Below are 57,671 nucleotides of genomic sequence, written 5' to 3'. Positions count from 1 at the left end.
ATTCCATTTTTACCGATGCTCCCGATTCATCTACTGGTGCAAAACTTACTTTATGATGTATCTCAAATTGCAATTCCGTTCGATCATGTCGATGAAGAACAACTTGAAAAACCGCAACGCTGGCAGCCTTCCGAGGTAGGGCGGTTTATGGTGGTGTTTGGTCCAATCAGCTCTATTTTTGATATTTTGACGTTTTGTTTAATGTGGTTTGTGTTTCACGCCAATACGCCAGAACATCAAACCTTGTTTCAATCTGGCTGGTTTGTGGTTGGGCTGCTCACTCAAACGATGGTTGTACATATGATTCGGACGAAGAAAATTCCATTTATTCAAAGTTGTGCAGCTACACCATTATTGGTGATGACTGTGGTGATTTGTGCAATTGGGATATTTTTACCTATGGGGCCGTTTGCAAATTACTTTAAACTTGAAGCGTTATCTTGGACTTACTTCTTATATCTACCTTTTATTTTGTTTGCCTATATGTGTTTGACTCAATGGGTTAAGCGTATGTATATCCGTCGTTACGGATGGCAATAAGAGCAATATGATGACTTTACAAGTTTTACAAAATACCAGTTTGTCCAATATGGCTGATACCTTGATTAGCTTGGCAGTTGCATTTATTTTAGGCGGATTGATTGGCTTTGAGCGACAATATCGGCAGCGTACAGCTGGATTACGTACCAATGTGCTGGTTGCCCTTGGTGCAGCAATTTTTGTTGATATTGCGAATAACCTTTCAGGTGCGGATGGGGCTGTTCGTGTTATCGCTTATGTCGTATCTGGCATTGGTTTTCTTGGCGCAGGTGTGATTATGCGCCAAGAAGGCAACATCCATGGTTTAAATACAGCAGCAACACTTTGGTGTTCTGCTGCTATTGGTGCTGCGGCGGGCTCAGATCAAATTGTAGAAGCGGTAGTTGCAACAGCATTTATTCTGGCTGCCAATACATTGCTTCGGCCTTTGGTCAATATGATTGATCGCCAACCGCTTGATGCAGAATCTGAAGTGACGCATATCATTTATTTAGTTGCCAATAAGGCTCATCGTAAACTGGTGATGTATAAATTGACTGAGATCCTGCAGCATTTTAATTATCCATTAAAGGATTTGGATGTGGAGCCATTTGGTGACAATGATATTGAAATTGAAGCAACACTCATTGCGACCTCGATTGATCCAGTTGAAATGAATGAAATCATTACACAGATCAATCAGGTACCCCAAGTACAGCAAGCTTATTGGGATAAAAATACGATGGCTTAGGCATCGTATTTTTGATGACAAGTAGGAATTAAGATTTTTTAAATTTTGTTTTGAGAACCATTGAAACAATCACACCGACGATCAGCCCCCAGAAGGCCGATCCAATTCCAAAGAATTGAATACCTGATGCACTACATAAAAATGTAAGTAAAGCAGCTTCTCGATCAGTTGGTTCTTGAAAGGCAATTGCAATGTTATGGCTGATCGTGCCGAAAAGAGCGATTCCTGCAAGCGCCACGATAAATAAAGAAGGAAACGACATCAGTAAACTGGTCAGGGTGGCAGCAAATAATCCCATTAATATATAAAAGAAACCACAACTGATCCCTGCGATATAACGCTTGGCAGGATCGGGGTGCACCTGATCATCCAGACTTACGGCGGCGCTAATCGCTGCGATATTAACTGTATAACAGCCAAAAGGTGCCAAAAGAGTCTGGGTGGCACCCGTCCATCCTATAAGCTGATTAACATTTGGGTTATAACCATAGCTTTTGATCATGGCAATACCAGGTAAATACTGAGATGCCATATTAATGACAAAAAGAGGTAAAGCCAGCCCTAGAATTGCAGATCCTGTAAAGTGAGGCGTAATCCACTCAGGTTTCGCCAATTCCCAATGTAACGTAGGTAGATGAAACTCCATAAAAAATGGACAAATCATCACGCCAGCAATTACGGTAATCACAATGCAATAACGTGGCCATAAGCGTTTAGATACGATATAAACTGCCAATAGGCTAATAATAAATTGCCAATGATCTTGCATGTTGCCAAAAATAGCGATTCCAAACTTGAGCAAAACACCAGCAAGCATGGCACTGGTAAGACTCTGGGGAATATAAGCAAGCGCTTTTTGAAACACACCGAAAAAACCCAATAGCGCCGTGAGTAGCCCACAGAGCAAAAAAGCCCCAATGGCTTCATGTAAACTATAGCCACTTCCCGTTGCAATAATTAAAGCCAAACCTGCTGTAGACCAAGATGTTGCAACAGGATATTTGAATTTCCATGACAAAATCAGACCCGATAATCCTATTCCGATTCCTAGTGCCCAAAACCATGATGTAATCTGTGGAGTATTGGCCCCTAAAATCTGTGCTGCCTGAATGACCAGAACTGATGAAACACTTATTCCTATCAGGAAGGTGACAAATCCAGCAAATGCAGCAGGAAGGGTGAAATCACGAATAAATTTTTGCATGATTTGGCTTTTTCGTTATGAAGGTTAAAGAAAATGAAAGAATAAATGAGATATTTAAGCGTTCAAAATTGTATTCCAATCTGATAATGTTTTAAACAAATAGTCAAAAAATTATAAGCTGGAAGTGGCGAGTTTTAAGCCAAACCCAAAAAATAGAAATCCAACCAAGCAAATACTCATTGCGGAAATCTTATGTCTGGTTTTAAAAAAACTCGAAAGTTTTACGCCAGAGAAAATAAGTGTAGTTAAATAACCAAAACTAATACATTGCAATATCAGCGCAAGTGAAACAAAGCTCAGCGCAGGATATGGATATACAGGATCAACGAATTGCACAAAAAAAGATAAAAAAAACAGGATTGCTTTAGGGTTTAGTAAGCTAATGCCTAAAGCAGTTCGATAAGGATGAATTTGATCAAGTTGTGGTAGGTCTGCCATTTCGATATCTTGGGCTGGTGCATTGTTCCAGCGAATATAACTCGCATATAAAAGTTTAAATCCAAGATAGGAAAGATAAAGTGCCCCCACAATTTTTAAGGTTGTAAAGATCCAGGGGAAGGTATTCATCAGCGATGCAGCACCTAAAACTGTGGCAATTATTAAAATGCTATCGCCTGTAAAAACCCCGAACGCGCCACGATAACCTGTTCTAATACCGTAGCGAGAGGCAATCGACATCACATAAATCGAATTTGGGCCTGGTAACAACACAATTAACAAAGTACCAACGATGTAAGTTGTTAGATCTGTTATGCCAAACACAAGAATTTACTCAAGAAAAAACCGATTTCTGTACTATAACAAAAATCGGTTTATATATGTGAACATTCAAATATTACGGTTGGATTTCTGCATCAATTCCGTAAGATTGCCTAAGCAATGTACTCAACTGTTCGCGAGCTTTAATAAAACCGTCGATGCCACTCTGTAATAGCTGAAAAGCCATGAGGTCATGTTCCAGCTCGTCTTTAAAGCTTTGCTCAGTTTGAGCAGCTCTATGAATAATCTCGGCTTGTTTGGCTTCTTCGATGGTCAAGGTTGCTTCAACAGTGCGGTGATCTTGTTCAAGCTCAGACAGCAGTGCAGGTGAGATGGTCAATAAATCGCTTCCTGCCAAACCAAGAACCTGATCGATACTACGGAAACTTGCACCCATGACTTGTGTTGGGGTACCTTGTTGTTTGTAGTAAGTAAAGATTTTCTTGACCGATACCACACCTGGGTCTTTCTCGATAGGATAATGATCAACATTTTCTGCTTTTTTGTACCAGTCGAGGATACGCCCTACAAATGGTGAGATCAGGGTAACTTTGGCATCTGCACACGCCTGAGCTTGATGTAAGCCGAACAGCAAAGTCAAGTTACATGGAATACCTTCAGCTTCAAGTACTTTTGCAGCCTGAATCCCTTGCCATGTTGACGCAATTTTAATCAAAATTCGAGATTGATCAATACCATATTCTTTGTATAGTTTCGATAGTTCGCGTGCTTTTTCAATTGTTGCCTCTGTATTGTAAGATAAAGAAGCATCAACTTCTGTTGAAACCCGTCCCTGAATAAGCTTTAAAATTTCAACCCCAAATTTGACGGTTAAAATATCAATTGTGCGTTCGATCAGTAGGTCATTTTCATAACCTTCCTGATGTGCCTGATTAAAAGCATCTTCAATGAGCGCTTTATTTTCAGGAATGCTGGCAGCTGCCGTAATTAATGAAGGATTTGTGGTTGCATCTAATGGGAGAAATTTACGAATAGCTTCAATATCACTACTGTCAGCAACTACAGTCGTCAATTTTTTTAGTTGATCAAGCGCAGATTGAGTCATTTTTTTAACGTCTTTATATAAAATAAGGATGTCATTAGTTATAGCATAATCTAGCTGGAACCCAAGCGTAATTTAAGTGTTTGGTTGTTTTCTCTGCATCTGTAAGTGATTGATAAGAAATAGTGCCGCTGCTCCAAGATTACTCTCACGACTCCATACCAAATCAATAAAGTATTCAAGTTTTGGAGTGAAATCCAATACATTTAAAACTTTCAATTGTTTAGATAGTTTTGGATTTTGATTAAACATTTCAGCGGGTAACACGCCCCAACCTAGACCACCCAAGATCATCATGCATGCTGAATGATGGTTATCGGTACGCCAATAATGTCTGGAAAATAGTAACTCTGGTTTTATATTGTTGTCACGACTCGCAACAACAATTTGTCTGGCTTGAAGCAAATGCTTGAAATTGACCTGATCAAGCTGTGCTAAAAAATGGTCATTTGCAGCAACGGTAAGTAAAGCTTCCTTCTTAATTTCAACAAACTGCTCGCGATGATCGAGTTGCTCACGCTCAAACATCCATGCGAGTTGTGCACTTTGGTCTAACAACATGCTTAAAGCATCTTCTTGAGGGGCCGACATAATATTGATGTGTAGGCTAGGAAATTTTTGCTCCACCAAACGAATATAATCTACCCAGTTTGTATGTAATAACTCCGAAACAATAACAATATTTAAAGAAGATTCTAGCCCCGTACTCAAGGCGTAGGCTTGTTGTTTCCATTGATTCATCTCGATAAGCAATTGGGCTGTTTTTTCGTGGAGTACCGTGGCTTGAGCAGTGGGTACTGGTTCACGGCCTTTACGTTCAAAAAGCTTGAGATCGAGATCAATTTCAAGATTGGCAATAGACATGCTAACAGCCGAAGGGACTTTTCCCAGCTTTCGTGCTGCAGCGGAGAAAGAGCCTGTTTCCATAACAGTCTGAAAAATTATGAGTTGTTCTTGATTAATATTCATCTATCAAAAATTTTGAAAGAACCTAATTAGATTTATCAGTATTATAAAAATAAAATGCATCTTATCCAAATAAAAGAGTGTTTTAAAATGTTGATTTCCAAAAGGCGGATGATTCATGCGCTTAGCTATGAAGTGATCCTGTTGGTTATCATAGCAATTGCGTTAAGTTTTATTTTTGATGTTCCTTTGGAAGTCACAGGTACGCTAGGTATCGTTATGGCTGTGACTTCTGTATTCTGGAACATGATCTTTAATCATTTTTTTGAAAAATTCGAGCGTAAGCATCAGCTTGAAAGGACAGTGAAAATTCGTATCTTGCATGCGATTGGATTTGAAGGCGGGCTTATGCTTGTCACTATTCCTATGGTTGCTTATGCAATGAACATGAGTCTTTGGCAAGCGATCGTTCTAGATTTTGGTCTAACCATGTGTATTTTGGTGTACACCTTTATTTTCCAGTGGTGTTATGACACGATTGAAAAACGTTTAGGTTATACGCCGCGTCATTCATAAAAAACAGCGCTTTGAAAGCGCTGTTTTTTATTTTCAGAACTGAATAACTTATTTTTCTACAATCGCGACAACGCCTTGACCACCAGCGGCACAGATCGAAACCAGAATACGACCTGAACCTTTTGCATTCAGGATTTTGGCAGCAGTGGCAAGAATACGACCGCCAGTTGCAGCAAAAGGATGACCCGCAGCAAGAGATGAGCCATAAATATTAAGTTTTGAGCGATCAATCGCACCTAAAGGTGCATCTAAACCTAGGCGCTCTTTACAGAATTTAGGATCTTCCCAGGCCTTAAGTGTAGCAAGCACTTGCGATGCAAAAGCTTCATGGATTTCATAATAATCAAAATCCTGTAATTTAAGGCCAGCGCGCTCAAGCATACGAGGAACCGCATACGCTGGAGCCATGAGTAAGCCTTCTTTTTTACCAACAAAGTCGACAGCCGCGGTTTCAGAGAAACTTAAATAAGCCAGAACCTCATGACCATTCGCTTTTGCCCATTCTTCAGATGCAAGGAGTACAACTGATGCACCATCAGTGAGTGGAGTCGAGTTGCCAGCAGTCATTGTTGCATTTTCGCCTTTACCAAATACAGGCTTAAGCTTGGCAAGTTTTTCGACTGAAGAATCAGGACGTAAATTGTTATCCCGTTCTAGTCCCATAAAAGGTGTAATCAAATCATTGAAGAAACCTTCTTCGTAGGCTTTTGCCATTTTGTGGTGAGAAGAAGCAGCCAGTTCATCTTGTTCTTTACGACCAATATTCCACTCAAGTGCGGTAATTGCAGCATGATCACCCATTGAAAGCCCAGTACGTGGTTCGCCATTTTTAGGCGCATCCATCAGGTCTTTAAGATTAATTTTTGTTAATGCTTTTAAACGGTCTTTACCTGTTTTGGCAATATTCAACTCAAGTAATGCTTTACGCAGACCGTCACCAAAAGCAATCGGGGCATCAGATGTGGTATCTACACCACCTGCTATACCTACATCAATTTGACCTAGTGCAATTTTATTCGCAACGGCAAACGCTGCTTGTAAACCTGTTCCACAAGCCTGTTGTAAGTCATAAGCTGGGGTTTCAGGAGCAAGTTTGGTGTTTAAAACACACTCGCGAGTCATATTAAAATCACGGCTGTGTTTAAGCACAGCGCCAGCAACAACTTCGCCAAGACGTTTGTCTTGTAAATTATAACGCTCAACCAGTCCATTCAGTGCTGCGGTGAGCATATCCATGTTTGAGGCTTTAAAATACGCACCATTAGAACGGGCAAACGGAATACGATTACCACCAATGATGGCGACACGACGAGTAGTATTTTGACTCATGTTTTTATCCTGTTGAACAGAAGGTTGAGTTTTGGCTGGAGTATTGGCTTTGACAGTTGAAGTTTTACTGGCTGCTGTCGTTTTTGTACGTGTAGTGGTACTACGGGTACGTGGTGATTTTGCGGCAGTTGTAGCTGTAGATTTGGGGGTACCTGAAGCTGTACTTTTTGTAGTACGGGGTGTACGCTTTGATGTATTTGACACTTTATCCTCAGTGTTATTGTCAACTGAAGGATTATCTTGAGTTGGTTTACTCATAAGGCTTTTCCAAGCATGTTTATGATGTTATTAACGGTACATTAACATAATTAAAATAGACCTGTATTGACTAGAATGACATTCTAGATTGTATTCAGGTCAACACATATCCAGATTAACTCAAGTATTATTTTATTCAATCCACATGACTATCGAGCTAACACCTTTACAACATAAATCTGTTGAATGCGTGGCTTGACAACATGTTCAAAACATTAATTTGCATTAAGAGATGATTAAGATGATTGATCAATACCAAGCATTTACACAATCCCCAATCGGAAAGTTTGTTGTTAAAAATTTGGGCTTACCATCACCAGTGGTATTAGATCGTTTTGAAAGTGGTCAGCCAGTAATTAAAGGCGCTGTACTGATGGGTGCAGCACCATCAAGTTCACTTACATCTGGGATTGCACAGGTGTTAAGTAATATTCATGCAGATAGCTATGCGGGTAATAATGCTGAGATTCAACAAGCGGCTGCTCAGGTGGGCTTGAATTTACGTGCATTTAACTCTGGCGATAAAGAATCCAAATTCAAGGCAGTTGTTTTTGATGCTTCTGGTATTCAAAACTCAGAACAACTTGATGAGCTATATAAATTTTTTAATCCGATTGTTCGTCAGATTGAAAGCTCTGGTCGTGTCATTGTTTTAGGAACCAGTCCTGAATCTGCTAAAACAGTCAAACAGGCAATTGCCCAGCGTGCGCTTGAAGGTTTTATCAAGTCTGTAGGTAAAGAGTTTAAAAAAGGGATTACAGCGCAAGTCGTTTATGTTGATGAAGGGGCAGTCAATAATATTGAGTCGACATTAAGATTTTTATTATCACCTCGTTCGGCTTATGTCTCTGGGCAGGTGATTCGTGTATCCAAAGCAGAAGTCGTTCAAGTGGATTGGGATAAGCCTCTTGCGGGTAAAACGGCATTGGTCACTGGTGCAAGTCGTGGTATTGGAGAAGCGATTGCACATGTTTTGGCACGTGATGGCGCGCATGTAATTTGTCTGGATGTACCTCAACAACAGGTAGATCTTGACCGTGTTGCATCAGAGATTGGTGGTTCGGCTTTAGGTCTTGATATTACGGCTGCCGATGCAGGTGAGAAGATTAAAGCTGCTGCAGCAAAACAAGGTGGTCTGGATATCATTGTGCATAATGCAGGTATTACCCGTGACAAAACTTTGGCAAATATGAAGTCTGAGCTTTGGGATCTTGTCATCAATATTAACTTGAGCGCTGCTGAACGCATTAATGATTACTTGCTTGCCAATGATGGTTTAAATACCAATGGTCGAATTGTTTGTGTATCTTCAATTAGTGGTATTGCAGGCAATCTTGGTCAAACCAATTACGCCGTGTCGAAAGCAGGTGTAATTGGTCTGGTTAAATTTACTGCGCCAATCCTTAAAAATGGTATTACGATTAATGCTGTTGCGCCAGGTTTCATTGAAACGCAAATGACAGCCGCGATTCCTTTTGCAATTCGTGAAGCGGGGCGTCGTATGAATTCAATGAATCAGGGTGGCTTGCCTGTAGATGTTGCTGAAACGATTTCTTGGTTTGCTGCAACAGGATCTACGGGTATCAATGGAAATGTAGTGCGAGTTTGTGGACAAAGTCTACTTGGTGCATGATACTGATCAACAAAGGGATGTGATAAGACATCCCTTTTGTTTTTAAATGAAACAACAATAGATTTTAATTAGAAGGTTCGTTATGAATACTCGTCATTTTAGTCAACTTCCAAAACCTTATCTGGCTTATCCAAAAGTCATTCAAGGTTTGGTTTTTAAAAAGCCAAAAGGTTCAAAAATATTACCTCAAGTTGAATATGTAGTAGATTCATTTCAGATCGATCAGCAACATTTACGTGATTATAATGAAGTGTGTGGTTTTCAGAATGATGGTTTTATTCCTGCAATCTATCTGGCTGTACTTTCTCAAAGTCTGCAAATGCATATGATGACCACAGAGGCCTTTCCGTTTCCTGTACTAGGGTTGGTCCATATCCGTAATCAGATTAAGCAGATTCGTAAAATTGCTGTCAATGAAACATTGACACTTTCATGTCAATTTGGTGAGCTAAAACCTCATGATAAAGGGCTACAATTTGATTTCATCACAACAGCGAAAGTTGGCAATGATATCGTGATGGAGGGAATAACCACTTATTTATCACGCCAGAAAACTGAACAAGTTTCAGCAGAGAAGCCAAAGGAAAATAAAACACCAGATTATCAGGTTCAACAAGTTTGGGATGTCGCTGAAAATACTGGACGCCGTTATGCCAAAACTTCAGGCGACTATAACTTGATTCACATTCATGCGATTACAGCCAAAGCATTTGGTTTTAAGCAAGCGATTGCACACGGGATGTGGAGTAAGGCGAAAGCATTGGCAAATATTGTATTGCCAGATGCATATGAAGCGGATGTATGGTTTAAATTGCCAATGTACTTGCCATCTAAAGTAGAATTTTTGACTGCTGAACAATCTAAAGAAACAGATTTTCTGATTCGTAATGCAAAATCACAGAAACCACACGTTTCTGGCGTGGTAAAAGCACTATAAATAAAAATCTTTAAAGCCCGATTCGTTGGGCTTTTTTACATAAAACAAAAAAGGAACGCATATGAACGCTTTAACGGAAGTCTTATTTGGTGATACGCGTAACTATCATGGCTCCGTAGATGAGCGATTTATAGATTTGGCCGAGCAATTCAGTCGTTTGCAGGATGCAAGAACTGAGCAGGGTGGCGCTGTACTTGTGGTTTATTTTCAAGGGCAAAAAGTGCTTGATATTTTTACAGGAAAAAAATCAGAAACAGAACAATGGAATGATCAAACCCTGTCAGTTTGTTATTCTACAGGCAAAGGTGTATTGGCGACACTGGCCCATATTTTGGTGAGTGACGGCTTGATTGAATATGATGTGCCTATTGCACATTACTGGCCCGAATTTGCACAACATCAAAAACAAAAGATGACGCTAAGACATATTTTAAGTCATCAAAGCGGTTTATATGATATTCGAAATATTATTAAAGATGCGCGTGAAATGCTGGACTGGCAGCATATGTTAGAAGTATTTGAAACGACCTCACCTCGATTTGATATTGGTCAGAGCAATGCTTATCAGGCACTGACATTCGGTTGGCTGGTTGGAGGAGTGTTAGAGAAAGCGACGGGTCGCCATTTATCCGAGCTGATGCAGACGTATTTAGTACAACCTTTACAATTGGATGGTGCTTATTTTGGTGTACCAAGTTCGGAGTTGTCTCGAGTAGCAAGGCTTATTACGACAAGGAATGAAGCCAAAGCAGATCAGCAACAACCCAAAGCTAAAAAGACCCATCAACCTTCATTCAAAGACAAATTGATTGCTTGGACAGGGCAGGATCCTCAAGATTTTCAAGATGCGATGATTCCCAAAGGAATGCGTAATTTTAGTTTTTTTAGTGATGAAGGCTTGCAGGCCGTGATTCCTGCTGCAAATGGCGTTTTTACTGCAAATAGCCTAAGCAAAATCTATGCGATGCTGGCAAAGCAAGGACAATGGAACGGAAAGGTCATCATTAAACCTGAAATATTTCAGGAGCTTTCCAAGATTCAAAGTTTTTCCCGAGACAAAGTCATGCCCATCCCGATGCATTGGCGTCTAGGTTATCATCGTATTATTACTCTGGGAAAACGTGCCAAACATGGCTTTGGGCATATTGGCTATAACGGCTCTGGTGCATGGTGCGATCCTGAACGCGATTTGAGCTTTGCATATACACATAATTTTCAAATTGGGTCGATCACAGGCGATTATCGGCTTTGGGGGTTAACTCAAGAGACTTTGCGATGTGCAGACCAGATTATAAAAGGAGGTAAAGGTTGGTTCTAACGCGTTTTAGGTCTCAACTCCATATCTAGCATGATCTCGACATGATGTTTGAAAGAATGCGCGTCGAGACCATTTAAACCGAGTTGATAAATACCTTCCATGCCGCACACAAAAGCGATGAGTCGCCATGCGATGTCTTTAATTGGACTGTGTAAAGGAAGCGAAAACTCGTGATTTTCCATTCCTTGCTCAATTGCATTCACCAACGTGCTATGCCAACGTTCCATCGTGATATTGTAAGCTCTTTTAATCTCGATATCCTGATCAATCAATACTTCAGCTTCATTCCATAATCGAAGATAAGGTTGTGTCTGCTCCAGATTTTCAAAACCGAGTAGTAACGATAATCTTTCAAAACTGTTAGATGTTTGCATTTGTTTTTCAACTTCAGTGAGTTGATCCATCAGTTCGATAAATACTTCTGCTTTTAAATGAGAGCTGGATTGAAAATGATGATGCACTTGTCCTGTAGAGACTTGCGCCTCTGTAGCAATACGCCTTACCGTCAAACCATTCAATCCGTCTTGTAAAGCAACTTCTTTAGCTGCATCAATAATCATGGCACGACGCTGTTCACGATTTAGATAGTTCATTATCAGTCTACCTCAATTACAGAAGACATATTAAACAAAGTTGGACATCTGTTCAAGTTTGAATATAATGTCCTCAACTTGAACAAGTGTCCAACTTTAATTTGGGTGTGTTATGTACCGTAAATGGATGGTCTTGGCGATCATCGTTTTAATCTATTTACCAGTTTCAATTGATGCGACTGTTTTGCATGTCGCTATTCCGACATTGAGTGCTTCACTTTCTTTAAGTGCAAACCAAATGTTGTGGGTGATTGATATTTATTCATTGGTCATGGCTGGTTTAATATTGCCCATGGGAGCACTTGGTGACCGAATAGGATTTAAGCGTTTAATGCTGGTTGGAGCCAGTATTTTTGGAGGCGCTTCATTCATGGCGGCATTTGCAAATTCAGCCTTGCTCTTGATTATTGCCCGAGCATTTTTAGGATTGGGTGCAGCCATGATATTGCCCGCAACACTAGCAGGGCTACGTCATACTTTTCTGGATGAAAAACAACGTAATTATGCACTTGGAATATGGGGAACTGTGGGCGGTGGTGGTGCAGCTTTTGGTCCGTTACTGGGTGGATTTATTCTTGAACATTTTTCATGGGGAACCGTGTTTTTGATTAATGTTCCCATTATTTTAGTGGTGATTGTTTTAACTGCTTGGATTGTGCCTCAACAAAAATCTGATCGTCAGCAAGCATTGAATTTAACGCAAGCTTTGGTATTGGTCACTGCAATTCTATTGGTGACTTATGCAATTAAAACCGCCATGCATGATTTTAGTATCATGATGATTTTGTTATTTATTGTTGGATTGGGAATGTTGATTGGATTTGTACGACATCAACTGACAAGCACAAGTCCTATGATTGATTTTAATTTATTTAAGCATCCTGTGATTTCCACCAGTATCATTATGGCGATGGTCGCAATGATTGCACTTGTCGGTTTTGAGTTATTGCTGTCACAGGAATTGCAGTTTGTTTATGGATATACGCCTTTAGAAGCAGGCTTGTTTATTTTACCGTTTATGATTGCAATCAGTATTGGTGGGCCATTTGCCAGTTTTTTGATGAACCGTTTTGGATTAAAACCCGTTGCAACTTTGGGTATGCTGATGTGTGCTGTAAGCTTTTTTGGGTTGGCAACCACCCATTTTGATACACAGCATTTACAGGCATGGTCGTGGATGGCAATCATGGGGGTAAGTGTTGAAATTGCGTTGTTATCTTCAACAGCAGCCATTATGTCTGCGGTTCCTCCACACAAAGCGACAGCAGCGGGAGCAATTGAAGGAATGGCTTATGAGCTCGGCGCAGGATTGGGAATTGCTATATTTGGATTACTGTTGTCATTTTTCTATGCAAGATCAATACTGGTTCCAACTCATTTACCCTCAGATTTGATTGGAACAGCAAGTTCTTCGGTAGGAGAGGCGGTTCAGCTCAGTCGCCAATTAGATCCCTCACTGGCGCATCATCTGCTAGATGCAGCATCCATCGCCTTTACACAGTCTCATAGTGTTGTGCTGGGTATTGCGGGATCAATGTTTCTGATTCTATCTGTATTTGTCTGGTGGGCATTGTCAAATCAAACAGATGGGAATAGACGTAAATCGGTATAGCTGGTAATGCAAAAGCAATAAAAACTGTTTTGGATGTAGCTAAAATGGTTGTGTTTAAGACAACCTGAAAATGATCATGTGCTTATTCATTCACTAATCATCAAAAAGACAGTATGCTTATGCGGGTAACAAGGAGCATTCATGTATCAAGTATTGGCAAGAAAATATCGACCACGAAATTTTATTGAGCTGGTTGGGCAAAATCATGTATCAAGAGCACTGACCAGTGCATTGGAACGTGGTCGTTTGCATCATGCCTATTTGTTTACAGGAACACGCGGTGTTGGTAAAACGACCATTGCCCGTATTTTGGCGAAATGTCTAAATTGTGAGACAGGAATTACCTCAACGCCGTGTGAAGTTTGTGCAACCTGTAAAGCTGTGAATGAAGGTCGCTTTATTGATTTAATTGAGATTGATGCAGCTTCACGAACCAAAGTCGAAGATACACGCGAGTTATTAGACAATGTACCTTATGCACCCACCCAAGGTCGCTTTAAAGTCTATCTGATCGATGAAGTACATATGCTTTCGACGCACTCATTCAATGCGTTACTCAAAACGCTTGAAGAGCCGCCTGAGCATGTTAAGTTTTTGTTTGCCACCACCGATCCGCAAAAGCTTCCGATCACGGTAATATCTCGTTGTTTACAATTTACCTTGCGCCCACTTGCTGTAGATGAAATCACTTCTCATCTAACGACTATTTTAGCTAAAGAGCAAATAGAAGCGGATAAAGACGCGATTTGGCAGATTGCTGAATCGGCTCAAGGTTCTTTGCGTGATGCTTTGTCTTTGACAGATCAGGCGATTGCCTATGGACAAGGGGCAGTCCATCATCAAGATGTTAAAGAAATGCTAGGTCTGATTGATCGAACCATTATTTATGATTTGATTTTAGCGATTCATCAAAATCAGACTGCCAGAGTCAGTCAATTGTTGATGCAATTTCGTCAGCAGGCCTTAGATGTATCTCTGGTACTTGATCAATTGATTTCAACCTTGCATGAGCTGGCACTATTACAATATCTGCCTGAACTCAGCTTAAAATATAGCGAAGAAATCAATCAAAAAATTCTTAAGTTAGCAAAGATCGTTTCTGCTCAGGATTTACAGCTTTATTATCAGATCGCCTGTAAAGGTCGTTCTGAATTACAGCTGTCAGTGACTCAAGAGCAAGGTTTTGAAATGTGCGTGCTTAGATTGTTGGCATTTCGACCTCTTTCAATTGATGAGGTAACAGTACATGCATCTTCTCAACCGTCAGAATTACAAATCAATCAACTTCCGCCTGCTGCTGATTCAGAAACGGACTCATCCTCTCGTTCAGAACTTCAACACACAAACAATCGTATTGAACCCGATTTGGAGGGAAGTGTCGTTATTTCTGTCATTTCTCAAGAGGCCGAATCTTTTGAAGCAGAACAGGTTGTAAATCATACTACAGATGATTGCCAGACTGCTAAGACTCGTCAGAATAAAGATGTTTCCTCAGCAGTAGTTGAAGCCGAGCAAGAAAATATCCTGGTTTTTAATGCCAATTCAGATGATATTGTCGGAATTGAACAAAACAAGACTGCTGTTGTTTTAGCGGCTCAAGATATGCCATTTTTTCCTGTCGAGGAAGAAAGACAAATTGCTAATCATCAACATATCGCTTTGCCTGCGGAGCGAGTTGAGCAAGCTGACACTTACCAGCCTGAACCTCATCAAGTTACTCAACCTATATCTGACAGCTCTTCAGAAGAGAGTTCTTTGGACGCATTAGCTGATGATGAAAGTACACCATTAATTGATCTTTCTATTGATACCAATGAACATAAAGTTCAAGTTACATCTGCCGCAAATGATCTTGAAGTCATGCCTCAGGATATTCTTAAGCTTGCAGAGCAAGAGCTAGAAGGTGAGTGGACACTAGAAAAATGGGAATACTGGTTTAGAACGAGTCAACTTTCACCTGCCGTTCAGGAGTTGGCTCAATATGGATTAATGTCTGGAAATATTGATGGCATATGTACTTTTAATATTCCTCAACAATATGAGGGAATGTTGTCACAGCTCCAACATGCACTTGAATCTGAGGTTAAATCGCGCTGGCCGAATACACAATTTACGGTGAAATATGGAAAAGTAAATGAAATTACGCCTTATATCAAACAAATAGAGCGTAAAGAAAAGGCTTTCCAGCGTGCGATTGATTTGCTTCAGCAAAATCCTGTGGTCAAAGACTTATTAAATACTTTTGATGGTCAATTACAGAATATTCAATTGAAGTAAATACTATTATTTTTAGAATAGGCTTACGGGCCTATTTTTGTAAATATTTAATTAAAATCTGTGTTTAATATAGGGGTATTCCAATCAATTAACAGCTAGGGTGTGTTCATAAACATTAGCGATTGTATCGACATCGACCAAGCATGAAAAATCATCTAAAAAACTGACCATAAACAAGATTTATATTTATACAAGAGTTTAAAGTGAGTATTGGACATCATACAAATTTTTCTAGATGGGTTTTTGTTTAAGCTACTGATTTTAAATATTTTTAAAGGTTTATGTATCTCTTTAGAGTACCTATAGGCTTGTATGTTTCTCGCTCCAAAGAATAGTTATAAATTAATTCATATTTGGATTTGGTATATTTTTATTTATAAGATGAAAAATAAATTATTTTTTTAAAAAATTAAATTGAAATTTGATGTCAAAAAAACTATACAGTTCGGTCTATTTTAATATGGTTCAGTAAAGAAAAATATGGTAAAAATGATACGACTATTAATAATATAAATTATGGAAAAAAATAATGCGTCGCTTACCAGTTTATTTATTACTTGATACCTCAGGCTCTATGCATGGTGAACCTATAGAAGCTGTAAAAAATGGGGTACAAATTTTACTTTCGACTTTACGTCAAGATCCTTATGCGCTGGAAACGGCTTATTTATCTTTAATTAGTTTTGATAGCCAAGCCAAACAGTTAGTCCCTTTAACTGAGTTGGCTGTTTTCCAGGCGCCAGATTTGCAGGTCACAGGGACTACTGCATTGGGTGGTGCTTTGGCACTGTTAGCCGATAAAATTGAACAGGAAGTAGCAAAAACCACAGTTGATGTCAAAGGCGATTGGAAACCATTAATTTTCATTATGACTGATGGGGTACCCACAGATGATTGGCGAAAGGGTTTGCAGCGTTTACAACAAGTGAAGACAGGAGTAATCGTGGCCTGTGCAGCGGGACATGGCGCCGATACTTCAATTTTAAAACAAATCACTGAAGTAGTTGTTGAGTTGGCAACGGCAGATTCAAATACAATTAAAGCATTCTTTAAGTGGGTCTCTGCAAGTATTTCAACAGGCAGCCAGAAAGTGGATGCAGGACAAAAAGAAGTCTCGGGTTTAGGCGATTTACCACCACCACCGCCTGAAGTTAACATCGTACTATAAAAGTAAAACAAAGATTAAATAAGAGGATAAAACCATGGCAGTGAGTTTAAATAAAGGTCAAGGAATTAGTTTAAGTAAAACTGAAAATAATTTATCTCAAGTAACGATTGGTTTAGGCTGGGATATTCAGGAACAGAAAAAAGGTTTTCTGGGTGGATTATTTGGTGGTAATAGCGCTGAATATGATCTGGATGTGATTGCATTCCTTGTGGGGAGTAATGGCAAGGTTAATAATCTGGGGCGGGATGCGCACGGTAATGCCACTTTAGAAAATAGTGATGTTATCTTTTTTAATAATCAAAAGCATTCTTCTGGACATATCTGGTTAACGGGTGATAATCGTACTGGGGCGGGTGATGGCGATGATGAACAAATTATCGTGAAGCTCAATGACCTAGGGCAACAATACCAAAAAGTCGTTTTTGTAGTACAAATTTATAAGGCTACTGAAAATAATCAACATTTTGGTCAAGTCAAAAATGCATTTATTCGTGCAGTCGATGCAACTGGTAAAGAAATGGTGCGTTTCGATTTGTCGGGCACTGGACAATATGATCAACAGCGCTCATTACTCTTTGCTGAACTTGTTCGTGAATCGACAGGATGGAAATTTAATGCCGTAGGACAGGCATCCCAATCTGATTCATTTGTAGAATGGTTAAAACAATACGCTTAAAAATTTAATTTTCGGCTAAAAACAGGTTTAGAACAACATGCGCCGTTTACCCGTTTATATTTTATTAGATACTTCAGGATCGATGCGAGGTGAGCCAATTCATTCTGTGAATGTTGGCTTGCAGTCTATGTTGAGTGCATTGCGCCAAGACCCTTATGCATTGGAGAGTGTGCATTTAAGCATTATTACCTTTGATCTAGAGGCGAAGGTTTATTTGCCTTTAACACCTTTGGATCAAGTACAGCTTGCCAATATCGATGTGCCGAGTGCAGGCGCAACTTTTATGGGCGCTGCACTTGAGTTGCTGGCTGAGCAAGTTGCTCAGCATTTACAAAAAAGTACGGATGAAGTTAAAGGCGATTGGCGTCCATTATTATTTGTAATGACCGATGGTTCTCCTTCAGATGTCTATGCTTACCAGCAGGCGATTCCTGTCATACAGCAGTTAAATTTTGCCAGTATTGTTGCTTGTGCCGCTGGGCCCAAAGCCAAACAGGAACATCTCCTGCAACTTACCGATAAAGTGGTGGTATTGGATACCATGGATGCGGCCTCTTTTGCAGGATTCTTTAAGTGGGTGTCTGCCAGTGTCGTGGTGGGAAGTAGTAGTGCGGGGATTTCAGGCTCTGTTTCATTGCCGCCGCCGCCGCCAGAAGTGCAATTGGTGTTGTAAATAAAATAAAGACACATTAAGGATAATTAGAAGATGCGCCGTTTACCTGTTTTTTTCGTATTGGATTGTTCTGAGTCGATGGCGGGACAAAATATTCAACAGATGCAACAAGGCATCCAGTTGATTATGCAAAAATTACGTCAAGATCCATATGCCCTGGAAACCGTCTATGTTTCTGTTATTGCCTTTGCAGGGATTGTTCGAACCTTAGTTCCGTTGGTTGAAGTGTTTGCTTATTATTCCACGAAATTACCTTTGGGTGGTGGAACACATTTAGGTAAAGCTTTAGAACATTTGATGAATGAATTTGATCGTCATTTGATGAAAACAACGGAAGAAACCAAAGGGGATTGGAAGCCAATCGCATATTTATTTACAGATGGTCGTCCGACCGATGAATGTAAAGATGCGATTTACCGTTGGCAAAAGAAATATGCACGACGCTGTACGTTGATTGCATTAGGAATGGGTAAAAACGTTGATTATGCAACGCTCAAGCAATTAACAGAGCACTGTATTGCTTTTGATGAGTTGAATGAAAAAGACTTTAAAAAGTTTTTCCAATGGATTAGTGCTTCTGTGGTTGCACAAAGTAAAAGTATTGGGGATGGGCAGCAGCAAGATCATTTACCGCCAATCGATGAGCGTTATATGCGTCTGGTCAAGGATTTACCTGCCAAGAAAACCTTGGTGGATGAAAACTGTGTCACTTTTGTGGGGCGCTGTGGCAAACTGAATCGACCTTATTTAATGAAATTTGAACGTGAAATTCAGTATCAAGCACCTCAAGATTTAAATATCAACCTGAATTTATATCATTTTCAATTAACCGAATGCTGCAAAATTGATGAGGATTATTTTACCTGGTCTGATCAAACCCAACATCAGCAGCAGGTCAATACCACGCTATTACAAGGTACTCCAGAATGTCCACACTGTTTGGCTGAAACGGCTTTTGCCATGTGTGGTTGTGGCCAATTGATGTGTTATGACGGTTTTAGCGAGGACGTGACTTGCCCATGGTGTCGTCGCCAAGTCAGTTTTGATTATGGTGGAATGGACGGCTTCAATGTGCAACGAGGACGTGGTTAACAATTGGATCTAGGAAAAGCTATGTCGCAAACTTTGACTCCTGACGTTCAGACCGCTTTTTTAAATACATTAAAGCAACTGTTACAAGATCAAACTCAACAGAACGCTCTTTTACTGGATAGTGATTCTTTTGATCACTTACTGAAAAATAAAAAAATTTATAATGCCTATCATGATTTGGCTGAACAGATTTATGAGCTCATGGGCTTTCAATTAGAACAGTCATCAGCGTTTCAGCATTCTTTATTACAGCACATCTTGGAGCAGGGTCGCTTGCCAATTTATGCTTCTATCAGCGCTGGGCTTGATCGTACTGAACCTAATCAACAGCGATTCGATCAAATCCAAATGACACTTATTTCAAGCACGGAGGCTGATGGATTGGAGTCGGTGGATCAGCTTGATTTTCTAGATGAGCTTTATTCTTCTCCTATTGAAGCAGCAACTGAACCATCTTTTATAAATGATGGCTTTACTGCTGGGCCACTCTCGACAACGTCTTTGGTATTAATGAGTTCTACCGCAAATATCGACTCCAATAATACCGACCACAATCAGAATAATCCCTCAGGAAAGCAAAATCATGAGGTGAAAATGGTGAAAAAAATGCCTCATTTTCAGATACCCAATGCGCGTGTTGGGCAAGACTATCAAGCACGTATCCAAATGCAATATCCAGTCAAAGAGGACGTGCTGATTTGCTCTGAATCGATCAAAATTCCAGAAGACTTAGGCATCGTATTTGATGATCAAGCACAACAATTACAGGGCATACCGCTACAAGCAGGTGAATTTAAACTGGCATTCCAGTATAAAAACAACGAAGCCACACAAGCATGGTCTTCGGGTGAGGTGACCTTTATTATTACCGCTGATCCGCGTAGTTTGTGGCAGGTCAATGAACCTGATATCAATGCACCTTATCAGAAAGCACATAGTGACCATCAACTTATTGAAACTGAGTATTTTAACCTCGCGGCCTGTAGCCAGCGTGGACGCTCACATGAACACGCAGGCACTTTTCGTGACGATGACTTTCTGATTGCTCGTGTTGCAGAGACCGATTGGTCAATATTGATTGTTGCAGACGGCGCTGGCAGTGCCAGTTATTCTCGACAAGGTTCTTTACTTGCGGTGCAAAGCGCAGCCAAAACGCTGACGGATTACCTCGAACAGCATCATCCGCATCTGGATCGCTTATTGCAGCAATGGCAAGTTGGCAGTGACGATGAAATGACCAAGTCTGTTGCACAGCAAATCTATAAAGATTTTCACGATACTTTCTATAAAACAGCTCAAGCGGCCATTGAAGCTATTGAACAGGAAGCCGAGTTAAAGCAGGTTGCAGCCAAGGCGTATGCCACGACCTTATTGGTGGCTGTGGTTAAACAGTGTGAGCAAAAAACCTTTATTAGTACTTTCTGGGTGGGTGATGGCGCCATTGCTGTATATGCCAAAGATAAAGTGCGTTTAATGGGTAAGCCTGATGGTGGCGAGTTTGCTGGACAAACCCGTTTCTTAGATCGCAGTTTTGCACAGCAGTTTGCTAGTCGCGTCAATATTGGCTATTACGATGATTGTGAAGCTGTGATTTTAATGACAGATGGTATTTCCGATCCACGCTTTGAAACGGATGCGGGACTCGCGAACCATGAAAAATGGCAAGCATTATGGCAAGAAATTGAACCACAGTTGCAACAGCCACGCCCAGATCAGGCTTTATTGGAATGGTCAAAGTTCTTTAGTGCAGGTCATCATGATGATCGTACTTTGGCGATTTTATGGAATAAGCCTGTGAGTGTGAATGTAGAGGGTCTTGCCCATGACTAAGATTATCCAATGCCAAACTTTAGATGGTCGGCCAGTTGCATTCGTTGATGAAGTTATTGGCTCAGGAGCAATGAAAGATGTCTATTTTTCGCCTGATAAATCTTATGTGGTGTGCTTTTTTAGTAAAGAAAAAAACCATTTCTATCAGTCACATGCTGAGCTGGAAAGACAGAAGGATCGCTTAAAGGAAATTGTTGGCAATAAATGGCAGGGTATTTTCAACAGTGCAGGGGGTGATTACTGGAAAAATGTGTTTTGCTGGCCTGATGGTTTAATTGAATATAATGGTTTATTGGGGATTACCGCGCCCACTTACCAAAAACAGTTTTTCTTTGAACATGGGTCTAAAAATAATGACTTTTTAGGTATCAAGGGTAAGGAAAAAGAAGGGAAATGGTTTGCCAGTGCCAATAACCAAAATCGGTTTTTAGATGAAAAAGAAAAAGGTAATTTCGCGAATTATCTAAAAATTTGTATTTTGATTGCCCGTGCTGTGCGTCGTATGCACGCAGCAGGTTTGGCGCATTCAGATTTATCCTATAAGAATATTTTGATTGATCCTGTAACTGGCAGTGCCTGTGTAATTGATGTGGATGGTTTGGTCGTACCTGGCAAATATCCGCCTGATGTGGTCGGAACGCCTGATTTTATTGCACCTGAAGTGGTAAAAACCAATCATTTAAAAAAAGATGACCCACAGCGAAATCTCCCCAATATCATGACCGATCGCCACGCTTTGGCTGTATTGATCTACATGTATTTGCTATATCGGCATCCGTTGCGTGGTGGCAAAGTTCATGATGTGAATGATCCGCAGCGCGATGAAAACCTGGCAATGGGTGAGAATGCCCTATTTATTGAGCATCCAACAGACACAAGTAATCGGGTAAAAGTCAGTCAGGTACGTCCAAGTGCTTTACCGTGGGCCGATCCAGAAAAAATTCCATTCACCGTGACAGGTCCTTATTTAAAGGAACTATTTTTACAAAGCTTTGTGGCAGGTTTGCACCAACCGCAGCAGCGGCCTTCAGCCAATGATTGGGAAACCGCTTTGGTTAAAACGGTGGATTTGATTCAGCCATGCTTAAATAGTGATTGCGGTCAAAAATGGTATGTATTTGATAATACAATAAAACCCGTATGTCCATTTTGTGGCACAGCCTTTAAAGGCAAGCTACCTGTACTGAACCTCTATTCGGCACGCCGAGAAGGCAGTTTTAGACCCGATAATCACCGTTTAATGGTGTGGACAGGGCAGTCACTTTACCCGTGGCATGTCAATAATCTGATTGCACCGAACGAGCGTCTAACAGCAGAACAAACCAAACGTGTTGGCTATTTTGTTTTTCACCAAAATCAGTGGTGGCTGGTGAACGAAAATCTGCCTGATCTCATGGATGTGGCAACTAAAACAACCATTCCAATTGGCGAAAAAATCGAATTGCTGGATGGAAAACAAATTTTACTTTCACGTCAAGATGGAGGTCGCTTAGTGGTGGTGCAAATAGTGGAATGTATATGACGCAAATAGTGAATGATCTTGCTCAGATGGACATCGCAGAAAACTCGATCGGGATTTGGTTTACCCAAGCGCATTCTTGTCAACGTGATTTAATTTTGGCAGCAAAAAATGCGCCTTTTAATCTCCCAATTCATGTGGTGGCATCACATGCAGACGATCGTCCTGAAATTACCTCTGTTGCCGATATTGCTTTACAAGAACCGCCTTTCTCAGAGCGAGTGGAATGGGTTTTACAGCAGGCGCAGCGCTTAAATGTCAAATTGATTATTGCTGGACATCATGCTGCAATTTATCTAGCCGAAAAACATCGCTTTGAACAATTGGGCATTCGCCTCATGGCGGGTTGTGATACGCTTGATCAAATCGAGCAACTAAATGATAAATCCCTGTTTACTCAAATCTGTTTGAATCACAGCTTAGCGGTTGCACCAGCAACCATTGTTGAAAATGCCGAGCAATTACAAGATGCATATCATGACTGGCGACAAAAAGGTGAGGTGTGTGTCAAGCCTGCCAAAGGAGTTTTTGCTTCAGGGTTTTGGCATTTAGATCCTAGCGCAAACTCATTTGATGTATTTGCAAATAGCATGAGATTCAAGGCACATCCTGAAAGTTTTATTGAGAGTTATCGACAGTTAGAAAAGCCGCCTGTGTATTTGGTCATGCCATTTCTATCTGGATTGGAGTGCTCAGTCGATATGTTGTGCATACATGGCCAGGTACATGGTGCGATTGCACGCTATAAGCAAAAAAATGGTTGTCAAAACTTAACTTTTGAAGATCCTGCGATTGAACTGGCGTATCAGGTCGCTGCATTATTTGGTTGTGACGGGCTAGTGAATATGCAGGCTCGATATAATGATCAACAGCAATTGTATATCTTGGAGGTAAACTCTCGACCATCGGGGGGCATTGCACATACTTTCATGAGTGGTGTGAATTTAGTTCATTTGGCAATTGCGCACACACTACAGCTTCATTATCAGCCCAAAAAGACCGAAGGTTCACTCATTGTCCGCAGCATAAGTCAGAGTATTTGTGTAATATAAACACCATTATGTATATTATTTTAAATTAGATTTAAGAATTATATGATTGAAATTGAATTACAACGAGGCAAACTGGATTTACAGCCTGATGAAAATAGCCATTGGAAATGGCAAGATTTACTCGGTTTTGCCGAACGGATAAATCCCAAAAGAGCTTTTTTATTTGTCTCAAAAGTTTTGGGGAGACATATTCCTGTAAGTCCTAAAGTGATGCGTCATGCATTTACAGATTTGGCCCAACTGATTCCAAGTAATTTACCTGAGCCCATCTTGGTGATTGGAATGGCTGAAACGGCTGTGGGGCTAGGTGCAGGTGTACATCAAGTCTTGCAGGAACGCTATCCTGATGCATTGTATGTGACTACTACTCGTCATCCTGTTGAGGGCGCACCATTATTGGCTCGTTTTTTAGAGGAACACAGCCATGCGCAAGATCAATTGCTGTATGGATCGCCTGATGCTGATATTCAAAAGAAAATTTTAGCCAGCAAAAGTATTGTATTGGTCGATGATGAAGCTTCTACAGGAAAAACTTTTATCAATCTAGTTTCAGCACTACAAGCGGCTGGTCTTGATCAAATGTCTCATGTCGTAACTGCAACTTTGGCGGATTGGTCATCAGGTATTCATATGGCTGGATTAAATTGTCAGTCCGTCGCATTGATGACAGGTAAATGGCAGTGGCAAGATGCCAAAGAACCGTTACAGATTAATATGCCCAAAGTAGATACCGTGGCTTTTGGTGCGTATGCGACCTTATCTGAGCCGACATGGGGGCGATTACCCATTCAAGATACTTCCGCCTATATTCGTTTGAAGGTTAAACCTCAACAACGAATTTTAGTGTTGGGAAGTGGTGAATATGTCTGGTCGTCTTTTTTATTGGCAGAAGATTTACAGCGACAGGGTGCAGAGGTGAAATTTAGTGCAATTACCCGCTCACCTATAGCTATAGGGCATGCCATTCAGTCTGCTTTGGCTTTTTCAGATAACTATGGCTTGGGTATTCAGAACTTTGTCTACAACATTAATCCATCAGAATATGACCGAATTTTTATTACCGTGGAAACCTGTGCTGAGTCCGTTGCCAGTAGTCTATTAGACGCGATTCCAAATGCTGAAGTGATCAGTGCCGTAGAATTTCCACATCAAAATCTTAATCTATGTGGTACAAATGAATAATTTCTTATTTGATGCGCAAAATATTGCAACGCCGCTCATGTTGGTTGATCTGGATGATACTTTATTCCAGACCCATCGCCGTATTGTTCCTCAGACAGACTTTAAAATGGTCACTACGGATAAACAAGGACAAGCATTGGCGTATATGAACCCAATTCAGCAGCACTTCGTGCAGTGGTTATTACATAGTACTCATTTGATTCCTGTCACGGCAAGAAGTGCAGAAGCATTGTCTCGGGTGCATTTACCTTTTCAGTATGGGGCAGTTTGCTCTCATGGCGGTACGGTACTAAATCCAGATTTCAGTGTAAATGTGGATTGGCATGTGCAGATGCAACAAGCGTTGACTTCTTATCAAGAACGTCAACAAATATTGATTGATGCTTTACAACAACAGGCGATCAATTTTGGCTCTATTCGTACTTGGGTGGTCGAAGAGCAAGGTTTAGGGCTGTATATAGTTGCCAAACAAAATACTGAAAATGACAATCCTTATGCACCAAATTTCTTACCAGAATTATTAAATAGCTTGAGCTCAGAAGTTTTGGAAGGGTTCTATTTTCATTTAAATGGCAATAACTTGGCCCTGATTCCACAACCTGTGAGTAAAGCCAATGCTGCCCGCTTTGTATTGCAACAGTTTGCATCTCAACAACGTCCAATTCTTGGTTTTGGTGATAGTTTATCTGATGTAGAGTTTTTGAATTTATGTCACTGGTGGGGGATGCCAAACCATAGTCAATTAAATCGTTGGGTAAAGCATAATTTGACCCAGCAATACAAACAAGAAGGATTTTATGGCGATTATCAATAAAGATAAAGCAACTGAATTAATTTTAAAACAAGGGTTTAGCGGTAGTTACCAATCAGAACAAGTCACTTTTTTGCTTAAACGCACCCATATTGAACCTACCGATACCGCAGAAAAAGAACGCCTGATTCAATCAGGAGAGAAGCATTATTCACAAATGATCAGTTTAGAGAATGCGCCAACAGCACGTCACTTGGAGTTATTTGAACAGGCCATGCAGCAAGGCCAACAACGTTTAGCTCAAGAAGTTCAGCAATTGGCACAAACTTTGGTTGTAGAATTTAACGAGCCGATTGTATTGGTGAGCTTTGTACGTGCGGGCGTACCCTTAGGTGTATTGCTTTATCATGCAATACAAGATTTAGGCCGTGACTGTGTACATTATGGCATCAGCATTATTCGAGATCGTGGCATTGATTTTGCTGCGTTGGAAACCATTATTGCTAGACATGGGCATGCATCGATTGTATTTGTGGATGGTTGGACGGGTAAAGGCGCGATTCGTCAAGAATTACAGCGTAGCTTAGGCAATGATACTCGTTTTATAGGGAAACCTTTACCTTTGGTGGTCTTGTCTGATATTGCAGGCTGTGCATGGTTGGCGGCCAGTGGTGATGACTGGTTGATTCCATCCGGTATTTTGGGGTCGACCATTTCTGGTCTTATCTCTCGCAGTATTTGTGAAGGCGAAACCCTGAGTGCCGATGAAATCACTGCCGAGAATATTGATCAATGGCATCGCTGTATTGAATATCACCATTTAAAAGAATTTGATATTTCGCAGCAGTTTATCCAGCGAATAAATCAGATCCGTTTAAAGCTCAATCCACAGTCCAATGCAGTTTGGGCAGAAACACAACAACAGGCACAACAAGATCAAAGCCAGCAGGTTGTACATAAACTGGCTCAAGAATACGACATTCAAAATATTAATCGAATAAAACCCAGTATCGCGGAGGCAACCCGAGCAATTTTAAGACGTGTTCCTGATTTAGTTTTACTTCGGGATGCAGATGATGAGGATACTCGTTTATTACGCCATTTAACCCAAATCACAAAAACACCTGTACAAGTGGTTGGTGATCAGATTGCGCCCTATCGAGCGATTACATTAATTCAAAAATTGGGGAAAGGATAATTTTATGTTATCTGCATTATCTTTAGGGGCAACTTTATATATCCCCGCGACTCGACCCGATTTATGGCCAATAGTAACGGGTGAAAAATATCCAGAATTACGTTCTTTGGTAATCTGTCTTGAAGATGCGATTACTGAACAAGACGTTGAGCTTGCCAAACAAAATCTCAAACAGTTATTGCAGAAAATTCAACAGCAACAGTGGCATGAGCAACACCCGAAAGTCTTTATTCGTCCTCGTCATATTGCGATGGCCGCTGAGTTAGCGGAATGGCAGGAAATCACAGCTTTGGATGGCATGGTATTGCCTAAATTTGGTTTGGCTAATTTTAAGCAATGGTTAGATGTTCTTCCTGCAACACTGCACTATATGCCGACACTTGAAACAGCCGATAGTTTTGATATGGAGCAAATGAAAGAGCTGAGACAGGCTTTACCAGAGTTTCATAAAGTATTGGTGCTTCGGATCGGGGGCAATGATTTACTCAATTGTCTGGCTTTGCGCCGCCCTAGTGATGTGACTTTATATCAAACGCCAATTGGCACATTAATTGCCAATCTCGCAGGCCAGTTTTTGCCTTATGGTTTTGCGCTGAGTGCACCTGTCTGTGAGCATTTTAGTCAAGTAAAACTATTGCAAGATGAATTGTATCTGGATTTACAGTATGGATTATCAGGTAAAACCGTGATTCATCCTGCGCAGATCTCGATTGTACATCAGGCTTATCAGGTCAATGAAATCGAATTAAAACAAGCACAAGATATTTTGCAAGATGGTTGTAAGGCAGTATTTGCCTGTCATGGCAGTATGCTTGAACCCGCAACCCATCGCCGCTGGGCAGAACGAATTTTAGAACGGGCAAAAGTGTTTGGGCTAAAAGTATAAAATCAAAAAAATATAGGAATAATCAATGCAACAACTTGTTACAGGCGCCAATTTGGCATTGAACCAGTCACAGTGCCAAGTGAAAATTAAAACCACATTGGCGGCCCATATCGGTTTAGATCTGACCGCTTATGTCTTGAATGCGCAGGCGAAGGTTCGTGGTGATGCGGACATGATCTTTTATGGGCAAAAGCAGACACCGAACTGCAGTGTAGAATTAGTCGAGGCAACAACAAAAGCACCGTATATTGCGCAATTTAATTTGAACACTCAATTATTCGATGCGGATATCAGCAAGCTTGCGATGTGTGCAACCCTTGATGGGCAAGGTGCAATCAATGCGATTCAAGATATTCAGATTGAATTATGGGAAAACGGACAGCTCACGGCAACAGCAACGGTAAAAAGTGCCGAAAAGACTGAAAAAGCCCTGATTTTGGCAGAAATTTATCGTTATAAAGATCAGTGGAAATTCCGCTTCGTCAATCAGGGTTTTAATGGTGGCTTACAACCGCTAGCTGAACATTTTGGTGTGGAAATTAGCGATCAAGCTGCCACACCTGAGCCAATGCCTCAACCTGTACCTGCGCCAACACCTCAGCCTAAAATTAATTTAAGCAAAATTACCTTAGACAAACGCAATAGCCAGATTAATTTACAGAAACAGGCTCACGGTTTTGGTGAAATTAAAATTAATCTGAATTGGAATCAGCGGAGTCAGCAGGCGCAATCAGGAGGCTTCTTTAAAAAGCTGCTTAACCAAAATCAAGGTATTGATCTGGATCTGGGTTGTCTGTTCGAGATGCAAGATGGTAGCAAATCGGTGATTCAGGCTTTAGGTAATCGATTTGGTGATTTTAACGCTTTCCCATTTGTTCAACTTTCTGCGGATGACCGTACTGGTGCATTAACAGAGGGTGAGTGGCTTAGGATTAATGGACAGCACTGGTCGCAGATTCGCCGTGTGGTGTTGTTTGCATTTATTTATGAAGGTGTGCCGAACTGGGCCGAAACAGATGCTGTGGTCACGATTTATGTGCCAGATCAACCACCAATTGAAATCCGTTTAACCGAAGGACAGCCTTTAGGAATGTGTGGAATTGTTGAATTAGTGAATCAAGGTGGTAGCATTCAAGTACAACGTCATGTGCGCTATGTACCTGGACATCGCGAGTTGGACCAAGCCTTTGGTTTTGGTCTACGTTGGGTTGCAGGCAGCAAATAAAGTTGATATTTAATGGTGTATTCGATCACAACACTTTCGATATCTATACAGACATCATTAAAACCATTGAATTTTAAGTGTTCAAACGAGGAGAAAAAACAAAATGGCGATTAGTTTAAATAAAGGTGGAAATTTATCCCTGAGTAAAACAGATCCAAATTTAGTTCGAATTTTAATTGGATTAGGTTGGGATGAGCGTGCGACGGATGGTGCCGCATTTGACTTGGATGCCAGTGCATTTTTATTAACTGCAACAGGTAAAGTACGTGGCGATCACGATTTTATTTTTTATAACCAACTTAAATCTCAAGACAACTCAGTAGAGCATACGGGTGACAACCGTTCAGGTCAAGGTGATGGCGATGATGAAACATTGTTGGTTGATCTATCAAAAGTCTCGCCTGAAATTGAAAAAGTTGCAATTACTGTGACCATTCACGACGCGCAAGCACGCGGTCAAAATTTCGGTCAAATTGCAAATGCCTTTATTCGTGTTGTGAACCAGGATACCAATGTAGAAGTGGTTCGTTTCGATTTGGCAGAAGACTATTCAACTGAAACAGCAATGGTATTTGGTGAGGTTTATCGCCATAACGGCGAGTGGAAGTTTAAAGCCGTAGGTCAGGGTTATTCGGGTGGGCTTGCTGCCATGTGCCAACAATACGGTATTCAGATTGGCTAAGATATTCATTTAAAAAATATAAATAATGAATAACTTAAAGTTATTTAGAAAAGGAAAAAAATGAAACATTTTCGTTTCTCAATTATTTTTACCATAATTTGTCTGGCATTATCAGCATGGTGGGGCCTCACGCATGGCCCCAATGCTGGCTTGTCTATGATGCTTAAAGTTTTGCTCATTACGACTGTACTGGCTGTGATGGAAGTTTCGCTGTCTTTTGATAATGCCGTTGTCAATGCTTCGGTATTACGAAACTGGGATGAATTCTGGAAAAAACTGTTCCTGACTGTAGGTATTTTAGTTGCCGTATTTGGTATGCGTTTAATCTTTCCACTTTTGATTGTTGGCGTTACTGCTGACATGGGAATGATTGAGGTTGCGAAACTGGCACTGAATGATCCAAAAACTTATTCAGAGAAGCTACTTGCACACCATGCTGAAATTGCAGCCTTTGGTGGCATGTTCCTAATGTTGGTGTTCTTAAACTTCTTGTTTGATGATGGTAAGGATACGCACTGGTTCCATTGGCTGGAAACACATTTATCAAATCTAGCAAACATTCCAGCGATGTCAGTATTCGTGTCATTGATTGCCTTGCTGATTATGGCTGCATTTGTTCCAGAGCAACAAAAGCTGATTGTGATTATGGCGGGAATTTGGGGCATCGTGGTTTATATCGGTGTACAGGTACTGGGTCATTTGCTTGAAGGCAGCAGTGAAGATGATGAAACAGATGAAAAACAGGTTTCTGGTACTTCTACTAATATCGTCAAAGCAGGTATTGGCGGTTTTCTTTATCTTGAAGTGTTAGATGCCTCTTTTAGTTTCGATGGCGTGATTGGCGCATTTGCGATCACAAGTGATGTGGTTGTGATTATGCTCGGTTTGGCAATTGGCGCCATGTTTGTCCGTTCAATGACCATTTATTTAGTTGAGAAAGGGACCTTGGAAGCCTTCATCTACCTGGAGCATGGTGCACATTATGCCATTGGTGCCTTAGCTGCAATCATGCTTTACACTGGAACAGGTGGTCATGTACCTGAAGTTGTTACGGGCTTAATTGGTGTTGCATTCATTATTTGGGCTGTACTATCTTCTATTGCTTACAGTAAAAAACAAACACAAGCTTGATAAAAATGGGTAGATACATCATTTATATGATGTACAAGATCTAAATGAAATTAAAGAAAGAATTGAAATTTAATAAGGAGAAATCCAAATGGCAATTAGTTTAACCAAAGGCGGCAACGTTAGCTTAACCAAAGAAGCGCCAGGCATTACGAAAACAACTGTAGGCTTGGGTTGGAACCCGCGTGTAACCGATGGTGCAGCCTTTGACCTTGATGCAATTGCATTTTTGGTGAATGAAAGTGGTAAGGTACGTGCTGACAATGACTTTATTTTCTTTAATAACTTAAAGTCATCTGATGGTTCAGTGGTTCACAATGGTGATAACCGTACAGGTGAAGGCGATGGGGATGATGAGACGTTAAGCATTGACTTAAGCAAAGTACCTACCGATGTGGCTAAAGTCATTTTTGCGGTTACTATTTATGACGGGCAAGCCCGTAATCAAAACTTTGGTCAAGTGGCGAATGCCTATATTCGTGTCATTAACGATACGGGCGGTAGTGAAATCGCACGTTATGACTTGTCTGAAGACAGTAGTACTGAAACGGCAATGATCTTTGGTGAACTTTATAAACATGGTAGTGAGTGGAAATTCCGCGCAATAGGTCAAGGTTTTGCTGGTGGCTTAGGGCCTTTAGCAGCGTCTTATGGTGTTTCTGTTTAAGATGTATGTGGAAGATAGTGTTTAGGCACTATCTTCTTTTTTTATATTTATAAATGATAAAAATAGGTTGTTTCTTGATATGTTGAGTTTAATTCGTGGACAAAAAATAAAATTAAATGATGCTTTACAGAGGCAATCTTCTTTTTATATCCAGATTCACTATCAAGCAGCTTTTGATTTGGATATTGCAAGTTTCGGACTTGATTCACAGTATCGTTTAAGCGATGAACGATACATGACCTTTTACAATCAACCTGAAACACCATGCCAAGCGGTACGTCTCATTGAAAACCAAAATAAGTGCAGTCGCTTTTTAGTTGATTTAGCAAAGCTGCCAGCGACTATCCAACATCTGGTTTTGACTGCTGCAATTGATGGACAGAATATCATGTCGCAACTACAGCAGGTTACAGTTCAAATTCTTAACTTGCAGTTACAGCCGATTGCTGAACTGAAGCTAGATGCCAGCATATTTGATCAAGAACGTGCCACCATGCTGATCGAGATTTATCGAAAAGAAGGTATTTGGCGTTTAGCCGCAATTGGACAAGGCTTTAATGCAGGTCTTGCTGCCTTAATTCAACATTTTGGTGGAGAAGTTGCCGAAGAGCCGACAGCACAACAGACGACACCTGTCGCACCACAATCGAATATCGATTTAAAGAAAAAATTATCTTTGCAAAAGGCCGAAAAAACGGGTAATGCATCCATTATCGATCTGACCAAAAAATCATTGGTTCAGTTGGAAAAGAAAAAATTATTGGGTGTTACTGCACGGGTTGCCTTGGTTTTAGATGCATCTGGATCAATGGATGGACAATATCGCCGTGGGGATGTGCAAAAAGTGGTGAATCGCTTGATGCCACTTGCAATCCATTTTGATGACGATGGTAGCTTTGAATGCTGGGCTTTTGCAGCTGAAACTACGCAGTTGGATGATGTGACTCTAAGTAATGTTAACGATTTTATTAATAGTACTCAGCGAGGCTGGAAGAACTGGCAAGTGGGAGCGCGTTACAACGAAGAAATTCCAGCCATTGAAGCGGTGATTAACTATTTCCAAAAATTTCAGGATCAAATCCCCACCTATGTTTTATTCATTTCGGATGGTGGTGTAGGCAGCCGCCGACAAATGCAGAAAATATTATCTCAAGCAGCCAAACTACCTATTTTCTGGCAATTTGTCGGGATTGGTGGGCGAAACTACGGTGCATTAGAAAAGTTAGATGAAATGTCTGGTCGAATTGTCGATAACTGTAACTTTTTTAGTTTGGACCGCATTGATGGCGTTTCAGATGAGCGCCTCTATGAGTTGTTGTTACAAGAATTTCCTGATTGGTTAATTGCTGCGCGGCAACATCAGATTGTTAGAAATTAGAAGGAATAAACAATGGCACAGTTCAGTTTAGTTGGTTCGCCAGAACCTTTTCTGCATGTATCCATGCGCCGTGGTGACAAAATCTATTGCGAAAGTAATGCCATGGTAATGATGGAGTCACCTCTGGAATTAAAAGGGCGTTTGCAAGGTGGTTTAATGCAATCCCTGTTACGTCGTTTCGCCAATGATGAGTCGTTGTTTCAGCAACATATTGAAGCAGTCCGTGGTGATGGCGATTGTCTATTATCTGCTGCTTTGGATGGCGATATGCAGATTCTGGATGTTGGTGCAACTCAGTATCTACTGAGCGATGGTGCTTTCGTGGCAGCGCATGATTCGGTTCAGGTCAAAGCACGTTTAAATAGCAGCCTTGGTGGTGCATTTTTTGGTAATACAGGTGGTTTTCTGGTGATGGAAACCAGCGGGCAAGGCCAAGTTGTGGTGTCAGGTTGTGGGACTTTATTTGAACTTGAAGTCGAACCTAATAAAGACGTGACTATTGATAATGGGCATGTGGTCTGCTGGGATTCACGCTTAAACTATAATTTATCTATATCTACTTCACAAAATAGCGGTTTTCTTGGCAATTTGGTCAATAGCGTAACCAGTGGAGAAGGCATGGTGTTACGTTTTTCGGGTCAAGGTAAGGTGGTGATTTGTTCTCGGAACCGCAACAATTTTCTGCAGTGGTTGACCTCGAAATTAAACCTAAATCGTAATCAATCAAATTAAAACAATCATTTTTATCCAGAGGAGAAAAACACATGGCAATTAATTTAGAAAAAGGCCAAAAAATTAGTTTGCAAAAAGCAGATGGCAGCAGCTTACAACAGATCTTTTTGGGTGTGGGCTGGGATGTTGCAAAAAGTAAAGGCTTTTTTGGCTTTGGTGGTGGCGGGAATATCGATCTAGATGCTTCTGTAATTTTATTTGATGATAATAAACAGGTATTAGATGTCGTTTATTTTGGTCAGCTTCGAAGTAAAGATGGCAGTATTCAACATTCAGGTGATAATTTAACAGGTGCGGGCGATGGTGATGATGAAGTCATTCGTGTGAATTTGAACCAGATTCCAGCACAAGTGAAATCTTTAGTGTTTACTGTAAGTAGCTTTCGCGGACAAACGTTTGAGAAAGTTGAAAATGCATTCTGTCGTTTGGTTGATCAATCCAATAATCAAGAAATTGCAAGTTATAAACTGTCATCACAAGGCGCACACACTGGTTTGATTATTGCAAAAATTTATCGCCATAATGATGCCTGGAAAATGCACGCGATTGGTGAAAATGTACATGGCCGTACTTTTCAGGATATCGTGCCTTACGTCTTGCCGCACATCTAACGGCTTAGAATGACCGTGTCATGCTGCTGCATGGTTTCAACGCAATGTTTTGCAGCATGATGATTGAAATAGATCAGAAATTACAACATATATTTGTTGAGAATCTCACGCATATTTTCTGGAATAGTTGTACTTTTGCGCGTTGTACGATCTACAAATACATGAACAAAATGCCCTTGTGCAGAAGGTTGGTGATGCTTCTCTTTGAATATTGCAAGTTCGTATGTTAAAGAGGAATTCCCAATTTTAGAAATGGCAACACCTACTTCAATTATTTCTGGAAAAGACAATTCCTGAAAAAAACAACATGCTGAATCGACAACAAGACCAATGATAGGTGAGTGATGAATATCAAAGCCAACATGCTGGATCAGAAAAGAATTGGCTGCCGTATCAAAATAGCTATAGTAAGTGACATTATTGACGTGGCCGTATAAATCGTTATCTGCCCAACGCGTTTGTATTTTTAAAAAGAAAGAAAACTGATCTCTAGTTTTATGAGTGGCTTTAATTGATTTTTTATTCATGTGTAAATCGCCTCATAAATTTCTAAAGCAGATTGTTCTGTCATTTCTCTAGGATTGTTTTGTAGCAACCGTGTTTGTAACATTGCATCTTTGGCCAGCATTTTTAAACTGTTTTGTGGAACATTTAAGTCCTGTAATTTGAGGATCAAGCCACTATGATCCAGATGATTTTGCATATGGTCGATAAACAAATCGCACAAACCGTCTGCACAGCCATTACTTTTAGGGTCAAGCCATTGCATAAGTTCGGCATAGAGATGTTTGCTTTGTGGTGCATTAAACTTTAAGACTTCAATCAGCACCAATGCATTGGTATGACCATGAGAAAAATGAAAATGTCCACCAAGTGGATACGCAAGCGCATGTACAGCAGCGACTGGAGCATTAGCAAACGCCTGACCTGCCAACATTGAGCCAACTAACATGTTTTGGCGTGCTTGCGCATCCTGAGCATTTTTTAAAACTTTTGGAAGATTGTCATTGAGTAAACGTAGGGCATTTTTGGCAAACATATCGGCATAAAAATTTTTCTTATTTTTTGAGGTATAAGCTTCAATCGCATGAACCATCGCATCAATACCCGTTGCAGCCGTAATGTGCGCTGGTAATTGTAGCGTGAAATTCGCATCCAAAATAACCATATCGGCATAAAGCTGAGGTGAGACAATGCCCGTTTTTGTGGTTTCTCCTGTTGTTACAATTGAAATAGGTGTGACTTCTGAACCTGTTCCTGCTGTAGTTGGAATCAAGATGAGAGGAAGTTTTGGGCCTTTGGCATTATTTACACCGTACATTTCTGCAAGACTTTGAGTTTGTTGTGGGTGAGTAAGGAGTGCAATTACTTTGGCAACATCCATAGAGCTACCACCACCAAAACCAATAATAGCGTCAATTTTTTGTGTTTTAGCAAATTTAGCGGCGTCGAGCACAATACATTCAGGAGGATCCGCTTGTATGTCGGAAAAAATCGAATAATTTATCTGGAGTTCTTCTAAGATTTCAATGATAGGTAAATGAAGTTGATGCTGAATCATGCCTGCATCAGTCACAATAAGCAGTTTTTTATATTGGGTTTCTAAAAGAATAGACTGAAGTTGCTGGATTGAGCCAAGACCTGAGATGATATTAGATACTGTCTGAAACTGAAATTGGCTCATGAGAATATCCTTATTGAATTGATAGCATGATTTACATTTACTTGATTATTTTGGTGAGTTCAAGCGAGCTTTAGTTTAAAAAGATGTTTTGTACTGGAACATAATCTTCATCTAAAATTCCTTTTAGATATTGTTTTATGACATAAAATTTCTTTAACAAAGGACTCCTGTTGAATCGCTTTATTTGTAGCATTTGGCACACGATGAGTCTAGCTCTTTGATATGACGACGGATGAATGCATTCAATAATTCACATTTATAAATAAAATTTATATTTTATATAAAAAGCTTGAATGTTCTCTAATTTACTGTATGCTTGAGTTAACTAGAAAAAAGACACATTAGTTAAATCTTCTTAAAGTATCGCAGTTTTAGTCATAATCCTCCGTTTTTTTAGATTCTTCAGCTCAATTTGTTAAAATTTTCCAAGTTACAATCGTCATTAAAAGATGACTCTAAATTATTAAAAATCAATAGGATATATTATGTCTAACTCAGTTAATGGTACAGTTAAGTGGTTTAATGAAGTTAAAGGTTTTGGCTTTATTCAACAAGATTCAGGTCCAGATGTTTTTGCTCATTTTAAAGAAATTGCAAGCTCAGGCTTCAAAACTTTATATGAAGGTCAACGTGTATCATTTGGTATCGTAGACGGTCAAAAAGGCCCAAGTGCGGTAAATATCATTGCTCTATAAGCAATAGATCTAAAAAAAGAGCACCTTAGGGTGCTTTTTTTTGGCGAATCGAAAAATTTGTTTTAAGGATTCTAATTATTCACTGGAAGTAATTTCTAATACGCTTTTTGAGTCATAAAAGATCTTGGTTAATTCAGTTATTACATTAAGCCATGGTCAATATCAATAAGTTCAATTTCTCGCAAAGCTGCAATACGTTTATATTTTGAAGATCAATAGCATTTTATTAATGTTAAGAATGTTAAAGCTGAATTGTGATGATTTATTGCTTTTTTTGCTTGATAAGTAATGAGATAATAATTTAAAAATTTTATATGTAATTGATTTAATTTCATAAAAATAAAAAAATGTAGATGTCTTCATGCGATGATCCTAAAAATAACTTATTAATGTGATAAGTATTTTTCGCTGTAAAATCTAGGTGGGTAAAACAGATAATATCTATAGCATTTTGATATGATTAAAATTTAAAATATCATCGGATATACGAATATTTTATCAACGCTTAATCTCTTGATAAATACGATTATCCTTTTCAATCTACACAAGTTTTGACAAAATGCCATAGATGATCATGATGAATTCAAGCATGATAAAACTTAATAATTTTGTCAGAATTTTTCACTATGTTTATTTATATATTTCAAATGGTTGTTGAGGGTTTGTAATGAAAACGCCTTATAAGGTGTTGTGTGTATGTTTGGGAAACATTTGTCGTTCTCCTACGGCAGAGGTTGTCTTGAGACATTACTGTGATGCGCAAAATGTGAATGTTTGGGTAGATTCGGCAGGTACGAGTAATTATCATCCAAATAAAGCCCCAGATGCGCGCAGTCAACAATATGCAGAAAAGCGTGGTTATAACTTGTCTGATTTGCGTGCCAGACAAATCAAACTTGAAGACTTTATTGAGTTTGATCTAATTTTAGCTATGGATCACGATAATTTTACAGATATCCAAGCTTTAATGAGAAAAGCGGTTAAACGTTATGGAGCATCTTATATTCGCTCAAAGGTTGCATTAATGAGCGAGCATGATCCATATTACAAACACCAAGCTATACCAGACCCTTATTATGGTGGTGCCGACGGATTTGAACGCGTACTCAATCAATGCGAATCAAGTGCTCAAGCGTGGGTTGCGATCTTTAAACGTGATCAGTCTGAATAAATCGTTCAAATACAGGTTTCTATTGTGATACACATTCAACATCAGGTTCAGCTCAAACCGTTCAATACACTTAATTTGGATGTGGTCGCTTCACATTATATTAAAGTTCAGTCTGTGAATGAGCTCATTGAAGCGCTTGATTATGCAGAGCAGCAACAGCTCAATGCCTTGATTTTATCTGGTGGTAGTAACATGCTGCTGCCACAAAGCCTGGATGCTTTGGTCTTACATATAGATATTCAGGGTCTGGAAATGATCGACGAGGATTCTGAATCTGTAAAAATTAAAGTCGGTGGTGGTCAGATATGGCATGATTTTGTTTTAATGACCACGCAAAAGGGCTGGTATGGTTTACAAAATCTTGCGTTAATTCCAGGATTGGTTGGAGCGTCACCTGTACAAAATATTGGAGCTTACGGCGTTGAAGTTGGTGAGTTTATTGAGTTGGTCCATGTCTATGATCGTAGTGAAAAAAGTGTAAAAACGATTTCATGTGCCGATTGTAAGTTTGCATATCGCCATAGTATTTTTAAAGACGAACCTTATCGTTATATAATTACTCATGTCACTTTTAAATTGTTTAAAACGCCAAATTTAAAATTAAGTTATGGCGATTTACTCAAAGCTGTGGGAAATGAGCAAACACCTGAAAATTTGCAAAAACAGGTCATACAGATTCGTGAAAGCAAACTTCCAAATCCTAAAGAGTATCCAAATGTGGGCAGTTTTTTTAAAAATCCTGTGATTTCTCGACAAGATTTTAACCAGTTGCTTACAGAATTCCCGCTCATTCCACATTATCCTCAACCCCATGATCGTGTAAAAATTGCGGCAGGTTGGTTGATTGATCAGGCGGGTTGGAAGGGAAAGCGACTTGGTGCTGTTGGAATGTTTGAAAAACAAGCTTTAGTTCTGGTGAATTATGCCAATGCAACCTTGATAGATGTGCAGCACACTTATCGTCATGTTCAGTCTGATATACAACAGAAATTTAAACTTCGACTTGAGCCTGAACCCGTTCTTTTTGGTTCTAATGGGTTAATTCTTTCGCATATGGAATAACGATATATGTCACAAACACATTGGATGATTCGCTTGGTCCGAATAGTAACGATACTATTTGTTCTGATCGCTTGTCTGATGATTTTTATTTATACGCCTTTTTACTCGAAATTAATTGTAAAAGGGCTCAATTATTTTGTACCCGTTGAGGTCAATCAAGTTGCAGCGAAAAGTCAGCAGAATGCATCTTTAAGCGAGCACGAGAATCTGGAGCCAGGCTCAAATTTATGGATTGCTAGGCAAGCATATCTCAGCTTAATGGAGCAAGCATTACGCTCTGAAAATTCGCAAGATTTAATTATGTTACAAACCAGATATAGGGCATTACAACAACGCATCGAAGAAGAACAGCTTAAAGAACAGGAAGATGATGAGGAAGAACCAGCCGTTAATATTCCAATGTTGTCTACTGACCATCCAAGCAAACAGTCGATTGAGGAGCAAGAGCGTGAAAATGCAGCCTCAGATGCAATGAGCCAGCTATTTGATTTAAATCGCTCTGAAAATAAGGCGATTATGGAAAAATATATCATTTTTCTTAAAACTCACCCCATAGAGAAACAAGAAAGTGAAAATGTTCAAGGCGAAATCTCTAAAGATATTGCTTACATTAGACAAAATCAAAATGACTTTAAGGCTTTGGGATATCGCTCAAAGCCATATGCGATTGTTGTTTTAGGTGGTGGATTAACATTAGCAGACAATAAAAAAGATATTGTGGTGAATAATTACACCCGCCTTCGGCTAGAAAAAACATTAGAGCTTGAAAAGAAATATAATTTACCTATTGTATTGAGTGGTGTTGAAGCCCCTTATATGCAAACATGGTTAAAAGAGCGAGGCGTTGAAGCAAAGTTGCTGGAAAATCGTAGTATGAATACGTGTGAAAATTCAAGATTTAGCTCTTTGCTTCTTCAGAAAAAAGGTGGAGCACCGACAGTGATGTTGGTTACCGATGTCTATCATATGCCGCGTACTCGCCGTTTATTTGCGCTGAATGGAATAGAAACTATTCCCGTAGAAGCACCGATGCCTACTCAATTAACAACATGGCAACCGAGCCAGCAAAATTATGATCATAGTCGACGTGCAAATTATGAATTGCTGGCGACCATTCGTGATATGCTTTTTGGTTCAAGTGGATGTCGTGAGGTACCTTAAATGTCAGATATCCCGTTTCTGAATCCGACAATACTACAACAGCTTGATTTACCTGTACCTAGTCGTGATCAAACCCCTTTAGTGTTGCCTCAGTTAAATCTCAATCATTCTTTTGAGCCTTCACGTGATTTATTGGCCTATCGAAAGTTATATGGTTTAGATCTACTGGCTGGTGATTACTGGCAAGGCTATATTCAGATGCCCTTGTTTCGTTTACATGTACAAGTTTTTACGCCAGAAAGAGAAATTCCATTAGGAACGGTGTGCTTATTACATGGCTATCTTGAACATAGTGGTATTTATCAACCGATCATCCGTGAAATACTGGATCAAGGTTTTAGTGTGGTCACTTATGATCTGCCTGGACATGGATTAAGTGATGGATCACCCGCTAATATTCAGAATTTTGATCATTATCAACAGGTTTTAATGGCGGTTTACCAGTATGTTAAAAATGCAGATCAGTTGCCTAAACCTTGGTTAGGAATTGGTCAAAGTACAGGTGGCGCAATCTGGATGCATCATTTGTTGGAATATGCAGAGAAACGACAAGATCCGATTGTTGATCGGGTATTACTATTGTCACCACTCATACGCCCAGCAAAAACGGCATGGTGGCATAATTCTGTGGGTTTAGGCATTATTCGAAGAATTCGTCGTCAAGTTCCAAGACATTTTAGACGTAATAATCATAATCCTGAGTTTTTACGTTTTATCCGTCTTAAAGATCCGTTACAACCACGCATGATGGGAATGGACTGGATACTTGCGATGTCAAAATGGATGTTTGAAATGGAACAGCGACCAGCCTGTCGTATACCAGTATGGCTTGCACAAGGGGCATTAGATCAGACTGTAGATTGGCGTTATAACATTGAATTTATTCGACGTAAATTTCGCTTACAAACCTTGTTGATGTTAGAAGAAGGATCTCATCAACTCATCAATGAGCGCGCTGATATTCGTGCTGCTTTGACAGGACTTATTCCAGCATTTTTACATGCTCGTCCAAAACATCATTATTATTAACTGATTCAAGCATATTTTTTAAAGCCAGCAATTCAATGCTGGCTTTTTTATTGAGATTTAAAAGAAGTTGAAATTTCAGCATTGTGGTGAAATTTAATCACACATCGTGTTGATATATGATTTAAATAATTATAAATAATTGAAAATAATAAAATATTATTTTGGCATGTAATTTGATTTAAATAAACTCAATTAAATTTTGAATGCATCTAATGATCAGATGTCGAACAAAATAATTATTTTGGGAAAAACAGATTATATGTCGTCTATTCAGATTAAAAATTTATCAGATGCGCTGCTTTATCATGCGAGGCAGCATCCATCATTAATTGCACTGCGTCATAAACAGTTTGGTTTATGGAAAGAATGGTCTTGGTCAGAATTATTGCAAAGAACTGAAGAATACTTAACTGCTTTGCAGCAGTATCAACTTCAAAAAGAACAAACCTTGCTGATATTAAGTTTACCGTCCATAGATGTAATTTCTTTAAGTTTGGCAATTCATGCATTGGGTGGAAAGGTACAACTGATTGAAAATATAAATGAAATCTCAGAACAAGATATGATTGAAATTTTAAATCAGTTAAAACCCAGTTATGTACTTGTAGATGAAATTGAGCAAATTAAAAATCTGAAGCTTTTGGAAAAATTTCCCACTTTTGTTTTTCACTCAGATTCATATTTTCATTCCTATTCATATAGTCAAAAAATCATATCACTTGATGAGTTAAGGCAAGATGCTGCAACTTTGAGTTCGTCATCTCTGGCAGATATTCAACTTTTTGAAAATAAGATAGCTTTTATTGTGTATCAGTTAGATCAAAAACAAATTGTGCAAGTCAGCTTGGATCATGCTTCCCTAATAAATGAAGCAAACCATTTAATCCACCATCATCAATTGAATCAAAACGAACAAGCCTTTATCAGTCGAGCATTTTCAAGTGTTGGACATATTCGTTATTTATGGTCAACGTGGCTGATTGCGGGTTTTACGCTGAATATTCCAGAAAACCTCGAAACACGTGATTTAGATCGTAAAGTGATTGCACCTACGCTGGTATTAGGGACACCGCAAACTTATCAACGTGTTGAAGAGATTATCTTAAATCGATTAACACCAAGTCTAAAAAAACATATTTTGTCATTACAAAGTAATGATAATGTATTTATAAATGCATATCAAAAAACGGTTAAATTCTTTTTGAAACATGTGGTACTCGAAGAAATCGGGTTTGGAAGACTAAAAACAGCACTTATCGTAGGTGAAAAACTATCGAAACAAACCCAGGCATTTTATCAGTACTTCGGAATTGAGCTTCATCATTGGGAGAATATATCTGAATGCCCTGTTGAAAACGTTCAAACTTTAAAAGCTGGCTGGTCATCCACTCAACTTTCATCCTCTGCATTACATTAGGAGAAATTGATGAGTAATCCCCAAGAAACGATTCCTTTACTTGCGTTAAAAGACATCAATTTATCTTTTTCTACAAGTCAGATATTGCATCGACTCAGCTTTGATGTGCAACAAGGTGAAATCTGTGCATTGATTGGTCCAAATGGTGCAGGTAAAAGTAGTGTCATTAATATTATCAATGGATTATATCAGCCAGATCAGGGGCAGCTCTTTTTTGAGGGCCATCTACTCAAAGGCTATCGGGCAAAAGATGCGCCTCATCTCGCGATCGCTAGAACCTTTCAAAACCTGGCTTTATTCAAAAAAATGTCTGTACTTGACAATGTATTGGCAGGCCGGATTTTAAAGAGTCACCAGTCTTTATGGGGTGTACTTCTTCAATTACCTTCTATACAACAAGATGAAATTGAGCAACGAAGCAAAGTTGAACACATTTTAAAATTACTCGATTTAATCCAATGGCGGAATAGTGTGGTTGGTACGCTTTCTTATGGATTACAAAAAAGGGTTGAGCTTGCACGTGCATTAGCTTCAGAACCTAAATTATTGCTGCTTGATGAACCTATGGCTGGTATGAACGCGCAAGAAAAGCGCGAGATTACTGCTTTTATTTTAAAAATTAATAAGCGCTTGGGCACGACCATTTTGATGATTGAACATGATCTCCCAGTGGTAATGCAAATTTCAGATCATGTGGTTGTGTTGGATTATGGCAAAAAAATTGCTGATGGCACTCCGCAGAGTATTCAGGCGCAGCCAGAAGTGTTGCAAGTTTATTTAGGGATTGATGTAGGCCAAGTTGCGGTCTAGTTCATTGATTTAAAATAAGAGAAATATATGAATTTTTTTCTAGAAGTGCTGCTCGGTGGAACACTGGCAGGTGTGATGTATTCACTTGTGGCGATAGGCTTTGTTCTTATTTATAGAGCCTCGGGAGTTTTTAACTTTGCGCAAGGTGCATTGGTGCTATTTTCAGCATTAACCTTTGTAAATTTAACTGAACACGGTGTGCCTTTTATCGTTGCCTTTGCAGTCACCTTATTTATTATTTTTATTGTGGTGTTACTCATTGATGCATTGGTGTTAAAGCATCTAGTGAATCGTTCAGTGATTACGCTTTTTATGGCGACATTAGGCTTAAGTTATGTGCTTGAGGGGACTGCACAAGCAGTATGGGGAACACAGGTACATGGGCTCGACTTGGGAATTAGTGATGTTCCTATCGACTTTTATGGAATCCATCTAAGTAAATTTGATCTTGTTGCAACTTTGATTGCAGGCAGTCTTGTCATTATTTTATCGTTTTTATTTACCAAGACTCGATTTGGTATATCGCTTAGAGCAGTTGCTGATGATCCTTTGGCTTCACAATCTGTCGGAATTCGATTGAATTACATCTGGATTTTGGTGTGGAGTGTCGCTGGATTAGTTGCACTGGTCGCTGGATTACTCTGGGGCGCACGTTTAGGTGTGCAATTTTCACTGTCACTCGTGGTTTTAAAAGCATTACCTGTATTGATCATTGGTGGATTTACGTCCATTACGGGTGCCATTGTAGGTGGTTTGATTATTGGTGCGAGTGAAAAGCTTGCCGAGATTTATCTAGGAAGTTTGATCGGGAGTGGCATAGAAAACTGGTTTCCATACCTCATCGCAATTTTATTTTTACTGATACGTCCGACAGGGCTATTTGGTGAACAACAAGTTGCGAGGGTATAACGATGTTTTTATTTTCTCAAGCTGAACAGTTTATTCGTCGTTATCAGGATGAAAAAAGAATTTTTGCGCTCAAACAACATCGCATATTGTTCTGGTTTTTTGTTGCTATTGCTTTTTTATTTATCCCTTTTGTTGGGTCTGATTATTTATTTAATGCGATTCTGGTTCCTTACCTTGTACTGGCACTGGCTGGATTGGGTCTCAATATTTTAACTGGTTTTACAGGTCAGTTATCTCTGGGATCAGCAGCATTTATGGCTGTTGGTGCATTTGCAACATATAACTTTGAGCTCCGTATTCCTCAATTACCTTTACTCCTCAGTTTGTTTCTTGGGGGAACGATAGCGGCAGTTTTTGGTGTGATTGTGGGATTGCCAAGCCTGCGGATTAAAGGGTTTTACCTGATTGTCTCAACTCTGGCAGCACAGTTTTTTATTCCTTGGTTATTTACACAATATGGTTGGTTTACCAACTATAGCGCGTCAGGAGTGATTACCGCGCCCAAGTTGGTGATTCTTGGATATTCATTAGATTCTCCAGTTGGACATTATCTTTTAACAATCAGCATCGTTCTTGGGTTGACTTTGATTGCACGTAATCTCCTGAATAGTCAGTATGGTCGTAATTTCCAAGCGATTCGTGATATGGAAACAGCCGCGGTGACCTTAGGTATTTCTGCTGCCAAGACCAAGTTGCTCGCATTTGCAATCAGTTCATTTTATTTAGGTGTTGCGGGTGCTCTTTGGGCCTTTGCTTATCTGGGAACAATTGAAGCCAATGGGCTTGATCTCGATCGCTCATTTCAGATTCTGTTCATCATCATTATTGGTGGATTGAGTAGTCTGGCAGGAAGCTTTTTTGGAGCCGCCTTTATTGTGCTGCTTCCGATCATTTTAAGTTTTTTGAGTAACTTGTTTTTTGGTCAAGGTTTTGATCAGGCATTACTACAAAATATCCAGAAAATTATTTTTGGTATTTTAATTATTTATTTTCTTATTCGCGAACCTGAAGGGCTTGTACGTCTTTATCAGCGTTTTTATACACGTGTTAGAAAGTGGCCTTTGCGCTATTAATTATTCACAAAAAATAGGGGTAAACATGAAATTTTTTAAGTCATTGTGGTTTTGGTTGGTGCTGATTGGACTCGTACTGGCTGCTATCGTGTATTGGACAACGCAAAAAAAACAAGCGCTATCTACAACTGAGCAACATACGTCTCAAGATCAAACAAACACAGATAAATCGAACGCTGAAAAAGTTTTGTCTGATAAAAATGCTCAATATTTTCCATTACAAAGTTATCGTGTAGGGCCTTATGCTGCAGGTGGAACGGGCTTTTTTGGTGGATTTATCGATTATATGAAAGCTGTAAATGCTCAGGGAGGCGTCAATGGTGTAAAGCTGGTCTGGTCTGAATGTGAGACAGAGTATGTGGTAGAAAAAGGTGTAGAGTGCTATGAGCGTTTAAAAAATGGTTTAAACGGTGCACCTGCTGCGGCCACCAATCCTTTATCCGTCGGAATCGCTTATGCGACGCTTGAAAGATCTACAAAAGATAAGCTACCGCTTATTACCATCAATCATGGGCGCACAGATTCGACAGATGGAAGTGTCTTTCCTTATGTCTTTCCGCTTCAGTTAAACCCGTATAGTGAAGTATCAGCAATTGTTAATTATCTTGGTCAACAAAGTGGTGGGTTAGATCATCTGAAAGGCAAAAAAATTGTGGTGCTGTATCATGGGTCACCTTATGGTAAAGAAACCATTCCCGTAATTGATCAATTATCCAAGAAATATCATTTTGAAGTCACACATATTGAAGTGCCTCATCCTGGTAATGAGCAGCAATCACAGTGGCTTAAAATTAGACAAATTCAACCAGACTGGGTGATTTTACGTGGATGGGGGGTCATGAATCCTGTTGCACTTAAGACTGCTCAAAAAGTTGGATATCCAGTGAATAAGATTATTGGCAATATTTGGAGTAATTCTGAAGAAGATGCGGCACCTGCAGGCGATGCAGCAAAAGGGTTTATCTCAATTACGACTCATCCATCAGGTACAAACTTTCCTGTATTACAGCAAATCAAGCAATTGGTGGTCGACAAGGGGCAATCTGACCTCACCGATTTAAAACGATTTGGTACGGTGTATTACAATCTGGGTGTAGTCAATGGAATTTTAAATGTAGAAGCTGTCCGTGTTGCGCAAGAAAAATATGGTCATCGTCCATTAACTGGTGAAGAGGTTCGTTGGGGATTTGAACATTTAAATCTAAGTGACGAGCGCCTTAAACAGCTAGGGGCTTATGGATTGGTTCAACCTTTAAAACTTTCTTGTTCAGATCATGAAGGCGGTGGGGCTGTACGATTCCAGCAATGGGATGGAACGAAATGGAATGTGATTAGCAATTGGATACAAGCAGATCGAGGTTTTCTACGCCCAATCATTGAAGAATCTTCTCATAAATATGCCAAAGAGCAAGGTATAAAAATTCGTGATTGCGCAACTGAAGGTTAGAGGAGTAATAGAAAATGACATCTATACTTAAGCTCGATCATATTCAGGTGATCTATGATCAGAGTATTCTGGCAGTAAAAGATGTTAGCCTTTCGGTTCAACAAGGTGAAATCGTGGCACTTTTAGGCGCAAATGGGGCAGGAAAAAGTACAACACTGAAAGCCATTTCTCAGCTCATTTCGAGTGAGAATGGAGAAGTAAAAAGTGGCAACATTTACTTTGAAGGGCAATCTATTTTACATCAAAATCCAAGTGATATTGTTCGGCAAGGTATCGTACAGGTTTTAGAAGGACGTCATTGTTTTAAACAGCTTACTGTAGAAGAAAACTTACGTGCTGGTGCGTTTTTAAGAAAACCTTCTGGCAAACGTTTAAAACAGAGTCTTGAGAAAGTGTACGAATATTTTCCTCGTTTGGCAGAAAAGAGATCTACTCAAGCAGGCTATACCTCGGGTGGAGAACAGCAAATGCTGGCGATTGGACGAGCATTAATGACCGAACCTAAGCTTATCTTACTGGATGAGCCGTCGATGGGTTTGGCACCTTCAATCACACAAGAAATATTTAAATTGATTCGATATTTACAACATAAAGAGCAGTTGAGTTTTCTGATAGCAGAGCAGAATATTGGATTGGCTTTAGAATATACCCACCAAGCTTATGTTATTGAAAATGGAGTAGTAACTCTCTCTGGTAATACTCAAAAGCTTTATCAAAGTGGTGATATTCAGCGAGCTTATATTGGACAGGCTGTATAACGTTATAAATATAAAAAAGGGGATTTATTCTTTGAGAATAAATCCCTTTTTTTTAGAAAAATAATAGTATTGAACAATGATGATTATTCAACAATATGTTATTTTTTAAACTTTAATATGATTTAAAAATCAGTAAATTTAAAATTTTTTTTAAAAAATCATTAAATAACAATGTTTTAATATTTGGTATGGATGTTGCAAATAACTCAATGATTTTAAATCAAATAATCATGTAATACATTGAGGATATCAAATAGATATGAGTATTTTAACAAAAACAGCGGGTGCTTTTTTATTGTCTATGATTGCTTTTCAAGTTTATGCAGTGGATCTGGACGCTGGGGATTACGATGCTGCACCAGTAGGGACAAATTTGGCTTTACTTTATTTACAACATGCCACACGCGATTCGCAATATCTGGGTAGCAACAAAGTGAATAATCATATTGGATTAACCAGTGATATTGGAATTGCACGTTACGTGCACTATACCGATGTTGCGGGTTACCGAATAGCACCACAAATATTGGTGCCATTTGGTCGATTAAAAGGGGAAGATGATTTATCTGCCTTAGGATCGACAAGCGGTATTGGCGACGTTATTTTAGCCACTTCTATCTGGTTTGTGAATGATCAGGCCAATAAAACTTATTTTGGCGTTACGCCGTACTTATTTTTACCTACAGGAAAATATTCAAATAACGACGCGCTAAATATTGGAGAAAATCGTTACAAACTGAATGTTCAAGCTGCTTTTTCAACGCGATTGGCACCCAAGATTGCATGGGATGCGGCAGCTGATTTTACAGTTTACGGTAAAAATGATGATGCACTTGGCGGTGGAACACTGAAACAGGATATTGGTTATCAATTACAGAGTAGTGTGCGCTATTTTTTAAATGAACGTATAGACTTACGCAGCGGGATATCCTATGCAGATGCTGGAGATACAAAGCTAAATGGTATTTCAAGTGCAAGTAATAAGCAGACTAAATTTTGGTTAGGAACGGGTTTTTCACCAACAGCTACGACTAATGTCATTTTAACTTATGGTCGTGATATCGATGTTGAAAATGGATTTAAGGAAGACAATCGGATTAATGTTCGCTTGCTGAAAGTATTTTAATCTAAACAAGATATCATGCATTTGAGATATACTTCTTTATAGAATTTAAACATCTAAATTATTTAATTTTTTTTATAATAAATTAATCTCATATTCTCGGTGAAAATTGATATAAACCCTTTCACCGAGTTCGCTTAATATCGACTCAATCGTATTTTATCCCATTTGGTTATTATTATGAGTCGGTATTCGGCACCTCAAATTTTTTCTCTTGAAGGAGAGCAGGCCCAACCTTTAAGTATTCGCGCGAAAGCGTTGGTTTATCACGATCCTGTATCGAAAAATTTACTTCAACTGATTGAACGCTTGGCACCCAATGATATTCCTATTCTGATTCAGGGTGAAACGGGAACGGGAAAAGAGCTAGTTGCACGACATATCCACCATTTGAGTGGACGCAAAGGTCCATTCCTGGCTGTTAATTGTGGTGCTATTAATGATCAATTGGCCGAGAGTGAGTTATTTGGACACGAAGCGGGTTCCTTTACTGGAGCAACTGGACAACGTAAAGGTTGGTTTGAATCTGCTGATGGCGGAACCTTATTTTTAGATGAGATTGGTGACCTACCTTTACATCTACAGGTAAAGCTATTGCGCGTATTGCAAGAGCGTGAAGTGACACGGGTTGGGGCAAGAAAAGCCATACCTGTGGATATACGTCTGGTCACAGCCACCAACGTCGATTTAGAGCAGGCCGTTCAAGCAGAACAATTCAGACAAGATTTACTGTTTAGAATTAATATTGCTCAATTAGAGCTGAAGCCTTTAAGAGAGCGCAAAGGTGATATTCTGCCACTCTTTCAGCATTTTCTACAAAAATATGGCGAAAAAATTAAGAAAGAAGCCAACTTAATCCTTTCTCCTACAGTGGTTACAGCATTATATGATTATCCTTGGCCAGGAAATATTCGTGAACTTGAGAATATTGCACATTACGCTGTACTGGTTGCAGAAGGGCATTTAATTAAGAAAGAGCATCTTAAGTTTAACAAACTATTTCAAAATTTTAATATTGAACAACCAACCTCTGAAACTGCAAAGAGCTGGGAGAATCCGTTTGATGAGATTGAATATCAACTCAAGCGAATTTTTGCTGCACCCACGCTTCCTTCTAATTTATGGGATAGGCTAGAACAGCTAATCATTGCGACATCTTTTGAGTATTGTCAGAGAAATCAGGTTCAAACCTCTGTGTTATTAGGAATTACACGAAATGTAATGCGAACTTATTTAAAGCGACATAATTTAGTCAATGATGCTTTAAACTTTAAAATTGTGAATGAATAAAAACAATAAGGCGTATTCAAGTCGAATCATTGGAATACGCCCCATATGGCTTATTTTTGCTTAAAAACGATCAGCCATCGCCATGTTCCACATTCGGTAGTAAAAGTTCTCATCATCCTTTTGCTGGCAATCGAGTAATTCACCACCTTTAAAGAAAAAATGTAATTGAGCATAATTTTTAATTTCTCGGTCGTTGACCCGTTGTGCCAAATGATGCGCTTTAATTTCCGAGGGATGTTGTAACCCAGCAGCGGCAATAATTTCTGCTAATGCATGTAGGGTATTTTTCTGAAAATTAAATACACGTTCAGCTTTTGTGGGCACATGTAAGGCTTTTTGACGGTCTGGGTCTTGTGTCGCAACACCGACTGGGCACTGATTGGTATGGCAGCTTTGTGCCTGAATACAGCCCACCGCAAACATAAAGCCACGTGCGGAATTTACCCAGTCTGCGCCGAGCGCAAGTGTACTGGCAATATCAAAACCACTAATGATTTTCCCGCTGGCTCCAATTTTAATTTGATCTCTTAAACCTGCGCCGACTAAGGTGTTATGAACGAATAAAAGACCTTCTCTCAGCGGCGTACCGATATAATCACTAAATTCGATGGGTGCTGCACCAGTACCACCTTCTGAACCATCGACGACAATAAAGTCAGGTACAATCTGAGTTTCAAGCATGGCTTTGACAATTCCCATAAATTGCCAAGGTTGACCAATACATAACTTAAAACCAATGGGTTTGCCTCCAGATAATTCGCGTAACTGTTGTATAAAGTGCATCATTTCAATCGGTGTATTAAACGCTGAATGCTTGGGAGGTGAAATACAATCACGATCACGTGGCACACCTCGAATTTCTGCAATTTCTTCGGTAATTTTATGTTGCGGTAAAATGCCGCCGTGTCCAGGTTTTGCACCTTGAGACAGCTTGATTTCAATCATTTTAATTTGAGGAAGTTGAGCTTGTTTTTGGAATTTTTCAGGGTCAAATTTACCTTCTTCGGTTCTGCAACCAAAATAACCACTGGCGATTTCCCAGACAATATCTCCACCATATTCTAAATGATAAGGACTCAAGCTACCTTCACCCGTATCATGATAAAAGTGACCCATGTGCGCACCTTTATTCAGCGCCCGGATTGCATTGGCACTCAGACTGCCAAAACTCATGGCAGAAATATTCATAATGGACGAGCTATAAGGCTGAGCACATTGCGTATTACCAATCTGAATACGAAAAGTTTTAGGATCTGACGGTGGGCATGGAACCAGTGAATGGACCATGAAACGGTAATCTTTTTGGTAGACATCAATAATTGAGCCAAATGGCTTGTCTGCATTTTCATTTTTTGCACGTTGATACACCAAGCTGCGCTGCATACGCGAAAAAGGTAGTGCATCTTGATCAGATTCAATAAAATATTGACGTATTTCAGGTCGGAAATCTTCAAATAAAAAGCGAAAGTGACCCATAATTGGGTAATTACGCAAAATTGAATGTTTGCTTTGTAAGAGGTCGTGAATACCAACTACGCTTAAAACTGCTGCCAATAGCCAGATAACATTGAGAAATGTATCGGAAATAAAATAGTAAAGATAATGAGGCGTTGAGGTGAAATGGAACCAGGCAATACTGATCGTGACAAACATGCATAAAAACCAGATGGAATGTCGTGAAAAAAACGTATTGAGAAGTTTGTGACGAATAATTTGTGCTGGACTAGCCATTTAACGCAGTTTCCTTCATTTTTGTTCTGCAATTAAGTTGCCAAGAACATGAAAGAACCTCAAGTAACGAATTGTTAGTACTGAGAATTATTTTAATCCTCAGTACTGGTGCTGATTATTCTTCGTCAGATGGGAGTAACATTAAAACTGACTCATTGAGTAATTGTGCAATATCCTCAAGTATCTCTGCATCATTGAATGATTGATCAAATACCAGGCTTTCTCCATCTGCGAGCTGCTTTAAGAGCGATTCAAATTGCTCGGAAATGCAGCACTCTTCACCATTGGCCCAAAATAATAACTGCCCATCATCTAATGTATAGAGCAATCTTGAAGCAGGTTCTAAGCGTAACTCATATCCAGTATCGATAATTTCAAGCAAATCATCTGCTTCTATTTCATCTGCTTCTGGTAAATTATCTGGATATTTGGGTTCAGACATCAATGACATCAATGCATGTTCAAAATCATTGGAATGCTGTAACTGTTCCAGTACTTTTGCTTTTAGATAGGCCAATTCATTGCTTGTAATTTCACCAATTTTAGCGACCTCATCACGAACGACGTCCAATAACGGATTTTTAAGCAGACTATTATCGGCAAATTTGTCACTGACTCGATCCATCATCGTCGCAATGTTTGGCATGCGAAAGCCGAAAGAGAACGTTAAACAGTCATCTTCGGCAACACCGTAATGCGATAAGCCTGGTGGTACATAAAGCAGATCACCTGGTGCGAGCACTTCATCAAAATGAATATCCATTTCTGGGAGTAATTTTAAGGGCTGTTCAGGCACAAATTCGGTAGATTCGTCACACATTTGTCCAAGTTGCCAACGGCGATGCCCGTAACCTTGTACTAAAAAAACATCGTAAAAATCAAAATGTTTTCCTACTGAGCCACCTTTGGGTGCGTAAGACACCATGATGTCATCTCGTCGCCACTGGGGAATAAACGGAAATTCTTTCCAAAGTTCTGCCAGATCAAAAGAGTAGTGATCTACTGCTTGAACTAAAAGTGTCCAAAGCTTCGGTAATTTCTGAAAATCACCTTTAATTAACGGAGAGGATTTGACACTCCACTGGTTTGGATCTTTATCTTTTTGCTTAATGAGACGAGCACTGACTGTTTCTTCTAAGGCCAGTTCTTTCACATCATCAGGTTCAAGAATATTGATAATTTCAGGCATGGCATTGCGAACCAGCAATGGTTTCTTTTGCCAATACTCATTTAAAAATTGTTCTGCGGTGATTCCGCCTAAGACCTGAAGTGGATTAGACATGAATTGCCTCGATAAAAATGATCATAGATCGCAATCTGAAGGGATATGTAATGGTGATAGATATTTTACATGAACTAGAATTTTCAGTAGCACAAACTTTGTGCACTAACCCAAGGTGTTTACATTTTTTTTAACAAATAGGTGGTTTTTGCTTATCACAATAACCATTCATATATTAGTATTTGATGGCTTTACTCTATTTTAAGCATATTTTAAGTTTTATGTGTTTTTGGAATTTTGATTTTATAGGATGTAAATATGCTAACGCTGATCGGACTACTGATAATTATTACAATTGTTGCCTTATTGATGACGGGTAAATCGAATCCTATTTTGGCAATGTCAATTATTCCATTGATTGGAGCTTTAATTGCAGGATTTTCCATAAGTGAAATTTCTAGTTTTTTTGAAGCGGGAATGATGAAGGTGACAAAAGTCGCTGTCATGTTTTTATTTGCAATTTTATTTTTTAGCATTTTAAAAGAATTGCATATTTTTGATCCAATGATTCGGCATTTGGTTAAGCTGACGCGTGGAAATGTGGTTTTAGTTGCTATGATGACTGCTCTCATCGCTGCAATTGTTCATCTTGATGGTTCAGGTGCTGCTACATTTTTGATCATTATCCCGGCTTTATTACCTTTATATAAAAAGTTAGGTATGAGTCCTTATCTGATGCTACTGCTTATGGCGGGAAGTATGGGAATTATGAATATGGTGCCATGGGGCGGGCCTTTAGGACGGGCTTCTGCGGTTACAGGGATTGAAGCCTCTTTACTTTGGCAAAACATTATTCCAGTACAAATAGTTGGGATTGTGGGAATGATGGCTTTTGCCGCAATAATGGGGCTACGTGAGAAAAAGCGTATTCAAGTAGCCGCGATACACGGAACCACTCCATTTCAGCAAGATTGTACGTTAACTGATTTAGCGGAAGATACAGATGATGGGCAGGTCCGCAAACCTAAAAATTTTTGGTTTAATATTGCACTGATCTTGATTTCAATTGTTTGTTTGGCATTTGGTTTATTTTCAGCGCCCTATGTATTTATGCTTGCATTATCATTAGTACTGCTGGTGAATTTCCCAAAACCAAGACAACAAATAGAAGTGATATCACGTCATGCACCCCAAGCCTTAAATATGGTTGCCATTATTTTTGCTGCAGGCGCATTTCTTGGAATCCTTTCAGAATCGGGAATGCTCAAAGCAATTGCATTGGATTTAATTCATATATTACCACCGACCTGGGTTGGAAGTTTGCATATCGCTGTCGGTCTTTTGGGTGTACCACTGGATATTTTTACCAGTACAGATGCTTATTATTTTGCATTATTGCCAGTTATTGGTGAAGTAACTGCGACTGCTGGTGTATCTATCGACTCAGTTGTTTATGCCATGGCGATTGGTAATAATGCGGGGACATTCGTAAGTCCATTCTCACCAGCAACATGGCTAGCGATGGGACTTGCGGGGACAGATATGGGTAAGCATCTTAAATACTCATTTGGCTGGATCTGGCTTGTCGGATTATTTGTCGTTGCTGTGGGTTATTTTCTCGGGCTTTATTAAGCGCTTATTTAAGCTTTGGCTCAAATAACCTATGAAAAAAAAGCATTCAGAAACCATGATTCCTGAATGCTTTTTTTAAGGTTTTAAGATTGATTTAGGGTAGTTGAATATTCAATTGACGCAAGTATTTACAAAGCGTTATTAGTGGTAATCCCATCAGTGTAGTCTGGTCTGATCCTTGCATCGATTCAAATAAGCTGATGCCTAGTCCTTCACATCGAAAACTCCCTGCACATTGTAAGGGCTGCTCGGTGGTGACATAGCGCTCGATTTCAGCATCGGTCAATACTCTAAATTTTACCTGATAATGCTCGATAAGTGTGTGTTCAAAACCTGATGCTAAATGTTGTATGCTCAAACCTGTACTAAAACATAACGTTTGACCCGAATTTTGCTTGAGCTGTGCCATTGCGTTTTCAATGGTCAGCGGTTTGCCTATAAACTGTTTAGGTAGATCTATACGCCATGCAACCTGATCTGAACCAATTACAATTGAGTTTGGATATTGCGCTGAAACAACGCGCGCTTTTTCAAATGCTAAACGTTGTGCCAGATCATCCGCATGCGTTTCACCTTGGGGGGATTCATCAATATCTGGCGAAATAATGCGATAGGTCAGACCTAAACGATCCATTAATGCTTTACGGGTCTGACTGCTCGAAGCCAAAATAATGTCTGAAATATTGCTCATTAAATTGCATATTCCATTAAAACATCAAGAGGCACATAACTGAGAACAGACTGATGGCAAGCATGGATTTTAACATTAGGTGCTTGACCAGCCTGATAAGCTTCAACCCAACGTGTCACACAGATGCACCAGTAATCGCCTGGTTTTAATCCTGGAAAACCCATCTCAGGCAATGGGGTGGTGAGATCATTACCAATTTTTTGCGAAAAGCTTAAAAATTCGGATGTCATTTCTGCACATACAGTATGTTGACCCAAGTCATTGGTTGCAGTATGACAAAATCCATTTCTAAAATAACCTGTAATTGGATCAAAGCAACAACTGGCTAATGGTTCACCAAGGACATTTAATTTATTGATCTTCGGATCTGGATGAATAGACATAATATTTTTAAATCGTAAAACCACTCAACCTATCATAATGAAAACTAAATCTTTCGGCAGCTTTTCTACAAAAAAACTCTCTTTTTTTATCATAATCATTTAAAATATCGCCATTTATAATTTTCATAAGAGTAAAAGAGAGCACTCAATGAACTTTAAGCGTATGACGGACCTCGACTTAAGCGAAAAACGTGTATTAATTCGTGAAGATTTAAATGTACCAGTAAAAAATGGCCAGATTACCAGTGATGCTCGTTTGCGTGCAGCATTACCAACCATTCAGGCTGCACTTGCTCAAGGTGCTGCTGTGATGGTTTGCTCTCACTTAGGGCGTCCTGTTGAAGGTGAACCAAAACCTGAACAGTCACTTGCACCTGTTGCAGCTTACCTTTCAGATGCATTAGGGCAGGAAGTTAAACTTTTGACTGACTACCTTGAAGGGGTTGAGATAGCACCAGGTCAAGTTGTTCTTCTTGAAAATGTACGTTTTAACCTCGGCGAAAAGAAAAATAATGCTGAACTTGCACAAAAATATGCAGCACTCTGTGATGTATTCGTGATGGATGCATTTGGCACTGCACATCGTGCAGAAGCATCAACCGAAGGTGCTGCTCGTTATGCCAAAGTTGCAGCGGCAGGCCCATTGCTTGCGACTGAGCTAGATGCATTAGGTCGTGCACTTCAAACCCCTGAAAAGCCAATGGTGGCGATTGTTGCAGGTTCTAAAGTTTCAACAAAACTTGATGTTTTAACCTCACTTTCTGACATTTGCGGTCAATTGATTGTGGGTGGTGGAATTGCCAATACCTTCTTGGCAGCAGCTGGTTTCAATGTAGGCAAATCGCTTTGTGAAAATGATTTGATTGATACCGCTAAAGCAATTGCCGCTAAAGTATCTGTTCCACTTCCTACGGATGTGGTGGTAGCTGATGCCACAGAGATTGACTTTGCTGACTTCTTGGGTTCATTAGCAAAAGCACAAGCAATTGTGAAAAAAGTGGAAGATATTGCTGACAATGACATGATTCTGGATGTGGGTCCTGACACGGCGAAAGCATTTGCTGAGATCTTAAAAACAGCTAAAACGATACTTTGGAACGGCCCAGTTGGTGTATTTGAAGTAGATCAGTTTGGTGAAGGAACCAAAACGCTTTCATTGGCAATTGCTGAATCTAAAGGATTTTCTATTGCAGGTGGTGGTGATACTTTGGCTGCAATTGATAAATATAAAGTTGCTGACAAAATTGGTTATATCTCAACAGGTGGCGGCGCATTCCTTGAGTTTGTAGAAGGAAAAACCTTACCAGCCGTTGCTGTATTACTCGAACGTGCCTAATCGCTGACGTGTTTTTAAAAGAACCGGCCTTATGGTCGGTTCTTTCATAAGAGATTCATCGAACTGTCACATATCTGCAATAAAATATTTTTCAGTTAAATACCAGTCATGGGACTATCTGATGAATTTTAAGCTTCTACTTGCAGCCTTGATTATTGCACCTCTCGCGCTTACTGCTTGTTCAAAGAAAAACGATGCACCAGCATCTGAGCAAGGACAAACTGCACCAGCTGATGAAAAAATTACACCAGAGCAACAAGCTGCGATTGATGCACTTGATAAACCAGTCATGAACGAAAAAAATACCGATGTTCCAGAGTCGGTAGCCAATGTAGCAGCAGATCCAGCAACACCAGCGAGTGAAAATGAAGCGCCTGCTGGTCAGAATCAAGACAAAGCTCACTAACTGCCGAGCAAAATGTCAAAAGTCCCTGCAAATGCAGGGATTTTTTTGTGAAATTCTTTGATTTGTTGCTGAATTGAAATACATCACACTGTAGAATAGGCGCACTACCTGGGAGGATATTATGGCACTTATCTCATTGCGCCAGCTCTTGGATCACGCCGCAGAACATAACTACGGCGTACCAGCGTTTAATGTAAACAATCTTGAGCAAATGCGCGCGATCATGTTGGCAGCGGATGAAACCAACTCACCTGTTATTGTTCAAGCTTCGGCGGGTGCGCGTAAATATGCAGGCGCTCCATTTTTACGTCACTTGATTTTGGCAGCAGTTGAAGAATGGCCACATATTCCTGTGGTAATGCATCAAGACCATGGAACCAGCCCTGATGTATGTCAACGCTCTATCCAGTTAGGCTTTAGCTCGGTGATGATGGACGGATCACTTGGTTCTGATGG

The 57,671-nt window shown here is 39.6% G+C and carries 55 protein-coding genes (2 of these 55 only partly in view); 43 read left to right on the top strand and 12 right to left on the bottom strand.

Features of this window, described 5'->3' with window-relative positions; all coding sequences use genetic code 11:
* Together mgtA and F952_RS10890 are read left to right on the top strand one after the other, a co-directional pair.
* Nucleotides 1–540 carry the 3' portion of a magnesium-translocating P-type ATPase gene (gene mgtA / locus F952_RS10895; protein ID WP_004927310.1) on the top strand. It extends 2,223 nt beyond the left edge of the window, so the window shows 540 of its 2,763 coding nt (coding positions 2,224–2,763); the start codon falls outside the window, past its left edge; it ends in the stop codon at nt 538–540.
* 10 nt (nt 541–550) lie between these two features.
* Complete coding sequence (locus F952_RS10890; protein ID WP_004927307.1) at nt 551–1,270, top strand: MgtC/SapB family protein; 720 nt, start codon at nt 551–553, stop codon at nt 1,268–1,270.
* A gap of 28 nt (nt 1,271–1,298) precedes the next feature.
* Here the strand turns inward: F952_RS10890 and F952_RS10885 are convergent, their stop codons facing one another.
* The 4 genes from F952_RS10885 to aceR form a co-directional block, all read right to left on the bottom strand.
* Nucleotides 1,299–2,474, bottom strand: a complete 1,176-nt coding sequence (locus F952_RS10885) for a benzoate/H(+) symporter BenE family transporter (RefSeq protein ID WP_004927304.1) — start codon at nt 2,472–2,474, stop codon at nt 1,299–1,301.
* Nucleotides 2,475–2,585: 111 nt separating this feature from the next.
* Complete coding sequence (leuE, locus tag F952_RS10880) at nt 2,586–3,236, bottom strand: leucine efflux protein LeuE (protein WP_004927301.1); 651 nt, start codon at nt 3,234–3,236, stop codon at nt 2,586–2,588.
* A gap of 73 nt (nt 3,237–3,309) precedes the next feature.
* Nucleotides 3,310–4,299, bottom strand: coding sequence for a transaldolase (gene tal, locus F952_RS10875; RefSeq protein WP_004927298.1), 990 nt, complete (start codon nt 4,297–4,299; stop codon nt 3,310–3,312).
* A gap of 72 nt (nt 4,300–4,371) precedes the next feature.
* Nucleotides 4,372–5,265, bottom strand: coding sequence for an HTH-type transcriptional regulator AceR (gene aceR / locus F952_RS10870; RefSeq protein ID WP_004927294.1), 894 nt, complete (start codon nt 5,263–5,265; stop codon nt 4,372–4,374).
* 87 nt (nt 5,266–5,352) lie between these two features.
* Here aceR and aceI point away from each other — a divergent pair, with 87 nt between their 5' ends.
* Nucleotides 5,353–5,778: a chlorhexidine efflux PACE transporter AceI gene (gene aceI / locus F952_RS10865; protein ID WP_004927292.1), complete on the top strand. Its 426-nt coding sequence runs from the start codon at nt 5,353–5,355 to the stop codon at nt 5,776–5,778.
* A 48-nt stretch (nt 5,779–5,826) separates the two neighbouring features.
* Here the strand turns inward: aceI and F952_RS10860 are convergent, their stop codons facing one another.
* Entirely contained in the window at nt 5,827–7,365 is a 1,539-nt protein-coding gene (locus tag F952_RS10860) for an acetyl-CoA C-acetyltransferase (RefSeq protein ID WP_004927289.1), read from the bottom strand.
* Nucleotides 7,366–7,606: 241 nt separating this feature from the next.
* On the opposite strand from F952_RS10860, the gene F952_RS10855 reads away from it, so the two are divergent.
* From F952_RS10855 to F952_RS10845, 3 genes are all read left to right on the top strand, one after another.
* Nucleotides 7,607–8,998 (top strand): 3-oxoacyl-ACP reductase, encoded by a 1,392-nt coding sequence (locus tag F952_RS10855; protein ID WP_004927286.1) that lies wholly within the window; start codon nt 7,607–7,609, stop codon nt 8,996–8,998.
* An 82-nt stretch (nt 8,999–9,080) separates the two neighbouring features.
* Nucleotides 9,081–9,935 (top strand): MaoC/PaaZ C-terminal domain-containing protein, encoded by an 855-nt coding sequence (locus F952_RS10850; RefSeq protein ID WP_004927283.1) that lies wholly within the window; start codon nt 9,081–9,083, stop codon nt 9,933–9,935.
* Between the two features lie 61 nt (nt 9,936–9,996).
* Complete coding sequence (locus tag F952_RS10845) at nt 9,997–11,253, top strand: serine hydrolase domain-containing protein (protein WP_004927280.1); 1,257 nt, start codon at nt 9,997–9,999, stop codon at nt 11,251–11,253.
* Here F952_RS10845 and F952_RS10840 read toward each other — a convergent pair.
* On the bottom strand, nt 11,250–11,846 hold the full coding sequence (locus tag F952_RS10840; protein ID WP_004927278.1) for a TetR family transcriptional regulator: 597 nt from the start codon (nt 11,844–11,846) through the stop codon (nt 11,250–11,252). The genes F952_RS10845 and F952_RS10840 overlap by 4 nt on opposite strands.
* Before the next feature lie 112 nt (nt 11,847–11,958).
* Between F952_RS10840 and F952_RS10835 the strand changes: the two genes are divergently transcribed.
* The 20 genes from F952_RS10835 to F952_RS10740 all read left to right on the top strand — a co-directional run bounded on the left by F952_RS10835 (nt 11,959) and on the right by F952_RS10740 (nt 34,185).
* The gene (locus F952_RS10835; protein ID WP_004927276.1) at nt 11,959–13,458 is read left to right on the top strand and encodes an MFS transporter; all 1,500 of its coding nucleotides are present in this window, start codon (nt 11,959–11,961) and stop codon (nt 13,456–13,458) included.
* 141 nt (nt 13,459–13,599) lie between these two features.
* Nucleotides 13,600–15,735 carry a DNA polymerase III subunit gamma/tau gene (locus F952_RS10830; RefSeq protein ID WP_004927274.1) on the top strand — a complete coding sequence of 712 codons (2,136 nt, stop codon included), beginning with the start codon at nt 13,600–13,602 and terminating at the stop codon, nt 15,733–15,735.
* Between the two features lie 529 nt (nt 15,736–16,264).
* On the top strand, nt 16,265–16,903 hold the full coding sequence (locus F952_RS10825) for a vWA domain-containing protein (protein WP_004927270.1): 639 nt from the start codon (nt 16,265–16,267) through the stop codon (nt 16,901–16,903).
* A gap of 34 nt (nt 16,904–16,937) precedes the next feature.
* Nucleotides 16,938–17,579: a TerD family protein gene (locus F952_RS10820; RefSeq protein WP_004927267.1), complete on the top strand. Its 642-nt coding sequence runs from the start codon at nt 16,938–16,940 to the stop codon at nt 17,577–17,579.
* Between the two features lie 37 nt (nt 17,580–17,616).
* Nucleotides 17,617–18,252 (top strand): vWA domain-containing protein, encoded by a 636-nt coding sequence (locus F952_RS10815; protein WP_004927265.1) that lies wholly within the window; start codon nt 17,617–17,619, stop codon nt 18,250–18,252.
* A gap of 33 nt (nt 18,253–18,285) precedes the next feature.
* A complete protein-coding gene (locus F952_RS10810) occupies nt 18,286–19,344 on the top strand; it encodes a TerY-C metal binding domain-containing protein (protein WP_004927261.1) in 1,059 nt (352 codons plus the stop codon).
* Between the two features lie 21 nt (nt 19,345–19,365).
* Nucleotides 19,366–21,174, top strand: a complete 1,809-nt coding sequence (locus F952_RS10805) for a PP2C family serine/threonine-protein phosphatase (RefSeq protein ID WP_004927259.1) — start codon at nt 19,366–19,368, stop codon at nt 21,172–21,174.
* Nucleotides 21,167–22,696, top strand: coding sequence for a helix-hairpin-helix domain-containing protein (locus F952_RS10800; RefSeq protein WP_004927257.1), 1,530 nt, complete (start codon nt 21,167–21,169; stop codon nt 22,694–22,696). Before F952_RS10805 ends, F952_RS10800 begins: the two co-directional genes overlap by 8 nt.
* Nucleotides 22,693–23,745, top strand: coding sequence for an ATP-grasp domain-containing protein (locus tag F952_RS10795; protein WP_004927256.1), 1,053 nt, complete (start codon nt 22,693–22,695; stop codon nt 23,743–23,745). The genes F952_RS10800 and F952_RS10795 overlap by 4 nt, the downstream gene beginning before the upstream one ends.
* Nucleotides 23,746–23,787: 42 nt before the next feature.
* Nucleotides 23,788–24,927, top strand: coding sequence for a phosphoribosyltransferase domain-containing protein (locus F952_RS10790; protein ID WP_004927253.1), 1,140 nt, complete (start codon nt 23,788–23,790; stop codon nt 24,925–24,927).
* On the top strand, nt 24,920–25,741 hold the full coding sequence (locus tag F952_RS10785) for an HAD family hydrolase (protein ID WP_004927252.1): 822 nt from the start codon (nt 24,920–24,922) through the stop codon (nt 25,739–25,741). The genes F952_RS10790 and F952_RS10785 overlap by 8 nt, the downstream gene beginning before the upstream one ends.
* Nucleotides 25,725–26,876, top strand: a complete 1,152-nt coding sequence (gene stiP / locus F952_RS10780) for a cysteine protease StiP (protein ID WP_004927249.1) — start codon at nt 25,725–25,727, stop codon at nt 26,874–26,876. Before F952_RS10785 ends, stiP begins: the two co-directional genes overlap by 17 nt.
* A gap of 4 nt (nt 26,877–26,880) precedes the next feature.
* The gene (locus F952_RS10775) at nt 26,881–27,762 is read left to right on the top strand and encodes an HpcH/HpaI aldolase/citrate lyase family protein (RefSeq protein WP_004927245.1); all 882 of its coding nucleotides are present in this window, start codon (nt 26,881–26,883) and stop codon (nt 27,760–27,762) included.
* A 25-nt stretch (nt 27,763–27,787) separates the two neighbouring features.
* Nucleotides 27,788–28,987 carry a TerD family protein gene (locus tag F952_RS10770; protein ID WP_004927244.1) on the top strand — a complete coding sequence of 400 codons (1,200 nt, stop codon included), beginning with the start codon at nt 27,788–27,790 and terminating at the stop codon, nt 28,985–28,987.
* A 103-nt stretch (nt 28,988–29,090) separates the two neighbouring features.
* Nucleotides 29,091–29,669, top strand: a complete 579-nt coding sequence (locus F952_RS10765) for a TerD family protein (protein WP_004927241.1) — start codon at nt 29,091–29,093, stop codon at nt 29,667–29,669.
* A 60-nt stretch (nt 29,670–29,729) separates the two neighbouring features.
* Nucleotides 29,730–30,800 (top strand): DUF475 domain-containing protein, encoded by a 1,071-nt coding sequence (locus tag F952_RS10760; protein WP_004927236.1) that lies wholly within the window; start codon nt 29,730–29,732, stop codon nt 30,798–30,800.
* 88 nt (nt 30,801–30,888) lie between these two features.
* Nucleotides 30,889–31,464 (top strand): TerD family protein, encoded by a 576-nt coding sequence (locus F952_RS10755; RefSeq protein ID WP_004927233.1) that lies wholly within the window; start codon nt 30,889–30,891, stop codon nt 31,462–31,464.
* Between the two features lie 79 nt (nt 31,465–31,543).
* Nucleotides 31,544–32,842 carry a VWA domain-containing protein gene (locus F952_RS10750; protein ID WP_004927230.1) on the top strand — a complete coding sequence of 433 codons (1,299 nt, stop codon included), beginning with the start codon at nt 31,544–31,546 and terminating at the stop codon, nt 32,840–32,842.
* Nucleotides 32,843–32,854: 12 nt separating this feature from the next.
* Complete coding sequence (locus F952_RS10745; RefSeq protein ID WP_004927228.1) at nt 32,855–33,574, top strand: TIGR00266 family protein; 720 nt, start codon at nt 32,855–32,857, stop codon at nt 33,572–33,574.
* A gap of 32 nt (nt 33,575–33,606) precedes the next feature.
* A complete protein-coding gene (locus F952_RS10740) occupies nt 33,607–34,185 on the top strand; it encodes a TerD family protein (RefSeq protein ID WP_004927224.1) in 579 nt (192 codons plus the stop codon).
* Between the two features lie 80 nt (nt 34,186–34,265).
* Here the strand turns inward: F952_RS10740 and F952_RS10735 are convergent, their stop codons facing one another.
* Together F952_RS10735 and F952_RS10730 are read right to left on the bottom strand one after the other, a co-directional pair.
* The gene (locus tag F952_RS10735; RefSeq protein WP_004927222.1) at nt 34,266–34,712 is read right to left on the bottom strand and encodes an acyl-CoA thioesterase; all 447 of its coding nucleotides are present in this window, start codon (nt 34,710–34,712) and stop codon (nt 34,266–34,268) included.
* Nucleotides 34,709–35,869, bottom strand: a complete 1,161-nt coding sequence (locus F952_RS10730) for an iron-containing alcohol dehydrogenase (protein ID WP_004927217.1) — start codon at nt 35,867–35,869, stop codon at nt 34,709–34,711. The genes F952_RS10735 and F952_RS10730 overlap by 4 nt, the downstream gene beginning before the upstream one ends.
* A 485-nt stretch (nt 35,870–36,354) precedes the next feature.
* On the opposite strand from F952_RS10730, the gene F952_RS10725 reads away from it, so the two are divergent.
* The 13 genes from F952_RS10725 (at nt 36,355) to F952_RS10665 (ending at nt 49,814) form a co-directional block, all read left to right on the top strand.
* Entirely contained in the window at nt 36,355–36,564 is a 210-nt protein-coding gene (locus F952_RS10725; RefSeq protein WP_004927215.1) for a cold-shock protein, read from the top strand.
* A gap of 667 nt (nt 36,565–37,231) precedes the next feature.
* Entirely contained in the window at nt 37,232–37,735 is a 504-nt protein-coding gene (locus F952_RS10720; protein WP_004927210.1) for a low molecular weight protein-tyrosine-phosphatase, read from the top strand.
* Between the two features lie 24 nt (nt 37,736–37,759).
* On the top strand, nt 37,760–38,797 hold the full coding sequence (gene murB / locus F952_RS10715; protein WP_004927209.1) for a UDP-N-acetylmuramate dehydrogenase: 1,038 nt from the start codon (nt 37,760–37,762) through the stop codon (nt 38,795–38,797).
* 6 nt (nt 38,798–38,803) lie between these two features.
* A complete protein-coding gene (locus F952_RS10710) occupies nt 38,804–39,958 on the top strand; it encodes a YdcF family protein (protein ID WP_004927205.1) in 1,155 nt (384 codons plus the stop codon).
* Entirely contained in the window at nt 39,959–40,987 is a 1,029-nt protein-coding gene (locus tag F952_RS10705) for an alpha/beta hydrolase (protein WP_004927204.1), read from the top strand.
* A gap of 259 nt (nt 40,988–41,246) precedes the next feature.
* Nucleotides 41,247–42,404 carry an AMP-binding protein gene (locus F952_RS10700; RefSeq protein WP_004927202.1) on the top strand — a complete coding sequence of 386 codons (1,158 nt, stop codon included), beginning with the start codon at nt 41,247–41,249 and terminating at the stop codon, nt 42,402–42,404.
* Between the two features lie 9 nt (nt 42,405–42,413).
* Nucleotides 42,414–43,214 (top strand): ABC transporter ATP-binding protein, encoded by an 801-nt coding sequence (locus F952_RS10695; protein WP_004927200.1) that lies wholly within the window; start codon nt 42,414–42,416, stop codon nt 43,212–43,214.
* Nucleotides 43,215–43,241: 27 nt separating this feature from the next.
* A complete protein-coding gene (locus tag F952_RS10690) occupies nt 43,242–44,123 on the top strand; it encodes a branched-chain amino acid ABC transporter permease (RefSeq protein WP_004927198.1) in 882 nt (293 codons plus the stop codon).
* Between the two features lie 2 nt (nt 44,124–44,125).
* Nucleotides 44,126–45,196, top strand: a complete 1,071-nt coding sequence (locus tag F952_RS10685; RefSeq protein ID WP_004927196.1) for a branched-chain amino acid ABC transporter permease — start codon at nt 44,126–44,128, stop codon at nt 45,194–45,196.
* A gap of 25 nt (nt 45,197–45,221) precedes the next feature.
* Nucleotides 45,222–46,643 carry an ABC transporter substrate-binding protein gene (locus F952_RS10680; RefSeq protein ID WP_004927194.1) on the top strand — a complete coding sequence of 474 codons (1,422 nt, stop codon included), beginning with the start codon at nt 45,222–45,224 and terminating at the stop codon, nt 46,641–46,643.
* A gap of 14 nt (nt 46,644–46,657) precedes the next feature.
* Complete coding sequence (locus tag F952_RS10675; protein ID WP_004927192.1) at nt 46,658–47,401, top strand: ABC transporter ATP-binding protein; 744 nt, start codon at nt 46,658–46,660, stop codon at nt 47,399–47,401.
* Between the two features lie 259 nt (nt 47,402–47,660).
* Nucleotides 47,661–48,527 (top strand): transporter, encoded by an 867-nt coding sequence (locus tag F952_RS10670; RefSeq protein ID WP_004927189.1) that lies wholly within the window; start codon nt 47,661–47,663, stop codon nt 48,525–48,527.
* Nucleotides 48,528–48,704: 177 nt separating this feature from the next.
* Complete coding sequence (locus F952_RS10665) at nt 48,705–49,814, top strand: sigma-54 interaction domain-containing protein (RefSeq protein ID WP_004927186.1); 1,110 nt, start codon at nt 48,705–48,707, stop codon at nt 49,812–49,814.
* A gap of 60 nt (nt 49,815–49,874) precedes the next feature.
* On the opposite strand, the gene F952_RS10660 is transcribed toward F952_RS10665, so the two are convergent.
* Both F952_RS10660 and F952_RS10655 read right to left on the bottom strand, forming a co-directional pair.
* Nucleotides 49,875–51,545, bottom strand: coding sequence for an FMN-binding glutamate synthase family protein (locus F952_RS10660; protein ID WP_004927183.1), 1,671 nt, complete (start codon nt 51,543–51,545; stop codon nt 49,875–49,877).
* A 115-nt stretch (nt 51,546–51,660) separates the two neighbouring features.
* Nucleotides 51,661–52,827, bottom strand: a complete 1,167-nt coding sequence (locus F952_RS10655; RefSeq protein WP_004927181.1) for a ribosomal protein uL16 3-hydroxylase — start codon at nt 52,825–52,827, stop codon at nt 51,661–51,663.
* A 258-nt stretch (nt 52,828–53,085) separates the two neighbouring features.
* Here F952_RS10655 and F952_RS10650 point away from each other — a divergent pair, with 258 nt between their 5' ends.
* Nucleotides 53,086–54,399 carry a CitMHS family transporter gene (locus F952_RS10650; protein WP_004927178.1) on the top strand — a complete coding sequence of 438 codons (1,314 nt, stop codon included), beginning with the start codon at nt 53,086–53,088 and terminating at the stop codon, nt 54,397–54,399.
* A gap of 94 nt (nt 54,400–54,493) precedes the next feature.
* Here the strand turns inward: F952_RS10650 and F952_RS10645 are convergent, their stop codons facing one another.
* Entirely contained in the window at nt 54,494–55,090 is a 597-nt protein-coding gene (locus F952_RS10645; RefSeq protein WP_004927176.1) for a Maf family protein, read from the bottom strand.
* Nucleotides 55,090–55,473 (bottom strand): DUF2237 family protein, encoded by a 384-nt coding sequence (locus F952_RS10640; RefSeq protein WP_004927175.1) that lies wholly within the window; start codon nt 55,471–55,473, stop codon nt 55,090–55,092. Before F952_RS10640 ends, F952_RS10645 begins: the two co-directional genes overlap by 1 nt.
* Before the next feature lie 148 nt (nt 55,474–55,621).
* Between F952_RS10640 and F952_RS10635 the strand changes: the two genes are divergently transcribed.
* From F952_RS10635 to fba, 3 genes are all read left to right on the top strand, one after another.
* Nucleotides 55,622–56,809: a phosphoglycerate kinase gene (locus F952_RS10635; RefSeq protein ID WP_004927172.1), complete on the top strand. Its 1,188-nt coding sequence runs from the start codon at nt 55,622–55,624 to the stop codon at nt 56,807–56,809.
* Between the two features lie 121 nt (nt 56,810–56,930).
* Nucleotides 56,931–57,215 carry a hypothetical protein gene (locus tag F952_RS10630; RefSeq protein WP_004927170.1) on the top strand — a complete coding sequence of 95 codons (285 nt, stop codon included), beginning with the start codon at nt 56,931–56,933 and terminating at the stop codon, nt 57,213–57,215.
* A gap of 121 nt (nt 57,216–57,336) precedes the next feature.
* Nucleotides 57,337–57,671, top strand: partial view of a class II fructose-bisphosphate aldolase gene (fba, locus tag F952_RS10625; protein ID WP_004927166.1) — the start only. It continues 703 nt past the right edge of the window; only the first 335 of its 1,038 coding nucleotides appear in the window; it begins with the start codon at nt 57,337–57,339; its stop codon lies off the right edge, out of view.

Origin of the sequence: Acinetobacter baylyi DSM 14961 = CIP 107474 (genome assembly GCF_000368685.1) — a bacterium.
GTDB classification, from domain to species: Bacteria; Pseudomonadota; Gammaproteobacteria; order Pseudomonadales; family Moraxellaceae; genus Acinetobacter; species Acinetobacter baylyi.
This window is presented reverse-complemented; position numbering and strand designations above follow the sequence as displayed.

Bases quoted from the DNA above. Each gene is read 5' to 3' on its own strand.
- F952_RS10890 (WP_004927307.1), top strand. From the start codon at position 551: ATGACTTTACAAGTTTTACAAAATACCAGTTTGTCCAATATGGCTGAT.
- F952_RS10885 (WP_004927304.1), bottom strand. From the start codon at position 2,474: ATGCAAAAATTTATTCGTGATTTCACCCTTCCTGCTGCATTTGCTGGA.
- tal (WP_004927298.1), bottom strand. From the start codon at position 4,299: ATGACTCAATCTGCGCTTGATCAACTAAAAAAATTGACGACTGTAGTT.
- aceR (WP_004927294.1), bottom strand. From the start codon at position 5,265: ATGAATATTAATCAAGAACAACTCATAATTTTTCAGACTGTTATGGAA.
- aceI (WP_004927292.1), top strand. From the start codon at position 5,353: ATGTTGATTTCCAAAAGGCGGATGATTCATGCGCTTAGCTATGAAGTG.
- F952_RS10860 (WP_004927289.1), bottom strand. From the start codon at position 7,365: ATGAGTAAACCAACTCAAGATAATCCTTCAGTTGACAATAACACTGAG.
- F952_RS10855 (WP_004927286.1), top strand. From the start codon at position 7,607: ATGATTGATCAATACCAAGCATTTACACAATCCCCAATCGGAAAGTTT.
- F952_RS10850 (WP_004927283.1), top strand. From the start codon at position 9,081: ATGAATACTCGTCATTTTAGTCAACTTCCAAAACCTTATCTGGCTTAT.
- F952_RS10845 (WP_004927280.1), top strand. From the start codon at position 9,997: ATGAACGCTTTAACGGAAGTCTTATTTGGTGATACGCGTAACTATCAT.
- F952_RS10840 (WP_004927278.1), bottom strand. From the start codon at position 11,846: ATGAACTATCTAAATCGTGAACAGCGTCGTGCCATGATTATTGATGCA.
- F952_RS10835 (WP_004927276.1), top strand. From the start codon at position 11,959: ATGTACCGTAAATGGATGGTCTTGGCGATCATCGTTTTAATCTATTTA.
- F952_RS10830 (WP_004927274.1), top strand. From the start codon at position 13,600: ATGTATCAAGTATTGGCAAGAAAATATCGACCACGAAATTTTATTGAG.
- F952_RS10825 (WP_004927270.1), top strand. From the start codon at position 16,265: ATGCGTCGCTTACCAGTTTATTTATTACTTGATACCTCAGGCTCTATG.
- F952_RS10820 (WP_004927267.1), top strand. From the start codon at position 16,938: ATGGCAGTGAGTTTAAATAAAGGTCAAGGAATTAGTTTAAGTAAAACT.
- F952_RS10815 (WP_004927265.1), top strand. From the start codon at position 17,617: ATGCGCCGTTTACCCGTTTATATTTTATTAGATACTTCAGGATCGATG.
- F952_RS10810 (WP_004927261.1), top strand. From the start codon at position 18,286: ATGCGCCGTTTACCTGTTTTTTTCGTATTGGATTGTTCTGAGTCGATG.
- F952_RS10805 (WP_004927259.1), top strand. From the start codon at position 19,366: ATGTCGCAAACTTTGACTCCTGACGTTCAGACCGCTTTTTTAAATACA.
- F952_RS10800 (WP_004927257.1), top strand. From the start codon at position 21,167: ATGACTAAGATTATCCAATGCCAAACTTTAGATGGTCGGCCAGTTGCA.
- F952_RS10795 (WP_004927256.1), top strand. From the start codon at position 22,693: ATGACGCAAATAGTGAATGATCTTGCTCAGATGGACATCGCAGAAAAC.
- F952_RS10790 (WP_004927253.1), top strand. From the start codon at position 23,788: ATGATTGAAATTGAATTACAACGAGGCAAACTGGATTTACAGCCTGAT.
- F952_RS10785 (WP_004927252.1), top strand. From the start codon at position 24,920: ATGAATAATTTCTTATTTGATGCGCAAAATATTGCAACGCCGCTCATG.
- stiP (WP_004927249.1), top strand. From the start codon at position 25,725: ATGGCGATTATCAATAAAGATAAAGCAACTGAATTAATTTTAAAACAA.
- F952_RS10775 (WP_004927245.1), top strand. From the start codon at position 26,881: ATGTTATCTGCATTATCTTTAGGGGCAACTTTATATATCCCCGCGACT.
- F952_RS10770 (WP_004927244.1), top strand. From the start codon at position 27,788: ATGCAACAACTTGTTACAGGCGCCAATTTGGCATTGAACCAGTCACAG.
- F952_RS10765 (WP_004927241.1), top strand. From the start codon at position 29,091: ATGGCGATTAGTTTAAATAAAGGTGGAAATTTATCCCTGAGTAAAACA.
- F952_RS10760 (WP_004927236.1), top strand. From the start codon at position 29,730: ATGAAACATTTTCGTTTCTCAATTATTTTTACCATAATTTGTCTGGCA.
- F952_RS10755 (WP_004927233.1), top strand. From the start codon at position 30,889: ATGGCAATTAGTTTAACCAAAGGCGGCAACGTTAGCTTAACCAAAGAA.
- F952_RS10750 (WP_004927230.1), top strand. From the start codon at position 31,544: ATGTTGAGTTTAATTCGTGGACAAAAAATAAAATTAAATGATGCTTTA.
- F952_RS10745 (WP_004927228.1), top strand. From the start codon at position 32,855: ATGGCACAGTTCAGTTTAGTTGGTTCGCCAGAACCTTTTCTGCATGTA.
- F952_RS10740 (WP_004927224.1), top strand. From the start codon at position 33,607: ATGGCAATTAATTTAGAAAAAGGCCAAAAAATTAGTTTGCAAAAAGCA.
- F952_RS10735 (WP_004927222.1), bottom strand. From the start codon at position 34,712: ATGAATAAAAAATCAATTAAAGCCACTCATAAAACTAGAGATCAGTTT.
- F952_RS10730 (WP_004927217.1), bottom strand. From the start codon at position 35,869: ATGAGCCAATTTCAGTTTCAGACAGTATCTAATATCATCTCAGGTCTT.
- F952_RS10725 (WP_004927215.1), top strand. From the start codon at position 36,355: ATGTCTAACTCAGTTAATGGTACAGTTAAGTGGTTTAATGAAGTTAAA.
- F952_RS10720 (WP_004927210.1), top strand. From the start codon at position 37,232: ATGAAAACGCCTTATAAGGTGTTGTGTGTATGTTTGGGAAACATTTGT.
- F952_RS10710 (WP_004927205.1), top strand. From the start codon at position 38,804: ATGTCACAAACACATTGGATGATTCGCTTGGTCCGAATAGTAACGATA.
- F952_RS10705 (WP_004927204.1), top strand. From the start codon at position 39,959: ATGTCAGATATCCCGTTTCTGAATCCGACAATACTACAACAGCTTGAT.
- F952_RS10700 (WP_004927202.1), top strand. From the start codon at position 41,247: ATGTCGTCTATTCAGATTAAAAATTTATCAGATGCGCTGCTTTATCAT.
- F952_RS10695 (WP_004927200.1), top strand. From the start codon at position 42,414: ATGAGTAATCCCCAAGAAACGATTCCTTTACTTGCGTTAAAAGACATC.
- F952_RS10690 (WP_004927198.1), top strand. From the start codon at position 43,242: ATGAATTTTTTTCTAGAAGTGCTGCTCGGTGGAACACTGGCAGGTGTG.
- F952_RS10685 (WP_004927196.1), top strand. From the start codon at position 44,126: ATGTTTTTATTTTCTCAAGCTGAACAGTTTATTCGTCGTTATCAGGAT.
- F952_RS10680 (WP_004927194.1), top strand. From the start codon at position 45,222: ATGAAATTTTTTAAGTCATTGTGGTTTTGGTTGGTGCTGATTGGACTC.
- F952_RS10675 (WP_004927192.1), top strand. From the start codon at position 46,658: ATGACATCTATACTTAAGCTCGATCATATTCAGGTGATCTATGATCAG.
- F952_RS10670 (WP_004927189.1), top strand. From the start codon at position 47,661: ATGAGTATTTTAACAAAAACAGCGGGTGCTTTTTTATTGTCTATGATT.
- F952_RS10665 (WP_004927186.1), top strand. From the start codon at position 48,705: ATGAGTCGGTATTCGGCACCTCAAATTTTTTCTCTTGAAGGAGAGCAG.
- F952_RS10660 (WP_004927183.1), bottom strand. From the start codon at position 51,545: ATGGCTAGTCCAGCACAAATTATTCGTCACAAACTTCTCAATACGTTT.
- F952_RS10655 (WP_004927181.1), bottom strand. From the start codon at position 52,827: ATGTCTAATCCACTTCAGGTCTTAGGCGGAATCACCGCAGAACAATTT.
- F952_RS10650 (WP_004927178.1), top strand. From the start codon at position 53,086: ATGCTAACGCTGATCGGACTACTGATAATTATTACAATTGTTGCCTTA.
- F952_RS10645 (WP_004927176.1), bottom strand. From the start codon at position 55,090: ATGAGCAATATTTCAGACATTATTTTGGCTTCGAGCAGTCAGACCCGT.
- F952_RS10640 (WP_004927175.1), bottom strand. From the start codon at position 55,473: ATGTCTATTCATCCAGATCCGAAGATCAATAAATTAAATGTCCTTGGT.
- F952_RS10635 (WP_004927172.1), top strand. From the start codon at position 55,622: ATGAACTTTAAGCGTATGACGGACCTCGACTTAAGCGAAAAACGTGTA.
- F952_RS10630 (WP_004927170.1), top strand. From the start codon at position 56,931: ATGAATTTTAAGCTTCTACTTGCAGCCTTGATTATTGCACCTCTCGCG.